A 57,490-nucleotide genomic window follows, 5' to 3' on the forward strand; every position below is an offset into this window, starting at 1 on the left:
CTGAACGTAAACATGAACTTCCAGCGGGCCGATCTCATCAGCGATCAGCTCTTTCCGCTGGACAACGACGTGCGGGCGCAATTCAATAACCTGCTGCCGTCGGCGATGCTCGATATCAAGCTCTCGACCGACAGCCGGATTCGGATGTTTTACCGCACCAACACCCAGGCCCCGGGCGTGACGCAGCTTCAGAACGTGCTCGATAACTCAAATCCGTTGTTTCTGACACTCGGCAATCCGGACCTGAAACAGTCGTACAGCCACAACGTTTCGGCCCGCTACCAACTGACCAAACCCGTAAAAGGCCGCAGTTTGTTTGTATTCGTCAACGTCAGTTCAACCAACAATTACATCGGCAACTCGACGCTGATCAGCAACGGAACAGCGACTTTGCCCGACGGCACCACCCTGGGGCAGGGCGTGCAGTTGACGCGCCCGGTCAACCTGAGTGGTTTGTGGAGTTTGCGTTCGTTCGTGACCTACAGCACCCCGCTTAAGTTTATCAAAAGTAACATCAGCATCAACGCCGGTAACAACTACAGCAGTTCACCGAGTCTGATCAACGGGCTGATCAACAACGCCAACACCACCACCTGGTCGCAGGGCGTAAACCTGAGCAGCAACGTGAGTCAGAATCTGGATTTCTCGTTCTCGTATTCGGGTAACTTTAACGATGTAAGGTATTCGCTTCAGCCCGAAAACAACAACCGCTATTATTTCCAGGCTCTGATCGGACGGGTCAACTGGATTGTCGGTCCCGGGCTGGTCCTGCAGTCCGACATTTCCAATCAGCGCTACACCGGTTTCAACGGCAGCATCAACCAGCAGTACACGCTCTGGAATGCCGCCGTGGGCAAGAAGTTCCTGAAGGACCAGCGGGGTGAGTTGAAGGTATCGGTTTTTGATATTCTGAAACAAAACAACAGCCTGAACGTCACGCAGACCGACACGTACGTCGAAAACAGCCGGGCGCAGGTGCTGCAACGGTATTTTATGCTGACGTTTACATACAACCTCCGGCAATTCAAAGCCGCCCCAAGTCGCAATAACGACGGAAACGACCGGCCCGACCGCCCTAACTGGCGCAATGGGGGCGGGGGATTCCCCGGAGGGGGACGGCCCCCGGGGCCCGGTCCGGGAAACAATTGAGGAAAGACTAAAAAAGAAAGCCAGACGACGTGAGTCACCTGGCTTTTTTTATCGCTTAATAAACGGTTACTTTGAAAAATCAGATACCTGTCACAGTATCCCCGGTTATCAGCGACGTACTGAATACAAAACTCGCCCGGGTCGAAATTGTTTACAATACCGTAAAATTTTTTCAATCCGTACCCGACTGTCCATGCGTGAAGTGGTTTTGCTGGGACTTACCCTGCTGCTGGGAATGGCGCTGCTGGCAACCCTGGCCCAGCGTCTGCGAATTCCGACGCCCATTTTTCTGGTTCTTGGGGGTGTGCTGGTGAGCCTGATTCCGGGTGTGCCGCCCGTCAGCATGGAGCCAGAACTGATTTTCCTGGTTTTCCTGCCGCCCTTACTCTACGAAGCCGCCTGGTCGATGTCCTGGCGTGAACTCTGGCGCTGGCGACGCATTGTGCTGGTGCTGGCCTTCGGGCTGGTGGTGCTGACGGCCACGGCGGTGGCTTATGCGTCGGTGGCGTTTATCCCCGGTTTTACGCTGGCCCTGGGCTTTCTGCTGGGCGGTATTGTTTCTCCGCCGGATGCCGTGGCCGCATCGTCGGTGCTCAAGGGCATTGAGGCTCCCAAAAGCACGACCAGCATTCTGGAAGGGGAAAGCCTGATCAACGACGCGTCCAGTCTGATTGTGTTTCGATTTGCCCTGTCTGCGATTACATCCGGCGTGTTCGTCTGGCAGGAGGTGGCCGTTGACTTTGTCATGGTGACGATCATGGGCGGCCTGATTGGGTTGGCGGTAGCGGCTATTTTCTACGTCATTCACCGCTGGATTCCCACGCAACCGCGCATCAGCATCCTGCTGACGTTTCTGGCCCCCTACATCATGTACATGACGGCGGAACATTTTCACTATTCGGGCGTCATTGCGGTGGTGGCCGGAGGGCTGTTTCTATCCAATCACAGTCACCAGATTCTCAACCCCACCGAACGGGTGCAGGGAATGTCGATGTGGGCTACGGTTATTTTCATCATCAACGGCGTGGTGTTTGTACTCATTGGTCTGGAACTGTCCGTGGTGGTGCAGGGTCTGGATGGTTACACGTTGCCGGATGCTCTTAAGTATGGGTTGCTAATCTCGGCGGTGCTCGTTGTGGTCCGGCTGGTCTTCGCGCTGATCGCGGCCGGCTGGACCCGGATCGTTAGCCGGTATATTACCGTAGCCGTCCGGAATGCCGGGTGGCGGGGGCCGGTGGTGCTTGGCTGGGCGGGAATGCGGGGCGTGGTCTCGCTGGCAGCCGCCTTGTCGGTACCGCTCACTCTGCCGGGGGGGGAGCTTTTTCCGCACCGGTCGCTGATTCTGTTCATCACGTTCGTGGTCATTCTGGTAACGCTGGTCTTTCAGGGACTGACGCTCCCGCTGGTCATTCGCTGGCTGCACCCGAAAGAAATCTTCCCGCGAATGCCCGAGGGACAACAGACGGCTACCATCAATCGGCAATTGCACGAAGCGGCTTTGCGGGAGCTGGAACGACGCTACGGCAAGCAATTACCGAACAACGATTTACTGGTCAATCTGAAAAACCGGCTGGAAAGCGGCTTGCGGCTGAATCAAATCGTTTCGTCGGATCGGGATGGGCCGCTGCTGACGCAGTACAAGGAAGCCCTCAACCGCCTGCATCAGGTCAAACGCCGGGAACTCGACCGGCTTCGGCGTCAGGAGGAATTCGACGAAGATGTGGTTCGGAAGATTGAAGCCCAGATGGATCTGGAAGATGAGAAAAACGATTACTCGGTTCAGTAACCCTTATTTCTGAAAAATCAGGACGTGCTGCTGCGGGAGCTTTCGGTACACGCTCTTCAACGACAAACCAACGGCTTTCATCTCCTTCGTGGCCTGGGCGACGCTCATTTTGTGGTGCGGCTTGATGGGAACGTTCGGGTCTTCGGCCCGGTATTCGACCAGCACCACGCGTCCGCCCGGTTTGAGCGCCCGGACGATGTGGGTCATCATTTCGCGCGGGTGTGAAAATTCGTGGTAGGCATCAATCATGATGGCCATGTCAACACCGTTGGCGGGTAGCTTCGGGTCGGTGATGGTACCCAGAACCGGTTCGACGTTTTTGAAACCGGTTTTCTTTTTGGTTTGATTCAGGTCGTTAATCATCGCCTGCTCAATGTCGACCGCCAGCACTTTCCCCTTCGGCACGTTTGGCGCCATCAGGAAGGTGAAATAACCCGTTCCGGCCCCAACGTCGGCTACCACGTCCGTCGGTTTCAGGTTGATAGCTTCCAGCAGCAGGTCCGTCCGTTCTTCTTGTTCGCGCTCCGGCCGCTCCAGCCAGGCGGCCCCCAGATGCCCCATGACCTGCGAAATTTCCCGACCCATATAGGTTTTTCCGATTCCGTCGTAAGCCGCCTGCCGGTACTGGTAAACGCCCTTGGCCGACTCCGCAGCCGGTGTCACCTGCTGACCGAAGGAGGAATTGCCGAACAGATTAACGAACAAAAACAGGGCAGGGATGGACCAGAAGGGCTTTTTCATGCGGAACAGAAATTATCTAGGGGTTGAACAAGCGGCCAACGAAAGTGTTTAGAGATTATTGTTTCACCATTCGCTCTCAGTTATGAACCTTATTTTGCACTTACTTCTGGATGCCGCCGTCATCTTCGGTTTGGCGTATTTAATGCCTCAGGTTGACGTAAAAAGTTTCGGCACGGCTTTGTTGATCGCGGTCATTCTGGCGGTCCTGAACTTTCTGGTGGGCTGGCTGATTCGTTTTCCGCTGAACCTGGTGACGTTCTTTCTGCTAACGGGAATTGTCCGAATCGTGGTAACGGCTATCCTGCTAAAACTCATCGACAAAATGATGGGCAGTTTTACCATTGTCGGTTTCTGGCCCGCTCTGGTCATTGCCATTACGGTGGCCGTTGTCGGTGGCCTGGTGGATGGTGCCCTGGCTCCGTCTCCGGAAGTGAAGGAACTGCGTGAGCAGGAAGTTATGCGGCTGATTCCTTCCATGGAACTCGTTGCCCAGAAGTAAAAAGCCGACACGACAAAAAGCAAAAAGCCGTCACGCGTTTCCGCTGACGGCTTTTTAATGAACGGGATTTTGGCTTAGTCGACCACTTTCAATTCAACTTCAACATTTCCCCGGGTGGCGTTGGAGTAGGGGCAAACCTGGTGCGCCTGTTGCACCAGTTCCTCGGCTTTGGAACGCTCCAGACCGGGAATCTGCACTTCCAGCACGACGGCCAGACCGAAACCACCCGCGTCGTTTTTACCGATGCTAACCTGGGCGGTGGTGCTGGTGGTACCGGCTTCAATTTTCTGCGTGCGGATCATCAGGCTCAGCGCGCTGTCGAAACAGGCTGCGTATCCCGCGGCAAACAACGTCTCCGGGTTGAGGTAAGTGCCGCTGGGGCCGCCCATTTCCTTGGGCACGCGGACGTCAACGTCCAGGGCTCCGTCGTGTGATTTTACGTGGCCGTTGCGGCCTCCGGTTGCGGTGGCTTTCGCCGTATATAGTTTGTCCATGTTGAAAAAGAAGCAACCACGCCGTTGGCGCGGTTGCCCGTAGTTTCACACACTAACGGCTGCCGGTTCGGAATGGTTGCGAACGACGGCCTATTTCGCCTTTCGGATGTAGATATTGCCGTGCATGTTTTTCATCATCACCTCGCGGCCCCCGCCGTTGACCTTGCCCTGCACCCAATCGTCGACGCTGACTTTGTACATGCCGTCCTGGCTCGAGCGGCTGCCTTTGGGCTGGGTTTTATCCACGTCCACGTCGAAGTCGGTGTAAATGTCGCCCTGATCGGATTTGAGTTTGACGTTAAACTTCGCATTGGCCGGAAACGTCACATCGAGGTTCCCGTTGAGGGTTGAGAAGGCCATTGGGGCGTCGGCGTTGACGTTGCGGAACGTGGCTTTCACCGGGCCGTTGACGGTATTGGCAACGGCGGAACCAGACACATTTGTGAGCTGCACCTGTCCGTTGACGTTCTTGACTTCCAGTTCGCCGTTGACGTTTTCGACCACAATATCGCCGTTGTTGACCGTGCTGACTTTAAGCGAAAATTGCTGCGGTACTTTGATGTGCAGGTTAACCGAGCGGTTGATCATTCCGGAGCTGACCTGAACGGCGTTGTTTTTTTCTTTAGCCGTTATATCCAGCCCCCCGCGGTTGGAAAGTTTCTTCATGCCACCCGCCAGTTCATCGGGTTTATCTTCGCCGTTTGCCCGACTCCAACTGTTTTTGCCCCGCGGTGTTTCGTTTCCCATTGTGGCATCAATAACCACTTCTTTGCCGTTGTAGCCCGTTACGTGAATAGACCCGTTGACCAGGTTGACTTGCAGCGAACCCGGCTTGCTGGGCTCCGTTAATGGGACAACCAGTTGTTCTTTCAGTTCATTCTGGGCGTAGAGTGGCTGGAACCCGGCAAGGGATATCAACAGGAAAATAGTGGTCTTGATTCGATTCGTTTTCATGGAATTTTGGTTTATTATAGTGAGGCAACAGCCTCGGTCATTACGATTGTTTTTTGATATACACATTGCCGTTAAAGGTCTCGAATCGGAGCGTTTTGCCGCCGTTGCCGATTCGGATAGCCGTGTCCTTGTTGAGTTTGTAGACCGTACCGTCGCCCTTCTTTGCCTCCGTCTTGGTCACTTTTACCGGCAGCAGTTCGGCATTCGGGAAATCGGTGTAGAAATCGCCCTGGAACGTTTTGAAACTCAAATCGGCGGATAAACTGGCCGGGTAGCTGATTTTGATGTCGCCGTTCAGCGTATAGTATTTCGATTGTTCGGGCGGGTTGCTCACGTAATTGGCTTCCACATTGCCGTTGATTGTTCGGGCGTCGGTGGCGCCTTTGATGTTCGTCAGCGTAACAGCTCCGTTGACGTTGTGGGCAAACAGCGAGCCACTGACATCTTTTACGCTCACATCCCCGGCGTTGACGGTCGACACGTGCAGGTTCATGGCGTACGGCACTTTAACGGTAAAGTCGAGATCGTATTGATAGTCGATGCGCCGGTTATTCGTACCATTTTTCCAGTTGTTGCGGTTCGGGCGCGAATCAAACGGCTGGGCGATGTAGGCAACGATGCTGTCGGCGCTCTGGTCAAACTGAAGCTGAAACTCCTGCTTGCCCTGCTCCAGCAGTTCGCTCGTCTTGGCCGACAGCGTGCGGTCTACTTCCACCAGCACGTTGCTGCCCGAATAGCCTTCCACCTTGATAAAACCGCTGACGTTGTAGATGGCGAGCGTCGTGCTCCCGGCGTCTTTCGACAGCGTAAATTCTTTGCTGATGTGATTCTTGAATTCAAGGGTTTGGGCGGGGGCCGGTGTGCAGGACAAGGCCAGCCCTGCCAGCAGCAGGGTGAGAAACGGTTTCATAAGCTGTTGTTTTTGTTGTTAGTGTAGAGAAGAAAGAAGTGAGACGAAAGACAAGAGAAGTGAGACAGGAGACGGAAAGGCAGAGCACGTGTCTTTACTCTTTTGTCCCACGTTTAGGTTAAATCCTTGATGGACTGTTCAATCTTGACTTTGACGAAGTCGTTTAGGTTTTCCTGCCGAAGCAGTTGCCGGAGCGGTTTCACGGAACGTTTTTCCTGAAGCTTGACCATCACATCGGCCAGCGCCGACTGCACCAGGGGTGATTCCTGTTTGACGATGGACTGCACCAGCCCCTCCCGTACCTTGGGATCGCCCGCCAGCGGTACCAGGGCTTCCAGCGTCACCAGCCGGACGTTTTCGTTCGAGTCGTTGTTGAGCGTACTCAGCAGGGCTTCCACCACCTTTTCGTCGGCGTGTTCAATATCTTTGGTGTATTCCACCGCCCGTAGCCGCTCGGTGGCCGACTGGTTTTCGAGCAACGACAACAAAACCGTCTGCCGCATTTCCTTCACCTGCGCGTCCAGTTCGCTGATTTGCTGTTCGTAAGCCGGTGCCTTTTTGGCGCTCAGCCAGTAGCCGCCCGCAACGCCGACCAACACCAGCGCCAGGCTGTAGGCTACCCGGGTGGCGAGCTGGGGCGTCAAGAACCGGTTGATCCGGCGCCTGATGCTTTTCCAGGACCGTTGCCGCTTTTGGGCTTCCGCGTGCTGGTAGGTTTCCAGCATGGCGTAAAACCGCGTCCGGACTTTTTCGCCCGGTTCAGGAACGGGGACGTTGCCCATCGCTCCCCAGAGTTGCCGGGTGGCTTCCAGTTCGGCCCGGCAGTCGGGGCACTGCGCCAGATGGGCTTCGATCGTCGCCCGTTCGGTTTCCGGCACCTGATGGGCCAGCAGATCGATTAAATGTTCCTTTGCGCTTTCACAGTTCATGGTTGTATGGCTTTGAGCAGAGGCTAGGCGCTCTGCGAATAGACGCGTTTTAGTTCATTCATGGCCCGGTGAACCCGCACTTTGACGGCTCCTTCGGTGGTGTCCAGAATCCGGGCAATCTCCTCATACTTCAATTCCTGAAACCGGCTTAAAATCAGGATCTCCCGGTACTCCGGATTCAGTTTGCGCAGGGCGTCGTGCAGTGAAGCCAGTTCCTGTTCTTTCTGCATCGGTTCGTCGGCGGAAATCCCCCCGCTAATCCGATCTGCAAAGTCGGTCACGTTGTAATGGTGGGCCGAATGCTTGTTTTTGCGGACGTGATCGGCCAGCACGTTGCGGGCCAGGTGATACATCCAGGTTCGAAACTCCCCCTCGCCGGTAAACGTGTGCCGGTATTTCAGCATCCGGTAAAAGACGTTCTGCACCAAATCTTCGCTTGCATCGGTCTGGCCGGTCATGTGGTACAGAAAACCAAACAGGGCGCGGTGGTAGCGCTCGAAGAGCAGGCCCATCTTTTCCAGATTGCCGTCCTTCACCTGAAGCATGAGGGCGTTGTCGGTCAGCGATTTCAAGCCGGTACGTTTACGGGGTTTGTCGAATCTGGTCGTGGAAACTTTCGGAAGTTGGGAAGGTTACACCAAGAGAAGAAATTTTTTTCTCTTCTTTTTTGTAATTTGCTTACAATGATTTTCGACAACCACAACCGCCCCATCACTTACCTCCGTCTGGCCGTTACCGACCGCTGCAACCTGCGGTGTTTTTACTGCATGCCGGAAGAAGGGATCAAGTACCTGCCCAAACACCAGTTGCTGACTTATGAAGAAATGGAGCGGCTGGTGCGCGTGCTGGCGCGACTGGGGGTGTCGAAAATCCGGATCACGGGGGGCGAACCCTTCGTGCGCAACGGCCTGATGGATTTTCTCTGGCGACTGAAAGCCATTGAAGGCGTTGAGGAACTGCACATAACAACCAACGGCGTACTGACCCAGCCGCTGGTGCCGGAACTCGTCCAGATGGGCATCGGGTCGGTTAACCTGAGCATCGATACCCTCGACCGCGAACGGTTTCGGCAGATTACCCGGCGCGACGAACTACCCGCCGTTCGGGGCACACTGGATGCGTTGCTGGCGCACGGTATTCCGGTGAAGCTGAACGCGGTGGTGATGGAAGGCAAAAATACCGAAGACATTCCGCTGCTGGCCGAACTTACCCGCGACCACCCCGTCGATGTGCGGTTTATCGAAGAAATGCCGTTCAACGGTGAGGGAAGTCATTACCCGGTTTTGAACTGGACCCACCGGCGCATTTTGCAGGAATTGCAGGCGCTGTATCCCGGTCTGAAACGACAGCCCGATTCGCCGTTTTCCACCTCAACCACCTACCAGGTTCCGGGCTATCAGGGCACCATCGGCATCATTGCCGCCTTTACGCGGACCTTCTGCGGCACCTGCAACCGAATCCGTATGACGGCGCAGGGAACGCTCAAAACTTGCCTGTACGATAACGGGGTGCTTGACGTCCGCCAACTGATGCGCTCCGGCGCGACCGACTCTGAACTAACCGCGGCTTTCCTCAAAGCATTTGCCCACCGCCCCAAAAACGGCTTCGAAGCCGAACACGAGCGCGGTCCGGTTACCGAATCCATGTCGACCATTGGGGGGTAATAGCTGACTTATTGCTTTTTGAGTTGATCAAGAGAAATTACCTTCGCCTTATAACTGTCCGAAAACGGACAGTTGTTGTCCTTGACAGGACAACATAGAAAAGATTCGCACAGTCTAAATGCCTCCGTCGGCGGACTTGAAACCGTTCATTGAGCAATAATGCCTTCCGTGTATAGGGTATTACATAGTACCTTTTATAGCATAATTTTTGGACACGTTGTTAACAGGTGTTAGTCGCAAAGGCGATTTCTTGTTTAACCCAACTTATTTCATCTTGCTATGATCCAGAATTACTTTAAAATCGCCTGGCGGAATCTGGTTCGAAACCGTGCGTTTTCGGCCATCAACATCGTCGGTCTGGCCCTTGGTCTGGCGACCTGTTTGCTGATCAGCCTGTTTGTGCTGGATGAAGTAAGCTTCGACCGGTTTCACGAAAAATCAGATCGCATCGTCCGCGTGGTTTTTCGGGGAACGGTGCAGGGCGGAAAAATGAACGAAGCGCACGTAATGCCGCCCGTAGCCCACACGCTCCGGGCCGATTATCCCGAGGTGCAGGAAGCCACGCGGCTGCGTCAGGGCGGTATGCCCCAGTTTCTGGTCGGCGACAAATTGTTCAACGAGGAAAGCATGGCGTTTGCCGACTCCAACTTCTTCCAGGTGTTTAGCTTCCCGCTGGTGCAGGGTAATCCAAAAACGGCCCTGAGCCAACCCAATACCGTTGTGCTGACTCAATCGACCGCAATAAAACTGTTCGGGCGGGCGGATGCGCTGGGAAAAACCATCCGGGTGAAAGGCAGTAATACCCCCTTGACGGTTACTGGTGTGATGGACGAGATTCCCGCCAACTCGCATTTCCATTTCGATGTGTTTACCTCAATGGCTAGCTTGCCGGAAGCGAAATCCCCCTCCTGGATGACGTCGGAATTTTTTACCTATCTATTGCTGCCCAAAGGGTACGATTACCGGCAACTGGAGGCCAAACTACCGCAGGTCGTCGAGAAGTATATGGGACCGCAGATTGAAACGGCTTTCGGAATGAAGTACGACCAGTTCCGCCAGAAGGGCAACGACCTCGGGCTGTTTCTGCAGCCGCTGACGGACATTCACCTGCATTCCGACTCGCCGTACGACCTCGAACCGGCCGGGAACATCCAGTACATTTACCTGTTCAGTGCCGTGGCCCTGTTCGTGCTGCTGATTGCCAGCATCAATTTTATGAACCTCTCAACCGCTGGGGCTTCCAAGCGGGCCAAGGAGGTGGGCATCCGGAAAGTGATGGGTTCGCTGCGGCTGGAACTGGCCTTTCAGTTTCTGATTGAGTCGCTGCTGTTGACGGCTTTCGCGCTGGTGGTGGCCGTGGGACTGGTTTACGCAGCCTTGCCGCTTTTCAACAGCTTAGCCGGTAAAAGCCTGACCTTTCGCTTTGCCGACGCGCCTTGGCTACTGCCGGGTCTGCTGCTGTTTGGCTTGCTCGTCGGTATTCTGGCGGGCAGTTATCCGGCCCTGTTCCTGGCGTCGTTCAAACCCGTGGCGGTGTTGAAAGGCCGGTTTAGTGCCGGCAAAAACAGCATTAGCCTGCGTAGCGGGCTGGTGGTTTTCCAGTTTTTTATCGCTATTCTGCTGATGGTGGGAACGACTGTGGTGTACCGGCAACTCGATTATATTCAGAGCAAAAAACTGGGGTACGACAAAGACAAGGTGCTGGTGCTGGGCAACACCTGGGCACTGGGGCCGAAAGAGGAGGTCTTTCGGGAGTTGCTTCTGCAGGACCCGCGCGTGGTTAACGTCAGCCATTCGGGGTATCTGCCCGCCGGACCGAGTTACAACAATAACTTTTTTGTGTATCCCGATAACCAGTCGACGCAACTGATGAAGACGCTGCGCTACGATGTCGATCACAGCTACATTCCGACGCTGGGCATGGAAATGGTAGCCGGGCGGAATTTTTCCAAAGCCTTCGGGACCGATTCAACGGCGGTGATCATCAACGAAACGGCGGCCAGAACGATGGGGTGGAACGGCAAGGCGCTGGGGCACAGCCTGACCAGTTCCAGCAAAGAAGGCACGAAACAGACCTACCGGGTAGTTGGCGTTGTGAAGGATTTTCACTTCCGGTCGCTGCACGAAAAAATTACGCCCCTGGTTATGGTGTTGGGCAAAACGAACGGGACCATGATCGCGAAAGTGAAAACCCGCGACATCTCCGGTCTGCTGGCTTCCGTCAAAAAGCAATGGACCGATCTCAAAGCCGATCAGCCTTTTTCCTACTCGTTTCTGGACGAACGGTTTATGAAAACGTACGAATCGGAGCAGCGGATTGGCCGGATTCTCGGTATTTTTGCGGGCCTGACCATCTTCGTGGCCTGTCTCGGTCTGCTCGGTCTGGCTACGTTCACCGCCGAACAGCGCACCAAGGAAATTGGCGTACGCAAGGTGCTGGGTGCTTCGGTGGGCAGCATCGTCGGACTGCTTTCCAAAGAATTTGTTAAACTGGTGCTGATTGCCATTGTACTGGCATCGCCCGTTGCCTGGTACGCCATGAACAAGTGGCTCCAGGCGTTTGAGTACAAAATAGCCGTTGCGTGGTGGATGTTTGCGCTGGCCGGTGCGCTGGCTATCGCCGTGGCCCTGCTGACCATCAGTTTCCAATCCATCAAAGCCGCCCTGGTGAATCCGGTTACTAGCCTGCGGGGGGAATAAGGCAACCGACAAAATAGCCCAAACGAAGACCATTAACTGGTTTTTCGTTTGGGCTATTTTGATTTTCCAACGCAAGAAGGGACGTGGCTGGACGCTACTTATTCTGCAAAACGAGGTTCAGTTGTTCCGGCAAGGCTTTGCCTCTTAGATCACGGGCGATGATTTTGCCGGAAGGGTCGATCAGGAAATTGGCGGGGATCGCCCGGATGCCGTACAGCTTGGCTGCGGCATTGTTCCAGCCTTTCAGGTCGGAAACCTGCGTCCAGGTGAGCTGGTCTTTCTCGATAGCTTTGAGCCAGGCCCCCTTTTGCGCCGGGTTATCCAGCGAGACGCCCACGATGTCAAAGCCCTTGTCTTTGTAGGATTGATAGGCTGCCACCACGTTGGGGTTTTCGGCCCGGCAAGGGCCGCACCAACTCGCCCAGAAGTCAATGAGAACGTATTTTCCCCGGAAATCAGACAGTTTTATTTCTTTGCCGTCGGCAGTTTTTTGGGTGAAATCCGGCGCAATCTTCCCAATCTGTACGCTGGTATGAGATGCCAGCAGGATCGGAATGTCCTTTCCGACTGGCGTATTTTTGAGCGGTTCCGAAAGCTTCTGGTAGGCTTTTTTCGCATCTTCGGCCACTGTTGGCTGGGCGGCAACGTGCGCCAGGCTGATCACGCTCAGGTATGAATCCGGGTGTTTGTTCGCGAAGTCCAGGTGAACCCGGAAGCTCTCGTTCATCAACTGCTTTTCGCGCGCAACAAACCCATCGTAAACGGTTTTGTCGTTTTTCTTTTCGGTGGGGAGGGCTTCGAACTCTTTACCCAACGCAATGAATTTGTTGTCGTTTTCCTGGAGCATCGTCTTGAGTTCTGCGTGGAGCTGGTTGGTTGGCGAACCCGTAATGACAACGTTTTTCAGCGAGTCGCGGGCCGACAGGGTCATCTGTTCCGGAGCCAGATAAAACCGGAGTAGATCCAATTGCTCACCGTTCCGGGGGCGGTTGACGTACGGGTTTTTGTTTAAAAACAAGGTCGAAAAAACCGGGTATTGCAGCGGGCCGCTGAAGGCAAACCGGCCGTTCTGAACCGTTACGGAATCACTGATCTGCCGGTCTTCGATCTGGTAGACCAGGAAAACCTTATCGCCGTTTTTCAATTGGTCGACTTTCCCCTGAATACTGAAGCGGGATTGTGCGACCGACAGCGTGGAGACGAACAGGGACAGGATTGTCAAAAAATTTCTCATGGTTGATCGGGTTGGATGGCTGGATGGTTTTTAGCTTTTTTAAAAGAATTTAAAACGGGAAACTTGCCTGAGAGTCGGTTACAAACGAGCCCAAGGTTGTAGTGATGAAACGCCCGAACTGCCAACTTCTTGCCCCTTTTCGGGGGTACAGTGCGTTAATGGATGCATCATCAGTAAAACTTCCCGGTTTGGCTGATGCAGACGCTGCCTTCGGCCAGTTGCTTCAGGAATTGGCGGGGCGTCAGTCCAAGGTAATACGTAAAGTCTTTAATCAGGTGACTGTGGTCGTGGTAGCCAAACCGCAGCACCAGATCGAGCCAGTCCGGGGCCTGCGGAAAGTGCTGCGTCAGAAAACCGAGCACCTTGCGGAAGCGGAGAAAACGCGTTAGTTCCTTGGCCGAATAACCCAGGTGGGTCTGAAACCGGAGCTGAATACTCCGGGGCGAAACCTGTTGCGTTTGCGCCAACATTTTGATGGGATCAACGGCCGAATTCCGGAAATAAGGCAGGCTTTCCAGGAGCGATTCGGAGACGGCATCCGTCGGCGCGACGACGGACAGAATATAGTTGTTGAGCCGGTAAATCCGGTCGCGTAAATCCGGGAGGCTGGCCAGTTGCTGCCAGAGTTCCCGAAAGCAGGTGTTGTTCAGCAGCACATCCGGGTCGTGCAGATCACCGGCTTTGAGTTGCTGCATCGAAACGCCCAGCAGCCGGTAAAAACCGTCGAGCGTGAAGTTGACGACGATCAAATCCGCGCCCGCCGGAAGCTCGTAGACCAGCCGTTTTTGCAGCGGCCCCAGCACGGCGGTCTGCCGCACCACAAAATCCGCATCGCCCAGCGAAATCGGTACGCCCGGCCCGAAGTTGAACGCCAGCAACATTTCGTAATTGGGCATCAGGTGCAAGGCGACTGGTTGCTCATTCGCCGTCAGTTGCACGCAGTAGTAGTGGCTGAAAACCGTCGCCAGCCGTTCGTCGGCATCAATTAACTGACTGTTCATGTCCGAAAGAAACCGAATCAAAACCGTAAAAAAAAGCCCGGTCGGGATAATCGGACCGGGCTCTTCTCTACAATACTGATGGCGTTACGCGTGTTGTCCCTGGTGGACCCCTTCGCGAATTTCCTCAATCATCTTGCGGTTAAACGCCGGAATATCGTTCGGATTCCGGCTGGTTACCAGTCCCTGGTCGGTAACGACTTCCTGATCCACCCAATTGGCCCCGGCGTTGCGGAGGTCGGTTTGGATCGACGGGTACGAGGTTAGTTTACGACCTTCGACCACACCGGCTTCAATCAAAATGATCGGCGCGTGGCAGATAGCGGCCACGGGCTTACGTTCTTCAAAAAAGCGCTTTACGAATTCGACGGCTTTCTTTTCCATCCGCAGTTTGTCCGGATTTAGCACACCACCCGGCAGCAGCAGGGCGTCGTAGCTGTAGGCGTCGGCATCGTCCAATATTACGTCAACCGGAAACTCCTGGCCCCAGTCGGTCATGTCCCATCCTTTTACGGTGCCCTCTTTGGGGGCAATCACGTGCGTTTCCGCACCGGCTTCCTGCAACGCTTTGCGGGGTTCGGTCATTTCAACCTGTTCAAAGCCGTCAGTCAGCAGAATCGCCACCTTCTTTCCCTTCAATTTTTGCTGATTTTCCATGGTTTCGTTGAGAATTTGTCTTCTATTGGTAACGATGGAAAACCGGGAAGGTTTATTCTTTTTTAAAATTCATGCCGCTGAAAACCAGGGTGTCGACCTTTCCCGATTGATCGAGCGTGAACCGGGCCAGCGCCTTTCCGGCCCAGGCTTTTTTGAACGGACCATAGAACGTGTCATAGTGCCAGTGCGCCAGCGTAGCGTTCATGGCGTTGTCGTTGATATTGAAAACCAGTTGGTTATCGACAACGGTAACTTCGGCCTTGCCGTACAGCGGGCTGGTGTAGGTTCCGGCGTATCCCGGCAGCGGCAGTGAAGGCGTGGTATTGGCAACGCGTTTTTTGTCAAAGTCCTGCGCGGCTTTTTTTCCGGTTTCCCGGATTCCGGCATACAGCGTTTTAACCTCGGTGTTCCAGTCGCGGTTGCCGCCCAGCGCGAAGAAATCGAACGTTTTGTAAAGCAACGCGTGCCGCACTTCCGCGTAGTTGTAATTGCCGAAAACGTACACACCCAGTTTTTCGTCGGGCAACTGGCCCGTGATGGCTGTCAGCCCCGCCAGACTACCCGTGTGAAAGTTGATTTTGTGCCCCCGGTAATCGTGCTGGTACCAGCCCAGGCCGTACGTGAGCCAGTTGGGTTTCAGAAGCTGCATGGTGGCATATTCGTCGTGGGGAACCACCGTCTGCGGTTTGAAAATTTCGGCCCAGGTGGCCGGTTTCAACAAACGTCCACCGTTATATTTGCTGCTGTCGAGCATACAAATTACCCACTTGCTCATGTCATCCACGCACGACCAGACCGCGCCCGCCGACCCGATTTCGCTGTCCGCGCCGTAGTCGATCACCCGGATCGTGTCGTTGATGGCTACGTGCGGCTTGGTCATGTTGGTGCTTTTGCTGAGGCCGCGTTTGGGGGCGGTTTGGGTCATGCCCAGCGGGTTGAAAATCCGCTCCTGCATCACCGTCGACCACGGTTTGCCGTAAAGCCGTTCGATGATCCGGCCAGCCGCCGAGTACATGATGTTCTGGTAAACAAAGCCGCCCCGGATGGGGTAACTTGGCTTGACGTACACCATCCGCCGGAACATTTCATTGGCCGGAATGGTCATGGCGCCGGTAAAAAAATCCGTGCCGCCAACGCCCGTGTTGTGCGTCAGCAGTTCGCGCACCCGAATGTCGCGGGTTGCCGCCGGGTCGTTCAGTTGCAGTTCGGGGAGGTACTTGTACACCGGATCATCCCACGAAAGCTTGCCTTCGTCCACCAGCATTCCCATCAGCGCAACGGTCATGGCTTTGGTGGTCGACGCGCAGGCAAATTGCGTCTGCGTATCGACGGCGTTTGTTGTGCCCAATTCCCGAACCCCGTAGCCTTTTTTGAAAATCACCTGATTGTCCTTGACCACGGTAATCGCCAGACCGGGCACCTCCCATTCCCGGCGGACCCGTTCGACGTACGCATCAAACTCCTGCAACTGTTTGGCGGTCGGTTTCTTCTGCGCGAACGATGGTAAAAGACTCAGACTAAGGAAAATGAGAAGTAGGTACTTCATAGGTGTTAAGTCAGTTTATGGTTTGGGTGGGCATGCGCACCCCCCTACCGGGGTAGGGGGTACAAGAGGCCGGAAACCAGCGCAAAATCAACGTCCCGAGGTGGACAGAACCGGCGGCTGGAACAGAAAATAGTCGTAAACCGTGCGGCTCAGGTGGGCAATGGTTTGTTCCCGTTCGGCCAGGGGCTGGGCCGAGGACGTGATAAAAACCGCAATGGCAATGTGGCCCGCGTCGCCCGGCAGGGTAATGAATCCCACGTCATCGGTGGCGCTCGAATTCAGGGAGCCGGTTTTGTGGGCAACCACGGTTTCGGGTGGCAGGTAGCCCTTGATGCGTGCCAGACCGCCCCGGCAGCGTTCCATAACCGCCAGCAGCAGATCGCGGTTTTCGGGTTTGAGGGCTTTGGCCTGGTAAATCTGGGTCAGCAAATTTACCATCGCTGCGGGCGTGGAGGTGTCGCGCGGGTCCTGCTCGAGTTTCAGGGCTGCGGTCCGGCGTATTTCCGGCGTTAACGATTCACTAAGTTTATCATAAAATCCGACGGTCCACTGTTCCATTGGCGGGAGTGTAACCCCTTCCAAATCCGCGATCAATTGAACAATAGTCCGGTCGACGGACATGCCGTCAATGCCCAGGGTTTTCAGCCGCGCCCGAACGGGTTCGACGCCACCCACCAGATTCAACAGAATGTCCGTGGCCGAGTTGTCGCTGATGACCATCATCAGTTCGAGCAGGTTTTCCACCGAGAGCTGAACGCCCGGTTTGGCAAACAGCGTCTCCAGGGTGCCGCTGCCGGGGTGCAGGTCCGACGGTTTCAGATCGACCATCGTCCGCAGTGAGAGTTCGCCTTTTTCAATTTTGTTGAACAGTTCGACGGCAATGGCGACTTTGACGGTGCTGGCCATCGGAAACCGTTCCTGGAGGTTCATGCTGATTTGCCGGCCGGATTCGAGGTGAACCGCGCAAAGGCCGACTTTGCCCTTCGCCAGTTTGGCAATGCGCTCCAGCTCCTGATTCAGCCGCTGCTCCGCGATGTTGGGGGCCTGCTGCGTTGGGGTCTGAACGGGTTGGCTTTTGTTTTTTTTCGACTGGCTGAAACCGGCGGTGTTGAATAAAAGTACGGTCCAGAGGGTCAGAATTTTAACGGTAAGGTATACAGGTTTTTTCATGGGTAAGGTTCACAGTGGGGTTCTAAACGATTACACGGCTTTTTCGACCGGACGAGCCGCTTCGACCGCTGCCAGCGCCTGGTCCAGATCGGCCATCAGGTCTTCTACATTTTCGATGCCGACCGAATACCGGATCAGGCTTTCGGGAATACCGAGCTGGGCGCGCTGGGCTTCCGTAAGCTCCACGTGGCTGGTGGTGCGCGGTGGTCCGGCCAGCGTGCTCACCGATCCGAGACTGGCGGCCAGATGGACGAATTTCAGGCTGGTCAGAAAGGTTTTTACATCAGCGTAACCGCCTTTCAGCGAGAAGCTTAAGACGCCCCCGAAGCCGCTCATCTGGGCTGCGGCAATTTCATGGCCGGGGTGGCCTTCGAGGCCGGGGTAAAAAACGTCCGCAACGCTGGGATGGGCCTTCAGGTGCCGCGCTATTTTCAGGGCCGATGCGTTTTGTCGTTCAATCCGGAGTTCCAGCGTTTTCATGCCCCGGGCAATCAGGTAAGCGGGTTCGGCCTGCAAACTCGCGCCGTTGATTTCCCGGAATCGGAATACGTTTTCGACCAGTTCTTTTTTGCCGCATAACACCCCACCCATCGCGTCGGAATGGCCGCAGAGGAATTTGGTGGCGCTGTGCAGCACCAGGTCGGCACCCAGCTTCAGCGGGTTCTGGTTGATGGGCGTCGCGAACGTGTTGTCGACCACCACAATCGCTCCGACGTTTTTGGCGGCTTCGGCCAACCGTTTCAGATCGACTACCTTCAGGGTTGGGTTCGTGGGCGTTTCCAGATAGACCAGATCGCAGCCTTTAGCTATTTCGGCTTCCATCGCTTCGTGGTTACCGGTTTCGCAGAGCGTTACATGGATCTGGTAGGAGGGCAGAAAGTCGAGGAACAGTCGGCTGGTGCCGCCGTAGGTATCTTTGATCGACACCACGCGTTTGCCGGGGCCGAGCAGCGAAAACAGCGTGTTGCTGATGGCGCCCATGCCCGTTGCGAACGAGGTGGCCGCTTCGGCGCCTTCCAGAATCCGGATCTTTTCCTCCAGTACGTGCACCGTCGGGTTGGTGTTGCGGCTGTAAATGTGACCACTCGACTTTCCGGTGGCTACGTCATACCACTCGTCGAGGTCGTGGTACGAAAAAGCAACGCTGTTGACGATGGGTGCGGTCGTTGCGCCCTGGTAAAACGGATCGGTCTCACCCGCCCAAATGGCGGTGGTTCCTTTTTTTTGTTCTGAAAAATCCATGTAGAGTACCGGAATAGGCAGAATAATCTTCGTTGTTTAGCAAAAATTGCAAAATTTTGGATAAATGTTAAACTTGCCATGAAATTGTTTTCATCTATTAACTAATTGAGTTGGGGTATATGAAGGAACTAGTACGTTTTTATGTGGGAATGGCGTTGCTCTTCTGTTCGTCGCTCGCGATGGCGCAACAGATCGAAGTCAGCGGCCGGGTCACCTCCGAAGGTGACGAAACCGCTCTTCCGGGGGTGAACGTTTCGGTAAAAGGAACCACCACCGGAACGCTGACGGATGCCGACGGACGGTATAGCATCCGGGTGAATGGCGCGACGGCCGTGATGGTGTTCAGCTACATTGGTTTTGAAACCCAGGAAATCCGGGCCGAAAACCGGCGTGACATCAACGTGACCATGAAACAGGACAACAAGATGCTGAACGAAGTGGTCGTGACGGCCCTGGGCATTAGCCGCGACAAGAAAGCCCTGGGGTATGCCGCGCAAAACGTCAATTCGGAAGAACTGATGCAAAACCGGCAGCCCAACATGGTCAATGCGTTGCAGGGCAAAGTGGCCGGGGTAACCATCTCCAGCACGGGGGGCGCACCGGGCCAGGGTGCCCGGATTCTGATTCGGGGGATCAACTCCATCGATGCATCCCGCGATAACCAGCCGCTTTTTGTGGTCGACGGCGTGTTGTTTGACAACAGCACCTCCACGGGAACGTCCAATTCCGGCGCCGAACTCCGGGGGATGTCCAACCGGGCGGCCGATATCAACCCGGATGACATCGAAACCATCAACATCCTGAAGGGCGGGGCCGCTACGGCTTTGTACGGTTTGCGGGGTGCCAATGGGGTAGTGGTAATCACGACCAAATCGGGGAAAGCCGGGGCCTTGCGCGGTAATTTCAGCAGCACGTTTGGGGTCGAAAATGTAAACAAATTTCCGGATGTGCAGGATAAATACACCATCGGGTATGGGGGCGTTTACAACCCGCAGGACTTTTTTCCGTCCTGGGGACCAACGGTTGAGGAGGCTATCAAAATTGATCCGACGCACCCGCAGAAGCTTTACAATCACCTCAGAGACGCTTACCAAACCGGAAAACAGTACCAGAACAACCTGTCGTTCTCCGGCGGTACCGAGAAAGTAAACTTTCTGTCGTCCATCGGGCACCTGCGGCACGAAGGGGTCATTCCGTTTACGAATTTCAACAAGCTGTCGGTGCGCCTGAACACAAATGTGAAGTTCAGCGAAAAATTCTCGACCAACGCCAACCTGAACTTTATCAATTCGGGGGGAGATCGCTACAACGCCGACCGCTACAACGAAAGCCTGAGCTACTGGTCACCGCGCTACGATGTACGGGATTACCTCAATGCGGACGGTTCCTATAAAACCTACGGCAACGGTAACCCAATTTACGGAGCTATGACCAACAAACTGCGCGACAACGTCAACCGGTTGGTCGGTGGTCTGACCTTCACTTATACGCCGTTGAAATGGCTGACCTTCAACTACCGCGCCGGGCTGGATACGTATTCGGACGACCGGAAGCGGACGGCCCCCGGCCCGACGGGCGTTGCCGGTGAACGGCTTTACGAAGACAATGAGCTGGGTTTTGTGTACCAGTATCACACCAACTTCCGGGCCATCACCTCGACGTTTGCGGCCAGTGCCAACACCAAATTCGGCGAAAACCTCAACGCTACCCTGCGCATCGGGCACGACCTGTACGACCGTCAGGTTCGGAGTTTTGGCGCGGAAGGCAACGAACTGACGGTGTATAATTACTTTGATCTGCGGAACGCCAAAACCATTATCCCTTCACAATCGGCAGAAGATTACCGGCTGATGGGGATTTTTGGGGAACTGACGCTGGATTACAAAGATTTCCTGTTCCTGACGCTGACGGGCCGCAACGACAAGACGTCTTCACTTCAGGCTCCCAATAACTCGTTCTTCTATCCGTCGGTGAGTGTGGGTTATCTCTTCTCGCAGCAGCTGAAAATGCCGACATTTATTTCGATGGGAAAACTGCGTGCATCCTACGCGCAAATCGGGAAAGATGCAGCTCCGTATTCCAATATCACGGGGTATTCGGCTTACTCAATCTTACCGTCTGGCTCGAACGGTTTCACGCGTGGGGCGCTGCTGGGCGATCCGAACCTGCGTCCGGAGTTTACGGATACCTACGAAGGCGGTCTGGAAATGAGCTTCCTGAACAACCGGCTGGGGCTGGACTTTACGTACTATCACTCGGTCAGCAAAGACCAGATTATCCAGGTGGACGTAACCTCATCGACGGGGTACGTGAAAGCTGCCATCAACTCCGGGTCGATGCGCAACAAAGGGATCGAACTCGTGCTGCGGGCCACGCCAATCCGGCGCGGTAACTTCAACTGGGATGTGAACTTTAACTTCTCGGCCAACCGCAACAAAATCCTGAGCCTGCGCGAAGGGCTGACGGAAATCAACTACGCGTCGCAGTACGGTTACGCCAATTCGTCCGTTACCATGAAACTGGTGCCGGGGTACGCGTACGGAAACCTCTACGGCCGGGCTTACAAACGGTATTACGAAAATCCGGACGACGAAAATCCGGCCATTCTGGACCGCGACCGGCCCATCGTGATCGGTTCCAACGGTTTCCCCGTAGTCAGTACGGCCCAGAAGCTGCTCGGAAATTCACAACCCGACTGGATTGGCGGTCTGAACAATACCGTGCGCTACGGGAATTTGACGCTCTCGGCGCTGTTCGACGCCCGGGTAGGCCAGGATCGGTACAACCAGATGGACAACTTCTTTGCCGCGTTCGGGATTGCCAAATACACCGAAAATCGCAACGATACCAAGGTGTTTGAAGGCGTTCTGGCCGACGGGACTCCCAACACCAAGCAAGTCTGGCTGGGACAGGGCAAAGGACCGGATGGCGTTGATTACACCAACGGCTTTTACCGGAATGTGTACCGGGGCGCATCCGAAAACTTCATCGAAGATGCTTCCTGGGTCCGGTTGCGGTCGGTGAGCGTGTCCTACGACCTGCCAACCTCGATCCTGAAAAACACTTTCATCAAGAACGTGCGGGTGAGCGCAACGGGGAATAACCTGGCCCTGTGGACCAAGTACTCAGGGTACGATCCTGAAACGAGTTCAACCAACAGCGGTAGCAACGTCGATGGCTTCACCGGCTTTACCTACCCGGCCGTTCGCAGCTTCCTGTTCTCGCTGAACGTTGGTTTTTAAGTCACTTTTATTCGCAGATGATCATGAAATTCAAGTATAAAGTAATTATCCCCATGCTGAGCCTGCTGATCGGTATGGGCGGGTGTAAGGATTATTTTGATCTGAAAGAAAACCCGAACCTGATTAGCAACCCACCGCTGAATTCATTTCTGACCACCACGACGCAGAAAACCGCCCTGAACTCGCAGCGGGTCGCCAGTTTTACGTCGTACTTTGTGCAGTATCTGGCCAGCCCCGGAACCGCCGGATCGACAGATACTTACCAGATTACGGACTACACCTCGACCTGGGACGCGGTTTACTTCGGCATGGCCGACCTGTACGACCTGAAAAAGAAAGCGCAGGAACAGGGTGCTTCCGAATACGTTGGCGTGGCTGACATCATGCTGTCGTACCACCTGAGCCTGATCGGCGACGTGTTTGGCGCGGCTCCGTTTTCCGATGCGTTTACCGGGACTACGCTGACGCCCACATACGACAGCGAAGAGACGGTTTACAACACCGCGCTGAACCTGCTCAACGAAGGGATTGCCGAACTGGCCAAACCTGATTCAAAAGTCCTGCTGATTCCGCAGGGACAATCGACCAATGCCAACGACCTGATTCACAGAGGGAGTAAAGAAGCTTGGACAAAAACGGCGTACGCGCTGAAAGCCCGGATGCTGAACAAGGTTTCCAAGAAAAGCACCTACAAACCGGCCGACGTGCTGGATGCGGTTTCCAAATCGTACACGTCCAACGCCGACGATGCGCAGATGGGGTCGTTCCTGCTTCGGGGGCCGTGGGCGCAGGTGGCCCGCGACAACGCAAACCTGAATCTTGACGGCTGGCTTTCCGATCAGTTCGTTAATCATCTGAACGGCACGACGTACGGGATTGTGGACCCGCGGATTGCGAAAATCACGGATAAAACTGTCAACAACGATTACAAGGGCACCCGGAACGGCCAGGGCAACGTGGGCGGTAACAACACCACGAAAGACGAAAGTTACATTTCGCTGAATTCCCCGCTGACCGGCGACGCGTCTCCGCTGCTGCTTGTCACCAACGCCGAAATGCGGTTTGTGGAAGCGGAAGCGGCTTTCCGGGCGGGTAATAAAGCAACGGCTTACACGGCGTATCTGGCCGGTATTCGGGCCAACATGGACAAGTACGGGGTGGATGCGGCTGCGCGGGATGCGTACATCGCCAATCCGGCGGTGAGCGTCGGTTCGGCGGCCCTGACGCTCGACCTGATTTTCAAGGAAAAGTACGTGGCTACCTACCTGAATCCGGAAGCCTGGAACGACGCCCGTCGCTACGATTACAAATACCAAGGATTCCGGCTGCCGCTGAATGCCGCCCTGCCGACGTTTATTCGCCGGGCCGCGTATCCGAACGGGGAAACGACCAAAAACGGAGCCAACGTTCCGGATGAGGTTCCGCTGTCGACGCCACTTTGGTGGGATAAACCGTAATAGAAGATTGATGCTGTCAGGAAGGGTGCCCGGTTTTCCGGGTACCCTTTTTGGTTATATAGCGACGCCGGACTTAAAACGTCCCGTGGTTTTTGGCCATTTCCAGCAGTTCGGTAAGGCCCGGCGTCGTTACTTCCTCGGGCGACTCAAACTTGATGTGCCGTAGCAATTTGCCGGTGCCTTTCAGCAGGCCGTTGGGATCGGGAAGCTGGGTGCCGAAGTTGAATCCCAGATTAACACTTGAATTGAGCGGGGCGATGTAGCAGATTTCGTCCGACATGTGGGGGCCAGTTCCGTAAATAATGGTTTTGTAACCGGTGTTCACGGATTCGTGGGCGTCGGGCATGATGCTCCGAACCAACTCCCTGACTTTTAAGGCAAGATCGCGCACTTCCGGTTTGTAATCGGCTAAGAAAGTTTCTATTTGGTTTGTCATACGTGGGTTTAGTTTAGCCAAAACTAAAATTTATCCATAAAAAGTGCAATAACTGCACCATCGTTAGCCTTACAGGATGAACTAGTTGGATTGGATCGCGATGCAGAAGGGGCCGCGCAGGCATTTAGGCGATGGAGCAAAAAGAAGAGAGGGTGCGCGTTTGGTTGCTTATCACGGTTATTCCGTTTGCAGCAAATGGGGGGATTTTTCTTTTTTCTGACTCACCGATCCCGAATTACTCGGGCGAAGAAAGGTAGTTGATTTCGATTGTGCGTTTGCCGTCTCGATCCGGTTGGCTAATGGAAAAAGATTCAAGGGATGTTCCTTTCCGGGATAGCAGACGCCTGACATACCTGGCATTGTTCGACGGCTTGCCGTTGAGAATGTAGGTAACTGTGCCGGAAGGATAGTTAAACAGATTGAGCGTATCCATTACAGTGATTCTGGCCGTTCCATCCTGGTTAATGTAATCATACGTTGCCTGGTCCTTTTGCCGGATCTGGTCGTAGGAGGGGATGGCTCCTTTTGCCGGACGGTTCTGACCAAAGGCAGCCGGAATGCAGCCAATCAGGCCGATCAGGAAGGCGGAGGCAACGCAACGTTTCATAGTCAGCATGGATGTGGTTCCCAAGGTAGCGTTTATCAAGGTAGCGTTTATTCTGAATCGTCGAAAGCAGGAAACCCCGGTAACGGACAGGTTCTAGGAAACAATTGTTCCCCGAACGTCGCCAAAATCAACTTGTTTCCGGCCCGCCCAGCCGCGCAGAATAACCGTATCACCGTCGTGCAGAAAGCTGCGGGTTGAACCGTCGGGCAGGGACACCGGGCGGCTGCCGTTCCCGCTTAGTTCGAGCAGCGAGCCGCACTGGTCGGCGGTGGGGCCGGAGATGGTACCGGTGGCCAGCAAATCACCCACGTTCAGGTTACAGCCGTTGACGGTATGGTGCGCAATCAGCTGGGCTACGCTCCAGTACAGGTAACGAGAATTGGTCCGGCTTAGTATTAATTCCTGCTGGTCCGATGTTTGCAAAGCAACTTCCAGCTCAATATCAAAATGGGAGCGCCCGGTGGCTTGCAGGTAGGGCAGGGGCGTCGGGTCCTGCCTAGGCCCGTCCGTCCGGAACGGGTCAAAGGCTTCGAGCGGCACCACCCAGGGTGAAACGGATGAAGCAAAATTTTTACCCAGAAATGGCCCCAGCGGCTGGTACTCCCAGCGTTGAATGTCGCGCGCCGACCAGTCGTTGAACAGGACCAAACCGAAAACGTGCGATTCGGCTTCGTCAACCGGCACCGGCTCGCCCAGCTTCGACGGTTTGCCGATCACGATGCCCAGTTCCAACTCGAAATCCAGCGCCTGCGTCGGGCCGAAAACGGGTTGCTGATCCGGGCCCAGAAACTGACCGCTGGGCCGTTTGATGGGCGTACCGGAAAGGACAATGGACGACGCCCGCCCGTGGTAGGCCACCGGAAGGTGTTTCCAGTTGGGCAGCAACGGCTCAGCCTGCGGGCGAAACATCCGGCCCACGTTGCGGGCGTGTTCCTCGCTGGCGTAAAAGTCCGTGTAATCACCGATGCGAACGGGCAGGTGGAGCGTGGCTGTGGCGGCTGGAACCAGCACCTGATCGACAAAAGCGTTGAGCGGTTTGTCAGAATTGGTCAGTAACTCAATCAGCCGCTGGCGAACGGTTTGGTGAGCGGGTTTGCCCAGTTCTATCAACGGATTCAGCACCGGCTGGTCGAAAACCGTCAGGTCAACCACCAGATCGTCGAAAAAGCCCAGACGGCCAACCGCGCTCAGGTCGAGAATATGGTCATTGAGCCGAACGCCCACGCGCGGGCCGGACCTGTCGGTGCTGAAGATGCCGTACGGAAGGGTCATTCATTAAAGTTGTGATAAATCGAATCCATGATGCGCACAAAATGCTGGTAATCTTCCTCGCTGAGGTTACCCCAGCCTTTCCGCCGGATCTCGACCACGCTCGGCAACACCTCTTCGTATTTACGCTGCCCTTCGGGCGTCAGGAAAATCAGGAACTTCCGGCGGTCGTCTTCGGCCATCCGGCGTTCGGTCAGCCCTTTTTTGCAGAGCAGATCAATCATTCGGGTAACGGTCGGCGCATCTTTCGTAGTCAGCTCCGACAAAATATTCTGGCTGATGCCGGGGTTGCGAAACAAGTGATCAATGAGCACCCACTGGTCGACCGTCAGATCGAACCCGGCTTCGTTGAACCGCTTTTGAAGGACATTCCGAATTCTCTTTATGGTGGTGTCGATCTTGAAAAAATAAGCCCGTTGATCGGAAGGGTGCGTCATGCGTTAGTTAGCGGTTAACGTTGTCAATTTCACCATACAGCTAAACAATAGGGTGAAAACCAACCACAAATTTACGCCAAACTAAGTGACTAACAACGCATCCAGCTTTTCTTCGATTTCCGGAATCGAGTGGTACAACTGCTCGTAGGACTTGATCACGAAATACCGGTCCTGATAGTGATCAATAACATACGGCGTTTGCAGGAGCTTTTCAACGTCGTAGGGAATGCGGTCGGGACGCTGGCTCGACAGGCTGTAGGTGGTTTCGCCCGGTGACGACAGAATACCGCCCCCGTAAATCCGCAATCCCTGCGGTTCCTGAATCAGACCGAACTCGACGGTATACCAGTACAGCCGGGAAATCATCTCAATCGCTTCCGGGTGGTCGACGTGCGCCAGGGCAATCCGGCTCAGGGCCGCCAGAAAATCGCAGAATGACTGATTCGACAGCATCGGCACGTGTCCGAATGTATCGTGAAACATGTCCGGTTCTTCCAGGTAATCAAGCTGTTGGCGTTTTCGCAGCCAGGTCGTCGCCGGAAAGTTGCGGTTGGCCATGAGTTCAAAAAATGCCTGGTTCGAAATCAGGCCCGGCACGGCCGAAACCCGCCAGTCCGTAAGCCGCTGCAACCGCGGATTCAGTTCACGCTCAAAATCCGGAATGTGATCGGCTGCAAAACCGACCTTCTCAATACCGTCGAGATAAGCCTGACTGGCTTTGCCCGGTAACTGCGCCATCTGCCGGTCAAACAGCAACCGCCATACGGCCTGGTCGTCGGCGGTGTAGGTGTGGTATGTCTGGAGCATTGTTTAATGAGTGAATGGGTGAGTGAGCGAATGAGTGAACAGCTACCGCCATCAAAAGCATGATCTTGAGCTTACTCTACCATTCGCTCCTTCATCATTGGTTAAAGCGTTCCCCGCAATTCCTGTTCGTGTTCGATGGCTTCGAAGAGGGCTTTGAAATTGCCTTTACCGAAGGATTTGGCGCCTTTCCGCTGGATGATCTCGAAAAACAAGGTTGGGCGCGGACCGATGGGCTTCGTGAAAATCTGGAGCAGGTAGCCTTCGTCGTCGCGGTCGACCAGGATGCCGAGCGAGTGCAGGGCGGCCATTTCCTCGTCGATCTGCCCAACCCGGTCGAGCAGGTCGTCGTAGTAGGCATCCGGTACTTTCAGAAATTCCACGTTGCGGCTTCGCAGGTCCGTCACGGTTTGTACGATGCCGTCGGTGGCCACGGCAATGTGCTGAATACCGGGGCCGCCGTAAAAGTCCAGGTATTCTTCCACCTGCGACTTCTTTTTGCCCTCGGCCGGTTCGTTGATCGGGAATTTGATGCGCCCGTTGCCGTTGCTCATTACTTTGCTCATCAGCGCCGTGTAATCGGTGGAAATGTCATTGTCGTCGAAGGAAACCAGTTGCCGGAAGCCCATAACGTTGGCGTAGAAGTTTACCCAGGTGTTCATCTCGTTCCAGCCAACGTTGCCAACCATATGATCGACGTACGTCAGCCCCACTTCCTGCGGCCGGTGTTCGGGTTCCCAGCGTTTGTAACCGGGCAGAAAAATACCGTTGTACTGACTCCGCTGGACAAAAATATGGACCGTATCGCCGTAGGTATGAATGCCCGACCGGACCACAAAGCCGTCGGTGTCTTCTTCGCGCGTGGGTTCCATAAACGGTTTTGCGCCCCGATTTGTCGTTTCTGCGTAAGCCTTTGCGGCATCATCGACCCAGAGCGCCACCACCCGTACGCCGTCGCCGTGCTGGTCGATGTGTTCGCCGATCTCCGTGCCACCGTGCAGCGGTGAAGTCAGCACCAGCCGGATTTTGCCCTGCACGACCACGTACGATTCGCGGTCGCGCCAGCCCGTTTCCAGTCCGGCGTGGGCCAGCGGCTGAAACCCGAACGCCGTCTGAAAGTAGTGCGCCGACTGAAGGGCGTTGGCCACGTACAATTCAATATAATCGGTACCGTTCAGCGGCAGAAAGTCGGTTTCTGCGTCGGTCCGTGGTTTTGCTTCGATCTGTTCTACCGTGTTCATAGTTGTTGATGGGTTTATTCAAGCCAGGATTGATAATAGGTGCCATCGTCGAGCTGTAGGGCTGCTTCGGTCAGCATCAGGGGCCGGAAGGTGTCGACCATCACGGCGTATTCCTGCGTTTCCTTTTTGCCAATGCTCCGTTCCATCGCGCCCGGATGCGGTCCGTGCGGAATACCGCCCGGGTGGAGCGTGAGGTGGCCCGGCGCAATGTCGTTGCGGCTCATAAAGTCGCCGTCGACGTAATAAATCACTTCATCGGAGTCGATGTTGGAGTGGTTGTACGGGGCCGGAATCGCTTTCGGGTGGTAGTCGTAGAGCCGTGGGCAAAACGAGCAGACGACAAAGGCGTCGGTCTGGAACGTCTGGTGCACCGGCGGGGGCTGGTGGACGCGGCCCGTGATCGGTTCAAAGTTTAAAATTGAAAAGCCGTACGGAAAATTATACCCGTCCCAGCCCACCACGTCGAACGGATGCGTGGCATACACCAGCGAATGCAGCGCGCCCTGCTTCTTGATTTTTATCAGAAAATCGCCGGTTTCGTCGTGGGTTTCCAACTCCTGCGGACGTTTGATGTCCCGTTCGCAAAACGGCGAATGTTCGAGCAACTGCCCAAACTGGTTGCGGTAGCGTTTGGGCGTATAAATCGGGGAGTGCGATTCCAGGTACAACAGACGGGGCTGCGTTCCTTCATCGAACTCGATTTGGTAAATCATGCCGCGCGGAATGATGAGGTAATCGCCGTATTCGAACGGGATGGTACCCAGCAGGGTCCGCAAGCGCCCCGAGCCGCGGTGAATAAACAGCAACTCATCGGCGTCGGCGTTTTTGTAGAAGTAATCGGTGGTTGAGCGGGTGGGGGCCGCTAAACCGAGAATGACATCCTTGTTAATCAGCAGGGAAACCCGGCTTTCCAGCAAGTCACCCGGGAAAGGTTCGAGGTTGAAACCGAGTAGTTTGCGCGACAGCATGTTTTTCTCAACGGCCACGGCGGGCGTTGCCTCCACACTTTCCAGCACGGCTTTCACCATCGTAGGCCGGTGAATGTGGTACAGCAGCGACGACATTCCCTCGAAACCAATCGTGCCAAACAACTGCTCATAGTAAAGACCCGGCGCGCCATGCTGCCCCGTCGGTTTTTCAAACTGGGTGTGCCGCTTCGGCGGGATTCGGCCAAGGGTGTGATAGAAGGGCATGGCGTTAATAAATTACCAGTTGTTGATTGCTTTACTAACTATTGTTATGCTTACAATTATAGAAAATAATTCCTGATTATTGAACAATTTATAGATTAAATTTTCTTATAAACTGATTTTGTGGATTTCGATCCCGCTATGGTCATTTAATGAGCAGTCATGTCGACTCCAATCAGCATTTGTTTATTTTTGCCCGACTAAGAACTTCTATTCACAGAATTTTCAACGGAGAAAACCTGATGCAACCCACACTTCTGATTTTGGCCGCCGGAATTGGCAGCCGCTATGGTGGAATCAAACAACTGGATCAATTTGGTCCGAACGGTGAGACAATTATCGATTACTCTTTATATGATGCCATCCGCGCTGGTTTTGGCAAAGTTGTATTCATCATCCGCGAAGAGTTACGGAGGGATTTTGAGGGAATTTTTCTGCCTAAGTTAGCCGGTAAAATCGAGGTTGATTTCGCGATCCAGGCGCTGGATTCGTACGTGCCGGAAGGAGTCGGGCCGGTTCAGCGCACGAAGCCGTGGGGAACGGGCCATGCCATGCTGTGTGCCTGGCAACAAACCGATACGCCGTTTGCCATCATCAACGCCGATGATTTCTATGGTCAGGAAGCGTTCGAGATTCTGGCGAACTTTCTGGTCAACGATACCAACGACGACCTGCACGCGCTGGTGGGGTACGAAATTCAGAACACGCTGTCCGATTACGGTTCGGTATCGCGCGGAGTTTGTGAACTGAATCCGGACGAAACCCTGGAGTCGGTGGTGGAGCGAACCAAGATTTACCGACTGAACGAAGGGGAAAATGCCGGGCAGATTGTTTTCGAGGAACCGGACGGGTTGACGCCCCTGGCTCCCGAGACACCGGTATCGATGAATTTCTGGGGTTTCAAACCGGCGGTGTTTCCGTTGGTGCAGGAGCAATTTTCCGATTACGCCCGGGCCAATTACAATTCACCGAAAGCCGAGTTTTACATCCCGACCATCATGACCAACCTGATTGAGCGGAACCAGGGCCGGTGTAAAGTCTTCCGGAGTCGTTCGGAGTGGTTTGGGGTTACGTATCCGGAGGACAAACCAATGGTGCAGGCTTCCCTCAAACGGCTGCATGATACCGGTAAGTATCCTGAGAAATTATGGTGATTTTCGGAAAACAACACCAAGATTCGTAGATATGGCTTCATTTCTAAACCGGGTTTTTCGGAATTAAGGAAAATTTTGGTCAAAAGAGCCAGAATTTGCAGGCAAAAAAAGTCAGAATGAAAAAAGTCCCGGCCAGCATGGCCGGGACTTTTTTCATTACCGGAAGATTGCGTTGTACTTTTTTAGATTACGTGGTATTTATCTCAGAAAAATAGCATTTCACTTTTCAAAGTATTAGTAGTAAACAACCGTAAAGTGTTGTACTTTTTTTAGTTTAACGTACAAATTATAAACAACTTTCTAGAAGTTAACATTTAGGTAATTGACTTGTATTCAGTAGGGTGTAAATTTGCATCAACAAAGCAGTCGACAAGAGTTTAGTAGGGTAAGCATTTTGTTTATTGTACTATAACGAGTCTGAATACAACCTTAAGAAAGAACATGAAAACTATCAAAAATAATGTGCTGTTGGGCTTAGCCGTGCTGGCTACCACTTCCTTTGTAGCTATTGCCCCTTCTGCTAATGCCCGTGTACTGGACGGCCCCAAAGCCGAAACGAAAGCCGCTTCTGTATCCATCCGTGAAGTAGGTAACCTGAAATTTAAAGTCGCTTTGAACCAGCCGAGCAACGAGCGCGTCTTTGTTTCAATCGTCGATGACTCAAACAACAAACTGTACAACGGCACGCTGAGCAAAAAAGATCAGGCGGGTCGGGTATTTGACCTTTCACAACTGGCCGACGGTCGGTATGTAATCGAAGTATCGTACGGCAAAGAACGTGTTTCTCAGTCGTTCGCTATCCAAACGCAAGTAAGCCGTGTGGTTCTGGCGCGGAACTAATCCCTCGGGTGCTGCCGCGATAGCCCGCTAATTCTCGTCCACTTTGTCAATAAAGCGAAAAGGGCCCGTTCTGAGAACGGGCCCTTTTCGCTTTATTGGATGATAAACGGCACCGACTATGCATCATATAGCCTTCAACTGATTATCCTTCCCAAATCACCGTTTCGTCCCGTTCCAGCCAGGGTTGCAGGTGGGGCTGGTAGCGAGACTCAATGATTTTGCGCCGAATTTTCAGCGAGGGCGTCATCATGTCGTTGTCAACGGTCCAGGGGTCTTTGACAATGACGGCTTTTTTCACCCGCTGATAAGTATGCAGTTGCGGATTCAGGGACCTGAGCGTTTCTTCCAGACTTTGCGAGACATCTTCTTTGTCGGCCTGCATACCCGTTTCCGACAGCACGATCAGGGCAATCGGCTGCGGCAATTCCTGCACCGCCACGCAAATCTGATCTACGTAGTTATTCTCGGCAAAACCGGTTTCGATCTCGGCGGGGGCCACGTATTCGCCTTTGGTGGTTTTGTATATTTCTTTCACCCGGCCCGTAATCGTCAGATAACCGTCTTCGTCCAGCGAACCGACGTCACCGGTATGAAGCCAGCCGTCGGTGTCCAGCGTAGTTGCCGTCATATCCGGTTCCCGGAAATAGCCCCGCATGGTCCAGTCGGAACGGGTTAGCAGTTCGCTGGTAAGGGGGTCGAACCGGAGCTGAATTCCCGGGTAGGGTAGCCCAACGGTGCCATCTTTGATGGCGTGGGCGGGCATGACCGACACCACGCCCAAATTTTCGGTCATGCCGTACGCTTCCTGAATGTGAATGCCCAACTGCCGGAACCACTGGATGATCGGTATGGGGGTGGGAGCCGCGCCGGTCAGGATCAACCGGGCGTTATTCAGACCGAGCGCCATCCGGAGCCTGCGTTTGATCAGGCTCGACACCAGCGGAATCTTCAGGAGTCGGTCGAGCTTCTCCTGCGGAATCTTCTTGAGGATATTCTGCTGAAACTTCAGCCAGATCCGGGGTACGCCCAGAAAGTGCGTCGGGCGGGCCGCAGCCAGATTCCGGGCGAAAGTCGCCATCGACTCAACGAAATAGACTGTTCCCCCCGTAATGAGGCTGAGCGCTTCCACCAGGTTGCGTTCGGCAACGTGACAGAGCGGCAGGTAGGAGAAAAACCGGGGATCGGGCACATTAACCCGCATCTGCGGCAGGGTGGCGTCAATGGCGCTGATCATCGCCCGGTAAGGCATCTTAACGCCCTTGGGACTGCCCGTTGTGCCCGACGTGTAAATAATTGTAAATAAGTCTTCCGAATGAGGTTGTGGGTTATCCGTCATGGGTTCGTAGTGCTCCAGAATGTCATTCCAGGGCGTAGCGTCCGGGTCGGGGGGCATCGTTTCACCGGTTTGGGGCGGAAAAGTAATGCGGTGAATATGTGGAGAAACACCGGCTTTCATTTCCGGCCATTTGTCGAGTTTGCCGACAAACAAAACCGAACAATCGCTATGGTCCAGCACCTGCCGGAGTTGACCCGCCGTCAGGGTTGGGTAAAAAGGAACAGAAACGTGGCCGCTGAGCAAAATAGCTAAGTCGGCAATGATCCAGTGAGCACAGTTTTTAGAAAGCAGACCAATGTTGCTTTTCGGGGGAAGGCCCAGCGAGTTGAGGTAGGTTGCCAAGACACGGGCCTGTTTTCCGACTTCGCGCCAGGTGTAATCGCGGTAACGGTCGCCTTCGGGTTGACGCAGATAGACTTTCTTGGGCTGTTGTCTTTCCCAATAATAAAAATAGTCAAGCAGCGTCCGCCCTTTCTGAAAATCAGAGCGTAACGTGTTCATAATAAAGAGTTCGGGCTGGATTTTGAAATTTAAAAATAGTATTTGTTTTTGAAATAATTGTAGATATTGTGGAAATAATTATTTTAAAATCCCACTCATTATAGCCATACGCTAATAAAAGATGCTGATTCCTAGAAGAATGGAGTTTTCGAGGAAGATTGCCGATGGGAGCGCGGTAAAAAACAGGATAAAATGAAATCGTTTGTCTGATAAATCCCGAAAATTTTACTTGCCACTATAACTGAATGCGGGCGGACGCTTAAGGTTTTCAGCGGTAGGAGAGGAATTTCAGTGCGTTGTTGCCTTCCTGCTGCGCTTTCTTTACTTTTAGCAACAGGGCACGTCGTCCGGTTTTGCAACTTGTAGTGTTTCGATGCGATCGCTGATCTGTCTTCTGCTGTTTATTGCTTCCTTGTCGTTCGGGCAGGCGCCGAAAAATTTGAAGAGCGATATCAAATTGCCGAAAGATGCCGCTTACACCACCGCTCCCAACGGTTTTCCGGTTTTCGATACACCTGCTCAGGTGGTCAATGCCTTCAACTACGCCCGGCGCCAGGAGGAAAAGCAGATGAAACTACCCGCCAACAGCCTGGGGAGCTTGTCGTTACCGGAAAAGTATCTATCGCTTTTGCCCGCCGATCGGGCCCTGTTTATCACCAACAGCGAACGCACCGCGCGGGCGGGTGTCAATTATGGGGCGGGAAAAACGCTCGGCCTGCCGCTCGAAGGGCTGGAAACAAACCTGAACGCCGTTGCGCAGGGCCATGCTGCCGACATGACGGCTCACCATTTCTTCAGCCACACCAGCCAGAACGGCCGCACGGCTTTGCAGCGCATTAACGCCAAAACTGTATTCAGCGGCAAATGCTACGAATTTATGTCGCGGGCCGAAAATATTTACATGTTTTGCTATTATTCGAGCGACAAACCCGTGTTGGAAATACCCACTTTTCTGGTGGAACAGGCCGTCTTCTCCTGGCTGTACCAGGACGCTTCGGTAGCCTGGGGGCACCGTGAAACGCTGTTGATTCAGGACAAGGATGCGTCGGGTGGACAGGGTTTTCACAACAACCGGGGGGCGGCCGCCAGCGAAGGATTGCTGGGCGTCGGTTTGGCAACAAAAGCCGACTACGGCCCCTGTTCCAGGATTTCGGGTTACCAGCGGGTGGGTCATGTAGTGGTGATGAACCTGGTTGATCCCGCGCCCGACTGTTCTTATAGCCTTCCCTAACGTTTCTCCTGAACCAGTTGTCTTTCTCCATCCGAACCGGTTCCGGTCCGGAAAATACCTGCCTATTTTTCTTCAGAACACACCCCAAATTCAGTCCACTGGCGGGAAGGCAGAATTGAGTAAAGCCCGACAGGACAGGACGAATCTTTGTCGTCGAAATTCAGTAGGTGACAAGTAGAACGTTTCTCGGCACTTCTTTTGTGACAAACTTTATCTATAAAAAATGCTAAATGAAACACTTCTCCGCCTACACTGCCGAGGAGTTAGCCGCTGACGAATTATTCATTCGGTGGGTTCAACATCCTGATGATGCCGAGGTCTCGGCGTACTGGGAGGGTTGGCTGGCCTACCATCCGTATAAAGAAGACACCGTGGCGTTAGCCCGCGAACTGGTGCATCTGGCATCAAATCCGGGTTCTCAGCCACTGGAAGGGGAGGAGGTCGTATCGTTGTGGGGAAGAATCCGGTCATCGATCCAGGAAATGCCGGAGTTGCAGCCGTTGCAGCCCGAAATTCAGACCTGGGTGACCAACTGGTACATTTTCCGCTGGGTGAGTGCTGCGGCCGCTATTGTCCTGTTCATTGGCTGGGTGCTCTGGATGCAGGGATCGCACGCTATGGAAACCATTCGGACCCCGTACGGGGTCGCTAAAACCGTTAAACTACCGGACGGAACCATGGTAAAACTGATTGGGAACAGCCAGCTCCGATTTGCCCGTGTGTGGTCGGAGGAAGTGCCGCGGGCGGTCTGGCTCGAAGGAGAAGCTTTTTTTACCGTAGCCGAACGTCCGGGTTCCGGCGAGGACAGTAAGTTCCGGGTTCATACCAACACCCTGACGGTTGAAGTCCAGGGGACGCGGTTCAACGTATCGCAGGGTAAAAAAGGAACGCGCGTCATGTTGTCGTCCGGGAAAATAAAACTGATGCTGAACGATGATCCGCAGGTGATCGAAATGAAACCGGGTGAGTCCGTGGAGATTCCGGCGCCGATTACGATTCCGCACAAAACCTCATCCATACATACCTCGGTGAAGGTTCAGAATCTGCCGATTAGCTAAACAATACACCTTGTTCATAACCAGTCTCTATTAACTAATTTAAACTAAACCAACCATCTCTACATGTATGAAAGGTAGGATTACTAGTCTTCATTCTCCATGGATGAACGGGAGAAGTGTCTTCAATCAGTTGAGTACGTACGGTCTGGCCGGCTTGTTAATCGGAAGCTACCCGCTACAGGCCGCTACAAAACCTGACGCAGCCCGGGCCGTTTACAGACACCCGTTGGCCGTTGTCACCACAAATCCAGCCGCTCAGGAGCGAACCATCTCCGGACAAACACTGTCTGCGGAAGACAACGCTCCGTTGCCGGGCGTAAACGTCGCCGTGAAGGGCACGACCCGCGGCACCACCAGCGATGCCGAAGGCAAGTTTCGAATTGCCGTTCCAGACAACAACGCGGTGCTGGTGTTCTCGTCAGTTGGCTTTATCACGCAGGAAATTACGGTTGGGGCGCAGTCGGCGGTCAGCATCAAGATGGCCGTTGACCAACGGACGCTGAATGAAGTGGTCGTGGTTGGGTACGGGGTGCAAAAGAAAAGCCAGGTAACGGGCGCTATTTCGTCGGTCGGTTCCAAAGAAATTGCCGAACTACCGATTACCAACGCCCGGCAGGCGCTTCAGGGCCGGGCGGCCGGGGTCGACGTGGTGCAGAGCAGCAGCAAACCGGGTACGGGACCGGTGGTTCGGATTCGCGGCCGTCGCTCGATCAATGCCTCCAATGATCCGCTGTACGTAGTGGACGGAATTCCGATGGCGGGTAGCATTGATGACATCAACCCCAATGATATCCAGTCGATGGAAGTTCTGAAAGATGCCTCGGCAACGGCTATTTACGGCTCGCGGGGCTCAAACGGGGTGGTCCTGATTACCACAAAACGCGGAAAACCGGGTAAAACGGTTGTTAGTTACGACGGCTACTACGGTCTTTCCGACCGGCTTGGCCAGATCGACGTTTTCAACGGAGCGGAGTTCGCCGAATACAAACGGGAGTCGCGCCGGGCGGTTAATCAGTACACCACGGATGAAAAACTCTTTGAGCCGGTCGAACTGGACGGGATCAAGAACAACCGGAGCACGGATTACCAATCGTATCTGTTGCGGCAGGGAAATATCCAAAGCCATCAGATCGGGGTGCAGGGCGGAAGCGAAAAAACGCAGTTTGCCATTTCGGGCAACTACTTCAGAGACGTGGGCGTCGTCAAAAATCAGGATTTCACGCGGTACACGTTCCGGATCAACCTTGATCACCAGATCTCACCCAGAATCAAAATCGGAACGTCGACCCTGGGCGTATATAGCACGCGTAATGGTGAAAACTTCAACCCCCTGGGCGGGGCTTACGCGGAAAACCCCCTGGGTAAACCGTATGATGATAACGGCAAGATGATCTTCCTGCCAACCTCCGACGGTTTACGGACGAACCCGATTGCGGAAATTATTCCCGGTGCGCAGGTTGATCTGACCAAGCGGATCCGGCTCTTCAACAGCATTTACGGGGAATGGAACATCCTCAATGGGCTGAAATACCGCGTCAACTTCGGACCGGACCTGTCAAATCGGCGGATTGGTCGGTTTGTTGGTAGCCAGACCAATGCCCGTCGCGGGGCGGATCCAACGGCTTATTCGTTCAACGAATACCAGTTCAACTGGACGCTGGAAAACATTTTGACCTACAACAAGACCCTGAAAGACGTGCATAGCATCAACGTTACGGCTTTGCAGTCGGTGCAGAAAGACGATTACGAAACCAACCAGATCGATGTAACGGGGGTGCCGGCCGAATCACAGCAGTTTTATAACTTGGGTCAGGCTTCGCTCATCAACAGCGTGGGTAGTAACGTCCGGCGGTGGGTGCTCAATTCCTACATGGCCCGGGTTAACTATGACTACCAGGAACGGTATCAAGTGACACTGACGGCGCGGTACGACGGCTCGTCACGGTTTGGGGAAAACACGAAATACGGCTTCTTCCCGTCGGCGGCCGTGGGCTGGAACATCGACAAGGAGGGCTTCATCAAGCGGCAGACCTGGATTGACCTGCTGAGACTGCGGGCCAGTTACGGAACCATCGGCAGTACCGCCATTGATCCTTACCAGACGCAGGCGCAACTGGCCCGTACAACCTACGCCTTTGGTGCAACGGGGGCCTTTGGGTACCGGCCGTTTACCATCAGCAACCCGGATTTGAAGTGGGAGACGACAACAACTGGGAACATCGGATTGGATTATAGCTTCTTCCAGGGCCGTCTTTCCGGAGCACTGGAATACTACCGGGCCGACACCCGCGATCTGTTGCTGTTTGATCAGTTGCCCCTGACGAGCGGTTTCGATCGGGTATTGCGCAACGTGGGTAAAACGCGCAACCAGGGTATCGAGTTAACGGTATCGACGGTTAACGTGGATGCGCCGAGCGGCTTCCGCTGGACAACCGATTTACAGTTTACCCGCAACCGCGAGTCCATTCTGGAGTTGTTTAACGGGAAAGTGGATGATGTAGGCAATTCCCGGTTTATTGGTCAGCCGCTGACGGCGTACTTTGATTACAAGAAAATCGGTATCTGGCAGACCAATGAGGCTGATGAGGCCAAGCGCTACCAGAGTGCAGTAGGCCAGATCAAGATTCAGGACACAAACGGCGATGGTAAAATTGATCCGGTTGATCGGGTCATCCTGGGATCGCAGGTGCCCAAATTCAGCGCCGGTATCACCAACCGGTTTGAGTACAAAGGCTTCGATTTGTCGTTCTTTGTCTTTGCGCGGATTGGCTACATGTTCCGCAGTATTTTCCACCAGGACTTCCTGACGCTGGCCGGTCGCTATAATTCGCTGGATGTTGATTACTGGACGGCCAACAATCCGACCAACGAATTTCCGCAGCCGAACGTGAACCAGGAGTTCCCGCCTTTCCGGTCAACCCTGCTGTATTTTGACGGGTCATTCGTGAAAATCCGGAACATCAATTTCGGCTATAACGTCCCGACAACGCTAACCAACAAGTTGCGCATTAGCTCGTTGCGCGTATTTGCCAGCGTTCAGCAGCCCTTCATTTTCTCGGAATACCGGACGAAATACAAAGGGGTCGATAGCGAAACCGACGGTGATGTGAACGCCAACCAGTCGCCCGCAGTCCGGCAAACTACTTTCGGTATCAACCTGAAATTTTAATTCCCATTAACGAACACGATGAAAACCTATAAATCATTATTAGTTGCGGGCGCGCTGCTGTTCAGCGCTACGGGTTGCAACGACTTACTAAACGAAGTGCCGGTTTCGCAGGTGGGTAGCCAGTATGCCAATTCGCCCAACGGATTTGAAGCGGTTGTCAAAGCGGCTTATGCTTCCCTGCGGGAGTACTATGGCCGGGAAGATGCCATGACGCTGACCGTTTTTGGAACGGATACGTACACGATGGGGGCCGATGGTAGTTTTAAATTTGTGAATCAGTATACTTCGCAGATTGATGGCCGGCTGGGGCCGACGAACAACATCTGGAATGCGTTCTACGGTGCGATCAACACCATCAATGTGGCGCTGGATGCGGCTGACGGGATTGCCGGTCTGGATGAAACCATCAAAAAGCGTCGGGTAGCCGAGCTGAAGTTTTTGCGGGGACATCATTACTTTATCCTGGTGCAGATGTTTGGACCCGTCTCGTTGCTGACCAAAGGGAACCTGACGCCCACTAAGGAGTTTAGCCGTGCTCCGGTGAAAGATGTGTACGCACAGATCGTTTCCGACCTGGAAAGCTCCCTGACTGATCTGGCTACGCCAACGTCCGAATACGGCCGGGTTACCAAAGGAGCGGCCGAACACCTGCTTGCGAAAGTGTACCTGACCAAAGCGACGGATAAGGATGCCGCTGCGGCCGATGATTTTGCCAAAGCAGCGACGTACGCGCAGAATGTCATTAAAAACTACACGTATAACCTGTTGCCGGATTTCTCGAGCGTTTTCGCGCAAGGTGGAGGTGAGGTAAACAGTGAGGTTATTTTTGCTACCCAGTATACTTCCGAGCCCATTACCAATATTGGAACGGGTTACAATTCGACGACTACCAACACGGTTACCATCAATGGCAACCAGACGCACCTGTACTTCGTAATGGAGTACGACAATCAGGCGGGGATGCAGCGCGATGTGTTGAACGGACGCCCGTTCAGACGGTTTATGCCGACTAACTACATGCTGAATGTTGTGTTTGCCGAAAAAAACCGTACGATTGATTCCCGGTATAAAAAGTCGTTCAAAGACACGTACTACGTGAACAACCCCACCAAAACGACGCCGATTTTCGACAATTCGAAAACCTCGTTGAAGTTTGTGGCGGGCGATACGGCTATTTTTCTTCCCGGTTACGAAATGCCGCTGGAGGAGCGGGCCAAACGACGCTATCAGGTACTGGTGCCTAGTCTGTACCGACCAAACCTGTTCCCGGCCCTGGTGAAGTTTATGGACCCGTTGCGTCCAGACCGGACCTACGAACCGGGTAGCCGCGACTTTATCATGTTCCGCTTGGCCGAAACGTACCTGATTGCGGCCGAAGCGCTGATTAAGCAAGGCAAACCGGCCGAGGCTGTGCCGTTCATCAATGCCGTTCGTCGTCGGGCCGCCTGGCCGGGCAAACAGGCCGAAATGGAAATCACGACCGCCCAGGCAACGATGGATTTTATTATGGAGGAGCGCGAACGGGAGTTGGCGGGCGAAATGCACCGCTGGTTCGATCTCAAACGCTGGGGTGTACTGGTAGAACGCGTGAAAGCCTACAACCCCGACGGAGCACCCAATGTTAAGGATTTCCACGTTCTGCGCCCGATTCCGCAGGATCAGATTGACCGGACGGCGGGCGGATCGGCCAGCTATCCGCAGAATCCGGGGTATTAAGCCCGAACGTTATCCGCTGCAACGGCCCCTGAACCGACAAGTGTGTTCAGGGGCCGTTTGCTAAGCGATGTGAGTAGATTCACCCCCGGCTTTCCTTCCTTAACCGGGTTCGGTTAACGACCACTACACTCCAACCTTATTCGGTTAACTGAATCAGATCGATTATGCAGAATACCGTTAACAGACGTCAATTTCTTGCCACCGCCGGTTTATCGGCGCTTGTTCTGGGCACGAAAACGAATCTACTGGCCGAAACCGCTAAGAAGTCCGGCTTGAAAATTGGCTACTCCGGCATTACCTGGGGCGGCAAAGATGAGCAGGCCATCAGGGAGCTTGCTTCGCTAGGGTACAAAGGAATTCAACTGCGGGCCAATACGTTTGCGCCTTATAAAACCAAGCCGTCTGAACTGAAAGCACTGCTGGACCAACACCGCCTGCAACTGGCCATGTTTTCGAGCGGTAACGTAGAAGTTGATCCGGCGAAGTTTCAGAGCACGGTGGATATGCACGTGGCCCACGCCAGTTTCGTAAAAGCGCTGGGCGGTTCGGCGTTCCAGATGACCAATAGCCTGCGGAAAAACGGGCAGGCACCAACGACCGACGAACTCAAGAAGCTGGCGCAGATAATGAACGAAATCGGCAAGCAAACCGCCGATCTGGGTGTTCAGGCAACCTACCACAACCACATGAAACAGTGGGGGGAAACACCGGAAGAGGTGGACGTGCTGGTGCAGGAAATGAATCCAAAATACGTTAAGCTGCTGCTGGACATTGCCCACTACAAACAGGGCGGGGGCGATCCGGCCAAAGCCGTGCTGCAATACAAGGACGTGCTGCACGCGCTGCACCTGAAAGACACCAAAAGCCCGCTACCCGAAAAGCCCGACGATCCGAAAGCCTACAAGTTTGTGGAGCTGGGACAGGGTAACGTGGATGTTCCGGCGGTGTTTGCGGCCCTGGATAAAATCAAGTTCAAAGGGTGGGGCGTTGTGGAATTGGATGGCGTGCCCGATCCAAATAAAACACCCCTGCAATGCGCGCAGATCAACAAAGACTACATTACTAAAACGCTAAACTTCCCACTTTAAAACCCTGCTTAACGCAGATAACTCCGCTTACCTCCGCGAAATAAGTTTAAAAAGTCCTTTCGCAGAGTTGAGCGGAGAATAGCGACGTTCGGCGGAGAACAGATTATGAAAACATTCTTGATGACGGCAGCTTTGCTGGTTGGGCTAATGGCCGCCGAAAAACCGCAGGCCCCCAACACCCTGACCGAGAAAGAGAAAAAGGAGGGGTGGAAGCTCCTGTTCGATGGAAAAACCACCAAGGGCTGGCGGGGCGCTTACAAGGACAAATTCCCCGAGAAAGGCTGGCTTGTTCAGGATGGTACGCTAACCATCAGCAAATCCGACGGGTCGGAGTCGACCAACTTTGGGGACATTGTGACCGACGGCGAACACAGCGATTTCGATCTGACGTTTGAGTTTAAACTGACCGAAGGGGCCAACAGCGGATTGAAGTATTTTGTGGTGGAAGAAACGCCCAAACCGGCGGGGTCGGCCTACGGACTGGAGTACCAGGTGCTGGATGACGACAAACACCCGGATGCCAAAAAAGGGAATAACGGAAACCGTACCGTTGGATCACTCTACGACCTGATTGCGGCCAAAGACAAAACAGCCAACCCGATTGGCGAATGGAACCAGGCCCGCGTTGTGTCGAAAGGCAAGCACGTTGAGCACTGGCTGAATGGCAAAAAGGTGGTGGACTACGAACGGGGCAGCGAAGCGTTCCGGGCGCTGGTGGCGCAGAGCAAATACAGCGCTCCTTCGTATAACGCACACGGTCGGTTCGGAGAAGCCCCCAAAGGGCACATTCTGCTTCAGGACCACGGCGATCGGGTGTCGTTCCGGAATATGAAAATTAAAGCGTTATAAAAAGTCGTAAGCCAAAAACGATCAGCGGATTATAGTAGACTTTCACCGAATAAGTCTTTCCATTAATGGTCTCTTGGCAACCTTCAGACGTATACAACTTACAAACAACTAAACGACATACCGTATGGAAAATCGTCGCGACTTTATAAAGAAATCTGCACTGGCCGGGCTGGGCATGAGCTTTTCAGCCGCCAGTTACGCCCGTATTCTGGGCTCTGCCGACCGCGTACGGGTTGGGATTGTTGGCTTCTCGGATCGCTTCCGGGGAGCGCTGGCACCGAGTTTTGCCGCACACGCCAAAGAACTTAACTTCGAGTTTGTGGCGGTATCCGACATTTGGAGCCGTCGGCGCGAGGAAGCCGAAGCCCACCTGAAAAAGAACGGCTGGATCAGCGATAACTTCGTAAAATGCCGCAACAACGAAGAGCTCTACGACCGGAAGGACGTGGACGCGGTAATCATCAGTACCGCCGATTTCCAGCATGCGCTGCACTGCGCGGAAGCCGTGGACGCCGGACGTGATGTGTACGTGGAAAAACCGTTTGCGGAGTCGCTGGAAGATGCCCGCAAAGCGCTGAAAGCCGTTGAGAAAAGCAAGAAGATCGTGCAGGTTGGCTCGCAGCGCCGGAGTACACCGAACTACTGGGCCGCCAATGAATTCATCAAATCCGGTAAGTTTGGCGACATCGCCATGGTGGAAATGACCTGGAACGTCAACCAGCCGGGTCGGTGGCGCCGGGCCAAGCTGGTCTCCGAAATCAAAAAAGAAGATACGGACTGGAAACGGTATCTGATGAACCGCCCGATGGTGGAGTGGGATCCGCGCAAGTATCTGGAATTCCGCTTGTTCTATCCTTACTCGTCCGGTATTCCGGGGCAGTGGATGTCGCACCAGATCGATACGGTACACTGGTTCAGTGGCCTGGAGCACCCGCGCAGTGTGGTGGCTAACGGCGGTATTTACGTCTGGAAAGACGGTCGGGTAAACCCCGATACGTTCACGGCCGTGTTCGATTATGGTCCAGATGACGACAAGTCAAAAGGGTTCCAGGTGCTGTACAGCTCCCGGATGACCAACGAAGCGGGCGGGACCAAGGAATTGTACTACTCAAACGGGGGTATGATTAACCTGGACACCAACAAAATCAGCTCCGAAGGCGGTCTGGAAGCCCGGGCAGCGCAGGAAATGGGCATGAAACCGAATCTGCTGGCGGATCAGACACTGGCGACCACCGGCGAGAAGCAGGTAACATCGGCCAACACCGGTGCCGATCCGATGACGTCGCGGCACATGCGCAACTGGATGGAGTGCGTTCGCAGCCGGAAAGAACCCAATGCGCCCGCGAAAGCCGGATACAACCACTCGGTGGCCAGCATTATGTCGACCATTGCCTACCAAACCGGCGAGCGCGTGACCTACGACAGCGCCAAGCAGGAGATCCTGGCGAGTGGAAAAACCGTAAAAGTTTAACGTAAAGAGAAACTGACCGGAACGCGGATTAAACGGATTTAGCAGATTGAAACGGGGTATCGTTTTTGATCGGGGCGATTCGTTCAATCCGCGTTTCCATAACTACCCATTCTGAAAATGAAAAAACTGACGCTGTACTTTCTCCTGATGACCACCGGCGTGATGGCCCAGAAGCAACGCGTTCAACTGGTAAACAACGAAGCGCAGAAACGAGTGGAGGTGACCGTCGATGGCAAACCGTTTACGGCGTACATCTACCCCGGGCCGGACGTGCTGAAAAAACCGGTCTTGTATCCGATCCGGACGGCGGGCGGTAACTTCATCACGCGCGGCTGGCCAATGGACCCGCGGCCGGGTGAACGCGTCGATCACCCGCACCACGTGGGAATGTGGCTCAACTACGGCGACGTCAACGGCCATGACTTCTGGAACAACTCCAACGACGTTAAAGGCCACGGCGGACCGTTCGGAACGATTGTGCACACGGGTATCAAATCCCTGAAGAGCGGGGGAGATCAGGGCGAATTGGCAATAATGGCCGACTGGCTCGATAAAGACGGCAAACCGATGCTGCAGGAAACCACCACGTTTATATTCAGCGGAACACCGAAGGAACGCAGCATTGAACGCATAACGACCTTGAAAGCGCTGAACAAGGATGTGACGTTCAAAGACAACAAGGAAGGAATGGTGGCAATCCGGCTGGCGCGCCAGCTGGAACACCCCTCCAACAAGCCGGAAGTCTTTACGGACGCCAGCGGAGTGGCAACCAAAGTTGCGCAGATGGATAACTCCGGCGTTACCGGGAAATACAAAAGCAGCGAAGGCGTTGAGGGAGAAAAAGTATGGGGAACCCGCGCCAAATGGATGAACCTGACGGGGGTTATTAACGGCGAGAACGTCTCGGTAGCTATTCTTGATAATCCCAAAAATGTGGGCTATCCAACCTACTGGCACTCCCGGGGGTACGGTTTGTATGCCGCCAACCCGTTGGCTCCCAGCATCATGAGTGAAGGTAAGGACAAGCCGATGAACTACACGCTACCCGCCGGCAAGTCGGTAACATTCCGGTATAGAGTCCTGATCACCTCGGGCGCGGTTTCGGATGAGTCACTGAGCCAGAAAATTAACTAAACGGTTCGCCCGGCCAGCAATGGGATAGGTTGGCCTTTTGAAAGATTTAAAGCCATCTGATGCATCAGATGGCTTTTTTATTCTGATCCGTTGGCGTTCTGAGGTCAGTTTAATTGGGCACTAACCGGGGTTTTGTACGAAAATTGCGTTTGTTTGTTGATTATCCACGAACGGAAAGCCGGGCTTTTACCGCCCATAGTAGATAATTCCTCGTCGATCTGACGAAGCAGAAAACTCAGTTGATGAATTAGCATCCATTGTTGTTTCACCTGCTGCTTGGGTTGCGTGGTCGGCCCCGTTTCCGATGTTTCGTTTACCAATTGCCGAACGGTACTCCGCAAGTGGTATTGAATAACCACCAGCCGGCCCGCCATAGATTGGTCGACGGGGTGTTTCTCCAGAAAGAAAATGCCTTCGGCAATCAGTTGATTCCGGCGTTGCAAATGCTGGGTTACGGTAAGCCAGGCTTGATCCGCTTTGATCGAGTCATACGAGACCTTTCTCATGATAGTAGGTTATTTACAAGTTTAAGTACGGCTATCCTAAAATAGTAAATAATCCAAATAATATGCCAGTGTTTGTTGTAAAGTATAAAATTTTAGTTGGATATTTTACTACTGGTAATAGTTTCCTTTTCTTTCGTTGACGAAAGTAGCCAAACGGCTAGTCAGCGGCCAAAAGACGAAATTGGTCTGTAAAATCTACCAGGAGGACGGAGGAGAAAATTGGGGAAATGGAATGAATAGCAGCCGGAAAAGCGCCAGCTATTCAGTGAAGCAAAGAGTTGTTTACCAACAGGCCACTCTCCATGAGCTTACGGAAGTAGGGTAATTTTCGGGCCTCCTTGATGGTCGGTAATTGCGCTTCGTGGTAAATATCCGTTCCAACGAAAGAAATCAGTTGCTGGTCGATCATCCACTCCGCCAGATGACGGGATTCGCGGGAAGGCAGGCCCGTCAGGGAAAGAAGATTCACCTGAAATTTCACGCCCTGGCCGTGCAGGACACGAACCGCTTCGGGGTCCTTTTGCAGATAAATGTACTGCTCAGGATGCGCCATAACCGGAACGATATTTCGCTGCTGAAGCGCCGAAATCACCTTGTCCAGCTCGTAAGGACGCTTGACCAGACTGGTATCAAGCAGCAGGTAACGTTCGTTCCTGTTACCAAACGTTAGCAAGTCGGCATTGGAATAGAGAATTTTCAGCAGGTTAATTTCCACGAAATATTCGGCCGCTACTTCCACCTCGATGTCAATCTTTGATTTCTGCAATTCGTGTTTGAGCAAAGCCGACGAAGCCGAGATGCTGTCGATGGTGTTCTGGTAGTAGCCGTTCATGATGTGAAGCGTGGCCACTATTTTCCGATAACCTAAATCCGACAATTCGCGAAGAAGGCTGAGGCTGTGTTCGACCGAATCCGTCCCGTCCTGCCTGCCGGGCAGCAACTGGGCATGAACGTCAACATAGAGGCCGGAAACCGTACTTGGAGGAGCAGGCTTGGTAGGTTTGGCAAAGGCGCGGATAAAAAAATTAAAAGGCATTTTCTGAGTAACTAACAAGTTCAGAAAGCCGAGGAAGTACCCTTATTGGTTAGCACAACGACCCCGACCGTCGGGGAGTGAATGACATGAATCATGCCAGAGCGGTCGAGAGCGTTCTGAATGTGATTATTGGGAATCTCCAATTACCGAAGACTCCCGTATACTAAAAAAAGCCTTTGAGGAACGATCAGGACACGAATTGCGGGTACAACGCGCGAAAAGTAGTAAGTTCCTGATCTTTGTCAGACACGATCGGATTTTCAATTCCCCAGTCAATATTCAGATCCGGATCGTTCCAGATAATGCCCGACTCTGCCGCCTTGTTGTAAACGTTGGTGCATTTATAGCTGAAGATACTGTCTTCCAGCGCTACAAAACCGTGGGCAAACCCTTCTGGAATGTAGGCCATGTTGCTGGTTTCGCCATCCAGGATAAAGGCTTCGTACTTGCCGAACGTGGGCGACCCTTCGCGCAGGTCAACGGCAATGTCCATCACTTTTCCGACAATTACCCGCACTAGTTTGCCCTGAGCGAACGGTTCTTTCTGGAAATGCAGGCCCCGCAGGACACCTTTAACGGAAAACGACTGATTGTCCTGCACGAAACGGTCCGGTAATCCCAGGGCAGTATAAACGGGTTGGTTGTACGTTTCCAGAAAGCTACCGCGGGAATCTTTGAATGACTGAGGGCGTAGTTCAATCAACCCTTCGATTGATGTTTTGATGACCTGCATGAAATACCAGTTGAGCCTGAATTACCGGTTTGTCCGGTATCAGTCGACAAATTTAGGAAACTCTATCTACTTCCAGTAATTTTGGGCCTCACCTTTTTGAAGAAACCCACTATTTTTCGCATCCGATCGACCTATGACGGCTCAGGAGTTGTATCAGGCTATTGTAACTAAAAAATCCTATTTGTGTGTCGGTCTGGACACCGACATCCGTCGCATTCCGGCCCATCTTCAGCATGAGCCCGACCCGGTTGCCGCCTTTAACCGACAGATCATTGAAGCCACGGCGGAGTATGCCGTCGCCTACAAACCCAACATTGCGTTCTACGAAGCGCAGGGGCCGCGCGGTTGGGAGAGCCTGCAGCGAACGCTGGAATACATTCCGAAAGACTGCTTTACGATTGCCGATGCCAAGCGGGGTGACATTGGCAACACGTCAGGTTTATACGCCCGCACGTTTTTTGACCCGGCTTCGTCGGGGCTCGATTTCGATGCCGTTACGGTGGCGCCCTACATGGGCCGGGATTCGGTGGAACCTTTTCTGGAATTTGAGAATAAGTGGGTCATTCTGCTGGCACTCACGTCCAATGCGGGCAGTGCCGATTTCCAGCAGTTACCCGTTGAAGGGGAGAAGTTATACGAAAAAGTGATTAAAAGGTCGCAGACCTGGGCGGGAGCCGATCGGATGATGTACGTGGTAGGAGCAACCCGGGCTGATGAGCTGGCGCACATCCGGACGCTTATTCCTGATCATTTCTTGCTGGTACCGGGCGTTGGGGCGCAGGGCGGAAGCCTGGCTGACGTATCGCGTTACGGCATGAACAGCCAGTGTGGTTTATTAGTCAACGCATCGCGTAGCATTCTTTACGCTTCCAGCGGCACCGATTTTGCCCAGAAAGCTGCCGACGAAGCGCGGGCGTTACAGCAGGAGATGAAAACGCAGTTGGAGTTAAGAGGTGAGAAGTAAAAGTTGAGAGTTCTGGGGAGTGTGACTTTTGGGATGTTTTGGCTTCAAATAGTACGAAACAGTTGCCCTGTCAACTCATCACTCTTAATCGCGCGGGCGACCCCGTCGTAACTCCTACGTGGCTGAAGATTTTCTATATTTTATCTGGCAGTTTCAGTATTTCCGGAATACCGATCTGCGGACGGAGGAAGGCGAAACGCTCCGGGTGATTCATCCGGGATACCGAAATCCGGATTCCGGGCCGGATTTTACGCAGGCCCGGCTGCTGGTTGGCAATGTGGAATGGGTCGGAACGGTGGAAGCGCACATCCGGGCGGGTGACTGGCTGTTGCACCGGCACCACCAGGACCGGGCGTACGATAATGTCATTCTGCACATCGTATGGGAGCAGGAAGCGGTTGTTCTAAAACGCTCGGACGGGTCAACTATACCGACTTTATGCCTGAGCCAGCGCGTAGACCGCAGCCTGTTATACCGTTACCAGATTCTGCTGGCGGAGTCCGGAACGATACCGTGTGCGGGCCGGATTGCCGAAGTGGAGCCTCTGCGCCGGACGGCGATGTTCGATAAAGTACTGCTGCAGCGGCTGGAACGGAAAGCGGCCGGAGTTACGAGTTTATTTCGAAACGCGGGCCAGGACTGGGAGGAAACGACTTACCAACTGATGGCGTCGGCTTTTGGTTTTCAGGTCAATGCGGAGCCATTTGAACAGTTGAGTCGGCAGGTTCCGCTGAAAATACTGCACAAGCACCGCGATAACCTGCTTCAGTTGGAAGCCCTGCTGTTCGGGACCGCCGGACTGCTGCCCGGCACCCAACCGGACGACTATCAGGCGGCTTTGCAGCGGGAATATAACTTCCTGTCGGTGAAATATCAGTTGGCGGCCCGGCAATTACCGGCTCATTCGTGGAAGTGGGCCCGGCTGCGTCCGGCCAATTTTCCGACGCTTCGGCTAGCGCAGTTCGCCAAGCTGCTGACTTACAAAAACAGTTTATTTTCATTGCTGATCGAAACGGACGAGAGTGCGGCCCTGCTCCGGCATTTGCAGGTGAATCCGTCCGCATACTGGCAAACGCATTACCGCTTTGGCAAACCGTCGGATACGGTTTTGGCAACGCTGGGGCAAACCTCCGCCGAAAACTTGCTGATCAACGCAGTACTACCACTGCTGGTTGCTTATTCGCAGCACAAAGACCAGCCCGAATACCGCGAACGGGCCGTGGCCCTGCTGGAGCAACTGCCCGCCGAAAACAACCGAATCACCCGCATCTGGCAAGACTTGCGGGTTCCCATTCAAACCGCCTTTGACTCGCAGGCATCCATTGAACTCTATAAAAACTACTGCCAAGCGAAAAGCTGTCTGTCGTGCCAGATTGGGGTTAATTTGCTAAAGGGCTTTTCCAAAACAATAGGAATCTGAAACAGAACGAGGCAGCCCGGAATGTCCGAACTGCCTCGTTGTTATATTATACTTGCCCGTAGTTTAGATTCCGCTGGGACCGCCGGCCGTTGGGTCGCTGGTGCCGCGATACGGGTTGCCGCTGCCGCTTCCCGGGCTGGTCCAGACATCGTTGCCTGAGTTCCAGTTCCGGTTCGTGTTATCAGCCGTTTCTTCTGTACCGCTGCCGACTACGCCGGAGCGGCTGCTGCCCGTTTCAAACGGTCCGGTTGTCTGGCCGTAATCTCCCTCACGAACCGTGTCCCGTACTTGCGAACGGAGGCCTGTGCGATCGGTATCGTCGTCGCTGTCTGATTCCATTTTTGCCCGTTCGTTAATGAACGATTCGGCAATTTCGGTCAGCTTCTTATCCGTTGTTTTTTCCTCGTCCAGACTTTGCTCAATCAGTTGAGCAGCCTCGTGGTAACCGAGCAGACGCGCTAGTGAATGGAGCGAGCCGTAAGCGGCAATTTCGTGGTGTTCTACTTTCTGACCGGCAATGATCAAACCAGCGTCGCGGGTAAGTGAACCTGAGTCGGTAGCTGCAATGACTACATCGCCGTCATCAACCAGACCATCAACTGCGTTGCAGGTTTTTTCGTCGGCTTCAACGCCTATGTGTTGGAAGATTTGTTCCAGTCGCTGGATCTGATTCCTAGTCTCAGACAAGTGCTGATGAAAAGCGTCCCGTACTACATCGGTAGTAGCAGCCTCCGCCATTGTTGGCAGTGCATCGGCAATCTGCTTTTCGGCGTAATAAATACCTTTTAATTCGCTGATGAATAATTCACGCAGTGAGGTGTCCGTGTCCTTCATGCCAAAAAAATTCGCTAACTGATCCGTGAACGAAGCCATACAGATATGATTTAAAGGGTTAAACATTGAGTTTGTTCGCAATCCCCTTTGTCCAAATGCTGTACCAGTTTACAAATTATTGACTATTAGACCTTTAAATAATGATACCTGTAGATAAATTGCCTCGATTCGGGGATTGCCCTCCTCGTGGAACCAATTCACGGCTTCAGCAGGCCGCTATGAATTATTAATCAGACTTACTCCCGAGCCTAAAAAGACCAGACCGACAATAAATGGAGCCAGTGATTCCCATTTCGTAATGCTCATACCTAACAGCGGTTTGGCATCGGATAGAAAGGCAATACAGGCAAACAAAATGACAATGATGCCGAGAATAGTCAGCGTTGCGCCGAAAAAGCGTCGGAAATTGTTCTTATCCATTGGACTTCACAGGTAGAATTAAGGATTGTATGGCGGTCAACTAGTTAGTTTTCGGTGACGGTTGTTCGCTGGGTAAGGAAGCGTCGTTAGAAATGTCGGGCATCTTTACCGGCTCCAGTCCAATTTTACGGCCTTCTTCGATCATAAACGGAAGCGCTGTTTCGAGCGTGTTGCTGACGGTCCCCTCCAGAATAGCCTCGCGTACGGCAGTTTTGATCTGCCCGACTTCTTTGGACGGTTTCAGCCCGAAGGTTTCCATGATCAGCTCGCCCGTAATGACCGGCTGAAAGTTGCGGAGTTTGTCCCGTTCGTCCAGTTCGCGCAGTTTACGTTCAACCTTGTCAAAATTGGCGATGTGTTTTCGGACACGATCGTAATTTTTCGAAGTAATGTCGGCCCGGCACAAATTCATCAGGGCTTCCAAATCGTCGCCGGCTTCGATCAGCAGCCGCCGGAGGGCCGAATCCGTAATTTGTTCCTTAACGAGCGCAATGGGGCGGAGGTGCAGCCGGACGAGTTTTTTAACAAACCGCATTTTCTCGTTCAGCGGCAGCTTCATTTGCCGGAAAATACCGGGAACCTGCTTGGCCCCCAGATCTTCGTGGCCGTGAAACGTCCAGCCTACTTTCGGGTCAAACCGTTTGGTGGCGGGTTTGGCAATGTCGTGGAGCAAAGCCGCCCACCGCAGCCAGAGGTCGTCGGAGCGGTCGGCCACGTTGTCGAGTACTTGCAGCGTATGGTAAAAATTGTCTTTGTGGCCTTTGCCCTCGATTGTCTCAACGCCTTTCAGCGCCACCAACTCCGGAAAAATCAGATCCAGCAAACCGGCGTGGAATAATAATTTAAAACCGTACGACGGTTTGGTCGACAGAATGATTTTGTTAAGCTCGTCGGTAATCCGTTCGCGCGAAACAATGGCAATCCGGTCTTTCATGCCGCCGATGGCATCGAACGTATCGGGTTCGATATCAAAGCCGAGCTGCGAGGCAAACCGGATGGCGCGCATCATACGCAGCGGATCGTCGGAGAAGGTAACGGTCGGGTCGAGCGGGGTCCGGATCACTTTCCGGCGCAAATCGTCCAGTCCGCCAAACGGGTCCAGAATCTGGCCGAAGTCGGCTTCGTTCAGGCTGATTCCCATCGCGTTAATCGTGAAGTCCCGGCGGTTCTGATCGTCCTCCAGCGTGCCGTCTTCCACAATCGGTTTCCGGGATTCGGAGCGGTAGGATTCTTTCCGGGCCCCCACAAATTCCACTTCCCAACTGTCGGGCGAATCCGCAGCGTCTTCTTCCTCACCGGGCCCCGATAGGCTCGAGCGCAGCATGGCCGTACCGAAATTTTTAAAAACCGTTACCGGTACCCTCAACTCACGGCCCACGGCTTCGGCCAGTTCGATGCCGCTGCCGATGCAAACAATGTCAATGTCTTTCGACGGACGCTTCAAAATCAGATCCCGAACAAATCCGCCAATAACGTAGGCGCGAACATTGAGCGCAGCCGCCTGCCGGGCGATGATTTCAAAAATGGGATTGGTATGTAAGGTCTCAGCAAAGTTCATAGAACAAACGAATAATGAATCGTGCTGCCAGACGTCGGCGGTTGCGATGCGGTTCATTATTTTCTTAAAAAGGCTACTTCTCCCTTCGGGCCCAGCTCCATAATTCGTGGCAACTGAGCTTTGGCGGGCAAGTCGCCCCACGAAACGGTTGGTTGCGCCAGGCCGACCGGCCACTCCGTTCCTTCAAACGGCAGGGCAAGCAGCCCGCGCCCAAACGCACCGATGAGTTTTCGCACCGGTTCGCTCAGCGTTTTCCGCACCGGCACCTGCGCCCGGAAGGCTTCAGGCAAGTTAACACCGTTAGATAATAAAACCGTTAGCGGCTTTTCGGCAAAATCAATCAAATCCCAGGCTACATCCGGCACGGGTCGGACATAAAGATTCAACTGGCCGCTGTCGGTAATCAGGATGGTGGGCAGCGGAGCCGGAACCAGGTCTTTCCGGACATCCAGCAGGTGCTGAACGGCCTCCGCGTGGCCGGGATCGCAGGCCAGCGAAACCCCGGTTTCATCGTTTAGCTGGATGAGTCGGCCCTGCCGGAGTTCGGCAACGATATCGCGTGGTGTTGGTGTCATAGTTGTAACAAGCCGCAAAAGTACGGCAAGTTTTTGGAAAGCTGTTTGAATTATAAGCAAACCGTCTTAGATTTCATTCAAATGTTTGTTTTTGCGGTGTTCCGCTCTTACCCGTGAATTTAGTTAGAAACCTGCTTATGTCCTTTTACCGAAACTGGCCGAAACGTGCGTTTACCTTAACCCTTGTCTCGTTTGTAGTGCTTACGGGCCTACGGGCTCAGAAAACCGCCCCGGCCTCCAAAGAATCCGTTGCGCTTTCGAAATTGTACATCATACCTGACAAACGCTACATCATGCGGGGCGACGGCAAACCGTTTTTCTGGCTGGGCGATACGGCCTGGGAACTGTTTCACCGGCTGACGAAGGAAGAAGCGGATCTGTACCTGAAAAACCGGGCGGCCAAGGGCTTTACCGTTATTCAGGCCGTGGCGCTGGCCGAACTGGACGGGTTGACGCAGCCTAATCAGTACGGGCAACTACCGCTGGTCAACAACGATCCGACCAAACCGAACGAAGCGTATTTTCAACACGTCGACTGGGTGGTTAACCGGGCGGCTGAACTGGGTCTGGTGATCGGTATGCTGCCGACCTGGGGGGATAAATTCAACAAAAAATGGGGGAAAGGCCCCGAGATTTTCAATACGGCCAACGCCCGCGCGTACGGCGAATTCATGGGCAAACGGTACCGCGGTAAACCGGTCATCTGGATTCTGGGCGGTGACCGAAATCCGGAGGGCGAGCAGCGGCTGGCCGTCATCCGGGCAATGGCCGAAGGAATTAAAAAAGGAGACGGCGGCACGAAGCTCATGACTTATCACCCGCAGGGAGACAGCAATTCGGCGGGATTTTTTCACAGCGACAAATGGCTCAACATCAACATGTTTCAGTCGGGCCATAGCGCGAAGAACAAAAAGAATTACGTGCTGCAACGGCAAAACTACGCCATGTTTCCGCCCAAGCCGACGCTGGACGGCGAACCGCGTTACGAAGACCATCCGGTGGCGCATAAACCCGAGCAGGGTTATTTCGATGATTTCGACGTACGGCAGGCGGCCTGGTGGGCTATGCTGTCGGGCGGATGCGGGCATACGTACGGGAATCACAACATCTGGCAGTTTTTCGATCTCGACCGCAACTCCCCGGTTTCGTCGGCCCGCACGCACTGGAAGCGGGCGCTCGACCACGCCGGGGCGTTTCAGATGGGCATTATGCGCCGGTTGTTCGAGTCGCACCCGTGGAACCGCCTGATGCCCGACGACCGGCTGATTCAAAACACCAATCCCGACGACGGCAATCATCAGGTGGCGGCCATCTCGGAAGATGATAATTTTCTGATTGCCTATACGCCCAACGGCAGCCCGCTCAAGATTGACCTGCTCCGGCTGGGGGCCGCGCCCAAAATCCTGGCCTATTGGTACAACCCGCGCGATGGTAAAAGCCAGAAAATTGGCGAGTTTCCGAATACCGCCCCGCAGGAATTCAAACCACCCTTTGCTGGCCCCACCACGGACTGGGTACTGGTGCTGGACGATGCCAAAGCGCCGTTTGCCGGTTTTGGACTGAAGAAATAAGCCCCATTGCCGCACGGTTTACCCCGTCGCTGCGTTATACAGGCGTTACAAAAAACAGGGATTTTTGCTATGAATCCGGGCGTTGGAAAATATCTGATCGGTATTGGGATACTGGTTTTCCTGGCTGGTCTTGTCATCTACTTTTTTGGTGACAAGCTGAACTGGCTGGGCCGGTTGCCGGGCGACATTCGCATCGAAGGAAAAAACGGCGGGTTTTACTTCCCGATTGTCACGTGCATTGTCGTCAGCATCCTGCTGAACCTTATCGTTGTTTTGATCCGGAAGTTTTTCGGCTAGCCTTGTCCACGGCTTCGGAACGGCTCGACGGGTCATCGGTCGGGGTCGAAAGATTGCAGGTAACTTTATTGATGTAAAACACTTCGCGCGGGGGAGCCAGCGAACGATCGGTTGAAATTTTCTGAAAACCGCAGGCCAGGAAATGGCCGTCGTACCAGGCTTCCAGCTGATCGTTTTCGGAGTAGACGACCTTTTCGTTTTCCGCCAGTTTTTTCAGGGAGTACTTTTCGCGCTCGCGCACCACTTTTCCGTCTTCAACCACTTCCGAATGGAGTTCGCCATCGTGCGGATAAGCCAGCACAGTGGCGTTGCCGGTGCGCAGAACCTGCACCATCTGATGCAGGTCGTAGCTGCTCAGATCGGGGATGGGCAGTGAGTTATCCCACAACAGCCGACCTTTTTTGTCGAAACCGCACAAAAAAGCGTGGGTATACCGGTATCCCTCCTGGTACCGGTCGAACGATCGGGCACTGCCCATGAACGGATAGGTAGTGCCCCGGTATTGCGGGTAATAGACTTCCGCCACCAGCATCAGGCCCTCTTCGGTCGGAATCAGGTCGTGCACCAGCAGGCGGTAACGAAACTTGGTGTCTTTGCCCTGGTCTTTCCGCCGGGCCAGCCGTTCCAGCATTTTCTGTTGCCGTTTCGGCTTCATGTAATTGAAAAAATTCTGAAGCTCCGAGAAGTCAATATAACGGGTTTCTTCCGTGTTGGTTACCACCATGTTGTTTCCTTCCTTGTCCACATCCAGCGGAGCTACGGCGTTGCGAATCCGTGAAATGTAAACGCCCTGGGAGTAAGGCGTGCAGTCGTTCGAGTAATTCCCGACGAGCAGCGACTCTTCGTCGTTGAGGGGCAACAGTTTACCCGAAATCAGGCTGTGTTCGTTGCCGTCGAGGTTAACCGTGCGGAGCAGTTTGCCCTCGTAGGAGTAGGTGCGGACCGTAAACTCGCAATTGCGCTGGTGAGTAGCGTCGGTCATGACGTGCACCAGCCGCCGTTGTTCGTCTACTTCAATGTTGTTGAGCTGAACGTGGTTGGTGTAAAGGCCCGGTAATACTTTGGAAGTCAGATCGAAAAAGGAAAACGACACCACGACCGGACGCGAGCGGTACGAACCGCCGAGATAAGCAATGTTGTCCAGCACCTTAAAGTGGAAAACCTCCATCGGCGTGACCAGATCCCCCTTGAACGATTCCATCGAACCGTCTTCCAGGTTAAGGCGCAGGACCGCTACTTTTTCGTTCTCGTCTTCCCTCATCAGCCAGTACAGGTAATGTTCGGTGCGGCAGGAGCGGACGGGTTCGTAGTAGGACTCAATTTTGTATTCGGCTGTCCAGAGTTCCTTGAGGTTTGTGTCGTAGCGTTTGAACACAAATTTGGTGGGTGCCGACGAGTAATAATCACCCTGCCGAACGTTGACCAGGACACCCCGTTCGCCGAGGGGCGTTACGTCGAACACATCTTCCGAACTCTGGTTAATGGGCAATTCCAGTCGGACGGAAGGTTCAAACTGGGCCAGCGCGGGAACCGTTGCCACTACCATCCAGCACCAAAATCCGATCGCGAGACGTCTGATCATCAGCATTGTAATTAAATACTGATTAAAGTTACGCAATCCACTCAGTTTCTGCAAAACGAAACGCATTAACTTACCGCCAAAAAAAGCCCATCAGACGTTTGGGACGGTGGCGGAAGCGCGTCAGCACAAATTGGTCTTTGCCACGGTGGTAGCGGTAGTAGCGGTTGTCAATCCGTACCCAGGTATCGGGCTGCAGCCGGGACGGGTCCAGATCGTCTTCCAGGGTGTGCAGCGAGCCGTTGGTTCGGCGGGCAATGGTGTAAAAATCCGGATGAAAAGCCTGGGTCGAATCCCAGTCGCGACCGCAGAGGATGACGTGCACCGGTTTGGTCACCTGGTCGAGCAACGCCAGATCTTTCACGGGGTTATCAATGTCGGCAATCAGGATCAAATGGTCCGCGTTCGGGAACCGCTTCTGGGCGAAAAGTAAGGCTTCCACGTCGTTTTCGGCCTCGTTGGCGTTGCGGAGCGTATTGCGGTAAGCTGCCAGAAAGGTAGGCAGGGCCCGGGCCGGGTCGGGTTCGGTAGTAACAAATAACTGCCCGGCCGGTCCGCCCGGCCGCGTTTCCCGGCCCAGACTGTCGCAGTCGGTAAATAAAACCGTGCCTTTGATCGCCGAATGTTGGGCGTTTCTTTTCAACCAGGCATAAAGTTGCGTGCTGTAGGGGGTCATGCTGGTGGTAAAATCGCAAACCACTACGGCATTCGGCCACTTCTGACGGTTGCGGGTCAGCACCCGGTACGTGGTCGAATCCGTTCCAACCAAACTCTTCAACATCTGCTCCTGAATCAGTATTTCCGGCACCGGAGCCACCCGAATCGGCAAAACCGCCGGTTTCTGCCACCAGTCGGCCGGCGGCAAAATCGGCCGGCTTTCCACGTACGTTTCATCGAACACTACAAAGGGCGCAAACTCAGCGGCTGGCCCGGCGTTTCGGGACAACGCTTCCGTTTGTGGACCACGCGAAGGACTGACCGCTTTTTGACGAACCGGTTCGGGAAAATCCGTCGTCTTGTCAGTGGGTGAAGCGTCGTTTTTTGGTACACGAAGCGGTGAAGCGGTGATAGCGGTGCGATTCGGTGCGGCATCC

The 57,490-nt window shown here is 54.0% G+C and carries 50 protein-coding genes (2 of these 50 cut by a window edge); 21 read left to right on the top strand and 29 right to left on the bottom strand.

Features of this window, described 5'->3' with window-relative positions:
- Positions 1 to 1,149, top strand: the end of a protein-coding gene (locus OQ371_RS14740) for a TonB-dependent receptor (protein WP_265988806.1). The gene continues 1,851 nt to the left of window position 1, outside the view; only the last 1,149 of its 3,000 coding nucleotides appear in the window; its start codon lies off the left edge, out of view; it ends in the stop codon at positions 1,147 to 1,149.
- Positions 1,150 to 1,342: 193 nt separating this feature from the next.
- The gene (locus OQ371_RS14745; protein WP_265988808.1) at positions 1,343 to 2,935 is read left to right on the top strand and encodes a Na+/H+ antiporter; all 1,593 of its coding nucleotides are present in this window, start codon (positions 1,343 to 1,345) and stop codon (positions 2,933 to 2,935) included.
- 3 nt (positions 2,936 to 2,938) lie between these two features.
- On the opposite strand, the gene OQ371_RS14750 is transcribed toward OQ371_RS14745, so the two are convergent.
- Positions 2,939 to 3,676, bottom strand: a complete 738-nt coding sequence (locus tag OQ371_RS14750; protein WP_265988809.1) for a class I SAM-dependent methyltransferase — start codon at positions 3,674 to 3,676, stop codon at positions 2,939 to 2,941.
- A gap of 82 nt (positions 3,677 to 3,758) precedes the next feature.
- Between OQ371_RS14750 and OQ371_RS14755 the strand changes: the two genes are divergently transcribed.
- The gene (locus OQ371_RS14755) at positions 3,759 to 4,175 is read left to right on the top strand and encodes a phage holin family protein (protein WP_265988810.1); all 417 of its coding nucleotides are present in this window, start codon (positions 3,759 to 3,761) and stop codon (positions 4,173 to 4,175) included.
- Between the two features lie 74 nt (positions 4,176 to 4,249).
- Here the strand turns inward: OQ371_RS14755 and OQ371_RS14760 are convergent, their stop codons facing one another.
- The 5 genes from OQ371_RS14760 to OQ371_RS14780 form a co-directional block, all read right to left on the bottom strand.
- Positions 4,250 to 4,669: an organic hydroperoxide resistance protein gene (locus OQ371_RS14760; RefSeq protein WP_265988812.1), complete on the bottom strand. Its 420-nt coding sequence runs from the start codon at positions 4,667 to 4,669 to the stop codon at positions 4,250 to 4,252.
- A 90-nt stretch (positions 4,670 to 4,759) separates the two neighbouring features.
- The gene (locus OQ371_RS14765; RefSeq protein WP_265988814.1) at positions 4,760 to 5,623 is read right to left on the bottom strand and encodes a DUF4097 family beta strand repeat-containing protein; all 864 of its coding nucleotides are present in this window, start codon (positions 5,621 to 5,623) and stop codon (positions 4,760 to 4,762) included.
- 40 nt (positions 5,624 to 5,663) lie between these two features.
- On the bottom strand, positions 5,664 to 6,533 hold the full coding sequence (locus tag OQ371_RS14770) for a DUF4097 family beta strand repeat-containing protein (RefSeq protein WP_265988816.1): 870 nt from the start codon (positions 6,531 to 6,533) through the stop codon (positions 5,664 to 5,666).
- Between the two features lie 113 nt (positions 6,534 to 6,646).
- Positions 6,647 to 7,462, bottom strand: a complete 816-nt coding sequence (locus tag OQ371_RS14775; protein WP_265988818.1) for a HEAT repeat domain-containing protein — start codon at positions 7,460 to 7,462, stop codon at positions 6,647 to 6,649.
- Positions 7,463 to 7,485: 23 nt separating this feature from the next.
- On the bottom strand, positions 7,486 to 8,007 hold the full coding sequence (locus tag OQ371_RS14780; protein WP_265994315.1) for an RNA polymerase sigma factor: 522 nt from the start codon (positions 8,005 to 8,007) through the stop codon (positions 7,486 to 7,488).
- 138 nt (positions 8,008 to 8,145) lie between these two features.
- Between OQ371_RS14780 and moaA the strand changes: the two genes are divergently transcribed.
- Positions 8,146 to 9,126 (top strand): GTP 3',8-cyclase MoaA, encoded by a 981-nt coding sequence (gene moaA / locus OQ371_RS14785; RefSeq protein ID WP_265988820.1) that lies wholly within the window; start codon positions 8,146 to 8,148, stop codon positions 9,124 to 9,126.
- 279 nt (positions 9,127 to 9,405) lie between these two features.
- Positions 9,406 to 11,826: an ABC transporter permease gene (locus tag OQ371_RS14790; protein WP_265988822.1), complete on the top strand. Its 2,421-nt coding sequence runs from the start codon at positions 9,406 to 9,408 to the stop codon at positions 11,824 to 11,826.
- Positions 11,827 to 11,920: 94 nt separating this feature from the next.
- Here OQ371_RS14790 and OQ371_RS14795 read toward each other — a convergent pair whose 3' ends face one another.
- The 6 genes from OQ371_RS14795 to OQ371_RS14820 all read right to left on the bottom strand — a co-directional run bounded on the left by OQ371_RS14795 (position 11,921) and on the right by OQ371_RS14820 (position 18,673).
- On the bottom strand, positions 11,921 to 13,060 hold the full coding sequence (locus OQ371_RS14795; protein ID WP_265988823.1) for a TlpA disulfide reductase family protein: 1,140 nt from the start codon (positions 13,058 to 13,060) through the stop codon (positions 11,921 to 11,923).
- A gap of 170 nt (positions 13,061 to 13,230) precedes the next feature.
- Positions 13,231 to 14,061, bottom strand: a complete 831-nt coding sequence (locus OQ371_RS14800) for a helix-turn-helix domain-containing protein (RefSeq protein WP_265988825.1) — start codon at positions 14,059 to 14,061, stop codon at positions 13,231 to 13,233.
- Between the two features lie 84 nt (positions 14,062 to 14,145).
- A complete protein-coding gene (locus OQ371_RS14805; RefSeq protein ID WP_265988827.1) occupies positions 14,146 to 14,715 on the bottom strand; it encodes a type 1 glutamine amidotransferase domain-containing protein in 570 nt (189 codons plus the stop codon).
- Between the two features lie 52 nt (positions 14,716 to 14,767).
- A complete protein-coding gene (locus OQ371_RS14810) occupies positions 14,768 to 16,261 on the bottom strand; it encodes a serine hydrolase (protein ID WP_265988829.1) in 1,494 nt (497 codons plus the stop codon).
- 87 nt (positions 16,262 to 16,348) lie between these two features.
- Positions 16,349 to 17,431 carry a class A beta-lactamase gene (gene bla, locus OQ371_RS14815; protein WP_265988830.1) on the bottom strand — a complete coding sequence of 361 codons (1,083 nt, stop codon included), beginning with the start codon at positions 17,429 to 17,431 and terminating at the stop codon, positions 16,349 to 16,351.
- 30 nt (positions 17,432 to 17,461) lie between these two features.
- Entirely contained in the window at positions 17,462 to 18,673 is a 1,212-nt protein-coding gene (locus OQ371_RS14820; protein WP_265988831.1) for a cystathionine gamma-synthase family protein, read from the bottom strand.
- 119 nt (positions 18,674 to 18,792) lie between these two features.
- Here OQ371_RS14820 and OQ371_RS14825 point away from each other — a divergent pair, with 119 nt between their 5' ends.
- Positions 18,793 to 21,915, top strand: coding sequence for a SusC/RagA family TonB-linked outer membrane protein (locus OQ371_RS14825; RefSeq protein WP_265988832.1), 3,123 nt, complete (start codon positions 18,793 to 18,795; stop codon positions 21,913 to 21,915).
- A gap of 23 nt (positions 21,916 to 21,938) precedes the next feature.
- Entirely contained in the window at positions 21,939 to 23,372 is a 1,434-nt protein-coding gene (locus OQ371_RS14830) for a SusD/RagB family nutrient-binding outer membrane lipoprotein (RefSeq protein ID WP_265988833.1), read from the top strand.
- 73 nt (positions 23,373 to 23,445) lie between these two features.
- Here the strand turns inward: OQ371_RS14830 and OQ371_RS14835 are convergent, their stop codons facing one another.
- The 7 genes from OQ371_RS14835 to OQ371_RS14865 form a co-directional block, all read right to left on the bottom strand.
- Positions 23,446 to 23,808 (bottom strand): DUF1801 domain-containing protein, encoded by a 363-nt coding sequence (locus tag OQ371_RS14835; protein ID WP_265988834.1) that lies wholly within the window; start codon positions 23,806 to 23,808, stop codon positions 23,446 to 23,448.
- A 235-nt stretch (positions 23,809 to 24,043) separates the two neighbouring features.
- Positions 24,044 to 24,415: a hypothetical protein gene (locus OQ371_RS14840; RefSeq protein WP_265988835.1), complete on the bottom strand. Its 372-nt coding sequence runs from the start codon at positions 24,413 to 24,415 to the stop codon at positions 24,044 to 24,046.
- A gap of 93 nt (positions 24,416 to 24,508) precedes the next feature.
- Positions 24,509 to 25,687 carry a fumarylacetoacetase gene (fahA, locus tag OQ371_RS14845; RefSeq protein ID WP_265988836.1) on the bottom strand — a complete coding sequence of 393 codons (1,179 nt, stop codon included), beginning with the start codon at positions 25,685 to 25,687 and terminating at the stop codon, positions 24,509 to 24,511.
- Positions 25,684 to 26,121 carry a MarR family winged helix-turn-helix transcriptional regulator gene (locus tag OQ371_RS14850; RefSeq protein WP_265988837.1) on the bottom strand — a complete coding sequence of 146 codons (438 nt, stop codon included), beginning with the start codon at positions 26,119 to 26,121 and terminating at the stop codon, positions 25,684 to 25,686. The genes fahA and OQ371_RS14850 overlap by 4 nt, the downstream gene beginning before the upstream one ends.
- A gap of 81 nt (positions 26,122 to 26,202) precedes the next feature.
- Entirely contained in the window at positions 26,203 to 26,928 is a 726-nt protein-coding gene (phhA, locus tag OQ371_RS14855) for a phenylalanine 4-monooxygenase (protein ID WP_265988838.1), read from the bottom strand.
- 101 nt (positions 26,929 to 27,029) lie between these two features.
- Complete coding sequence (hppD, locus tag OQ371_RS14860; protein WP_265988839.1) at positions 27,030 to 28,166, bottom strand: 4-hydroxyphenylpyruvate dioxygenase; 1,137 nt, start codon at positions 28,164 to 28,166, stop codon at positions 27,030 to 27,032.
- A gap of 14 nt (positions 28,167 to 28,180) precedes the next feature.
- Positions 28,181 to 29,359 (bottom strand): homogentisate 1,2-dioxygenase, encoded by a 1,179-nt coding sequence (locus tag OQ371_RS14865; protein WP_265988840.1) that lies wholly within the window; start codon positions 29,357 to 29,359, stop codon positions 28,181 to 28,183.
- A gap of 239 nt (positions 29,360 to 29,598) precedes the next feature.
- On the opposite strand from OQ371_RS14865, the gene OQ371_RS14870 reads away from it, so the two are divergent.
- Complete coding sequence (locus OQ371_RS14870; protein ID WP_265988841.1) at positions 29,599 to 30,510, top strand: nucleotidyltransferase family protein; 912 nt, start codon at positions 29,599 to 29,601, stop codon at positions 30,508 to 30,510.
- A 441-nt stretch (positions 30,511 to 30,951) separates the two neighbouring features.
- A complete protein-coding gene (locus tag OQ371_RS14875; RefSeq protein WP_265988842.1) occupies positions 30,952 to 31,350 on the top strand; it encodes a T9SS type A sorting domain-containing protein in 399 nt (132 codons plus the stop codon).
- Between the two features lie 142 nt (positions 31,351 to 31,492).
- Here the strand turns inward: OQ371_RS14875 and OQ371_RS14880 are convergent, their stop codons facing one another.
- Positions 31,493 to 33,187: an AMP-binding protein gene (locus OQ371_RS14880; RefSeq protein WP_265988844.1), complete on the bottom strand. Its 1,695-nt coding sequence runs from the start codon at positions 33,185 to 33,187 to the stop codon at positions 31,493 to 31,495.
- Between the two features lie 373 nt (positions 33,188 to 33,560).
- On the opposite strand from OQ371_RS14880, the gene OQ371_RS14885 reads away from it, so the two are divergent.
- The 8 genes from OQ371_RS14885 to OQ371_RS14920 all read left to right on the top strand — a co-directional run bounded on the left by OQ371_RS14885 (position 33,561) and on the right by OQ371_RS14920 (position 44,903).
- Positions 33,561 to 34,418, top strand: a complete 858-nt coding sequence (locus OQ371_RS14885) for a CAP domain-containing protein (RefSeq protein ID WP_265988845.1) — start codon at positions 33,561 to 33,563, stop codon at positions 34,416 to 34,418.
- Positions 34,419 to 34,648: 230 nt separating this feature from the next.
- The gene (locus OQ371_RS14890; protein WP_265988847.1) at positions 34,649 to 35,476 is read left to right on the top strand and encodes a FecR family protein; all 828 of its coding nucleotides are present in this window, start codon (positions 34,649 to 34,651) and stop codon (positions 35,474 to 35,476) included.
- 103 nt (positions 35,477 to 35,579) lie between these two features.
- Positions 35,580 to 38,645, top strand: a complete 3,066-nt coding sequence (locus OQ371_RS14895; protein WP_265988848.1) for a SusC/RagA family TonB-linked outer membrane protein — start codon at positions 35,580 to 35,582, stop codon at positions 38,643 to 38,645.
- 18 nt (positions 38,646 to 38,663) lie between these two features.
- Positions 38,664 to 40,361, top strand: coding sequence for a RagB/SusD family nutrient uptake outer membrane protein (locus OQ371_RS14900; protein WP_265988849.1), 1,698 nt, complete (start codon positions 38,664 to 38,666; stop codon positions 40,359 to 40,361).
- A 164-nt stretch (positions 40,362 to 40,525) separates the two neighbouring features.
- Positions 40,526 to 41,449 carry a sugar phosphate isomerase/epimerase family protein gene (locus OQ371_RS14905; protein WP_265988850.1) on the top strand — a complete coding sequence of 308 codons (924 nt, stop codon included), beginning with the start codon at positions 40,526 to 40,528 and terminating at the stop codon, positions 41,447 to 41,449.
- A 105-nt stretch (positions 41,450 to 41,554) separates the two neighbouring features.
- Complete coding sequence (locus OQ371_RS14910) at positions 41,555 to 42,298, top strand: 3-keto-disaccharide hydrolase (RefSeq protein ID WP_265988851.1); 744 nt, start codon at positions 41,555 to 41,557, stop codon at positions 42,296 to 42,298.
- A 124-nt stretch (positions 42,299 to 42,422) separates the two neighbouring features.
- Positions 42,423 to 43,769, top strand: a complete 1,347-nt coding sequence (locus OQ371_RS14915; protein WP_265988853.1) for a Gfo/Idh/MocA family protein — start codon at positions 42,423 to 42,425, stop codon at positions 43,767 to 43,769.
- Positions 43,770 to 43,886: 117 nt separating this feature from the next.
- Positions 43,887 to 44,903, top strand: coding sequence for a DUF6807 domain-containing protein (locus tag OQ371_RS14920; protein WP_265988855.1), 1,017 nt, complete (start codon positions 43,887 to 43,889; stop codon positions 44,901 to 44,903).
- A gap of 104 nt (positions 44,904 to 45,007) precedes the next feature.
- Here OQ371_RS14920 and OQ371_RS14925 read toward each other — a convergent pair whose 3' ends face one another.
- The 3 genes from OQ371_RS14925 to rfbC all read right to left on the bottom strand — a co-directional run bounded on the left by OQ371_RS14925 (position 45,008) and on the right by rfbC (position 47,178).
- On the bottom strand, positions 45,008 to 45,409 hold the full coding sequence (locus OQ371_RS14925; protein WP_265988856.1) for a hypothetical protein: 402 nt from the start codon (positions 45,407 to 45,409) through the stop codon (positions 45,008 to 45,010).
- 262 nt (positions 45,410 to 45,671) lie between these two features.
- The gene (locus OQ371_RS14930; protein WP_265988858.1) at positions 45,672 to 46,445 is read right to left on the bottom strand and encodes a tyrosine-protein phosphatase; all 774 of its coding nucleotides are present in this window, start codon (positions 46,443 to 46,445) and stop codon (positions 45,672 to 45,674) included.
- Positions 46,446 to 46,632: 187 nt separating this feature from the next.
- The gene (rfbC, locus tag OQ371_RS14935) at positions 46,633 to 47,178 is read right to left on the bottom strand and encodes a dTDP-4-dehydrorhamnose 3,5-epimerase (protein ID WP_265988860.1); all 546 of its coding nucleotides are present in this window, start codon (positions 47,176 to 47,178) and stop codon (positions 46,633 to 46,635) included.
- 133 nt (positions 47,179 to 47,311) lie between these two features.
- On the opposite strand from rfbC, the gene pyrF reads away from it, so the two are divergent.
- Both pyrF and OQ371_RS14945 read left to right on the top strand, forming a co-directional pair.
- Positions 47,312 to 48,142 carry an orotidine-5'-phosphate decarboxylase gene (gene pyrF / locus OQ371_RS14940; RefSeq protein WP_265988862.1) on the top strand — a complete coding sequence of 277 codons (831 nt, stop codon included), beginning with the start codon at positions 47,312 to 47,314 and terminating at the stop codon, positions 48,140 to 48,142.
- Positions 48,143 to 48,260: 118 nt separating this feature from the next.
- Entirely contained in the window at positions 48,261 to 49,562 is a 1,302-nt protein-coding gene (locus OQ371_RS14945) for a DUF2851 family protein (RefSeq protein ID WP_265988864.1), read from the top strand.
- A 63-nt stretch (positions 49,563 to 49,625) separates the two neighbouring features.
- On the opposite strand, the gene OQ371_RS14950 is transcribed toward OQ371_RS14945, so the two are convergent.
- The 4 genes from OQ371_RS14950 to OQ371_RS14965 form a co-directional block, all read right to left on the bottom strand.
- Complete coding sequence (locus OQ371_RS14950; protein ID WP_265988865.1) at positions 49,626 to 50,435, bottom strand: YciE/YciF ferroxidase family protein; 810 nt, start codon at positions 50,433 to 50,435, stop codon at positions 49,626 to 49,628.
- Between the two features lie 177 nt (positions 50,436 to 50,612).
- Positions 50,613 to 50,816: a hypothetical protein gene (locus tag OQ371_RS14955; RefSeq protein WP_111627273.1), complete on the bottom strand. Its 204-nt coding sequence runs from the start codon at positions 50,814 to 50,816 to the stop codon at positions 50,613 to 50,615.
- A 40-nt stretch (positions 50,817 to 50,856) separates the two neighbouring features.
- A complete protein-coding gene (locus OQ371_RS14960; RefSeq protein ID WP_265988867.1) occupies positions 50,857 to 52,374 on the bottom strand; it encodes a CCA tRNA nucleotidyltransferase in 1,518 nt (505 codons plus the stop codon).
- 56 nt (positions 52,375 to 52,430) lie between these two features.
- Positions 52,431 to 52,949: an L-threonylcarbamoyladenylate synthase gene (locus tag OQ371_RS14965; RefSeq protein ID WP_265988869.1), complete on the bottom strand. Its 519-nt coding sequence runs from the start codon at positions 52,947 to 52,949 to the stop codon at positions 52,431 to 52,433.
- Positions 52,950 to 53,086: 137 nt separating this feature from the next.
- Here OQ371_RS14965 and OQ371_RS14970 point away from each other — a divergent pair, with 137 nt between their 5' ends.
- Positions 53,087 to 54,520, top strand: coding sequence for a glycoside hydrolase family 140 protein (locus OQ371_RS14970; RefSeq protein WP_265988870.1), 1,434 nt, complete (start codon positions 53,087 to 53,089; stop codon positions 54,518 to 54,520).
- A 69-nt stretch (positions 54,521 to 54,589) separates the two neighbouring features.
- Positions 54,590 to 54,817 (top strand): DUF2905 domain-containing protein, encoded by a 228-nt coding sequence (locus tag OQ371_RS14975; protein ID WP_265988872.1) that lies wholly within the window; start codon positions 54,590 to 54,592, stop codon positions 54,815 to 54,817.
- Here the strand turns inward: OQ371_RS14975 and OQ371_RS14980 are convergent.
- Positions 54,783 to 56,399, bottom strand: a complete 1,617-nt coding sequence (locus OQ371_RS14980; RefSeq protein ID WP_265988874.1) for a hypothetical protein — start codon at positions 56,397 to 56,399, stop codon at positions 54,783 to 54,785. The two genes, OQ371_RS14975 and OQ371_RS14980, sit on opposite strands and share 35 nt — an antisense overlap.
- Positions 56,400 to 56,469: 70 nt before the next feature.
- Positions 56,470 to 57,490, bottom strand: the 3' portion of a protein-coding gene (locus OQ371_RS14985; RefSeq protein WP_265988876.1) for a hypothetical protein. The gene runs 188 nt beyond the window's last position; only the last 1,021 of its 1,209 coding nucleotides appear in the window; the start codon falls outside the window, past its right edge; its stop codon occupies positions 56,470 to 56,472.

The sequence above is a fragment of the Larkinella insperata genome (genome assembly GCF_026248825.1).
In the GTDB taxonomy this organism is placed as follows: Bacteria; Bacteroidota; Bacteroidia; order Cytophagales; family Spirosomataceae; genus Larkinella; species Larkinella insperata.

Excerpts from the sequence above, each read along its gene's own strand:
- OQ371_RS14805 (WP_265988827.1), bottom strand. The coding sequence starts at position 14,715 with ATGGAAAATCAGCAAAAATTGAAGGGAAAGAAGGTGGCGATTCTGCTG.
- rfbC (WP_265988860.1), bottom strand. The coding sequence starts at position 47,178 with ATGCAGGTCATCAAAACATCAATCGAAGGGTTGATTGAACTACGCCCT.
- OQ371_RS14810 (WP_265988829.1), bottom strand. The coding sequence starts at position 16,261 with ATGAAGTACCTACTTCTCATTTTCCTTAGTCTGAGTCTTTTACCATCG.
- OQ371_RS14795 (WP_265988823.1), bottom strand. The coding sequence starts at position 13,060 with ATGAGAAATTTTTTGACAATCCTGTCCCTGTTCGTCTCCACGCTGTCG.
- OQ371_RS14775 (WP_265988818.1), bottom strand. The coding sequence starts at position 7,462 with ATGAACTGTGAAAGCGCAAAGGAACATTTAATCGATCTGCTGGCCCAT.
- OQ371_RS14840 (WP_265988835.1), bottom strand. The coding sequence starts at position 24,415 with ATGAAACGTTGCGTTGCCTCCGCCTTCCTGATCGGCCTGATTGGCTGC.
- OQ371_RS14875 (WP_265988842.1), top strand. The coding sequence starts at position 30,952 with ATGAAAACTATCAAAAATAATGTGCTGTTGGGCTTAGCCGTGCTGGCT.
- OQ371_RS14915 (WP_265988853.1), top strand. The coding sequence starts at position 42,423 with ATGGAAAATCGTCGCGACTTTATAAAGAAATCTGCACTGGCCGGGCTG.
- OQ371_RS14885 (WP_265988845.1), top strand. The coding sequence starts at position 33,561 with ATGCGATCGCTGATCTGTCTTCTGCTGTTTATTGCTTCCTTGTCGTTC.
- OQ371_RS14955 (WP_111627273.1), bottom strand. The coding sequence starts at position 50,816 with ATGGATAAGAACAATTTCCGACGCTTTTTCGGCGCAACGCTGACTATT.
- hppD (WP_265988839.1), bottom strand. The coding sequence starts at position 28,166 with ATGAACACGGTAGAACAGATCGAAGCAAAACCACGGACCGACGCAGAA.
- OQ371_RS14895 (WP_265988848.1), top strand. The coding sequence starts at position 35,580 with ATGAACGGGAGAAGTGTCTTCAATCAGTTGAGTACGTACGGTCTGGCC.
- OQ371_RS14820 (WP_265988831.1), bottom strand. The coding sequence starts at position 18,673 with ATGGATTTTTCAGAACAAAAAAAAGGAACCACCGCCATTTGGGCGGGT.
- OQ371_RS14790 (WP_265988822.1), top strand. The coding sequence starts at position 9,406 with ATGATCCAGAATTACTTTAAAATCGCCTGGCGGAATCTGGTTCGAAAC.
- OQ371_RS14745 (WP_265988808.1), top strand. The coding sequence starts at position 1,343 with ATGCGTGAAGTGGTTTTGCTGGGACTTACCCTGCTGCTGGGAATGGCG.
- OQ371_RS14950 (WP_265988865.1), bottom strand. The coding sequence starts at position 50,435 with ATGGCTTCGTTCACGGATCAGTTAGCGAATTTTTTTGGCATGAAGGAC.
- OQ371_RS14865 (WP_265988840.1), bottom strand. The coding sequence starts at position 29,359 with ATGCCCTTCTATCACACCCTTGGCCGAATCCCGCCGAAGCGGCACACC.
- OQ371_RS14975 (WP_265988872.1), top strand. The coding sequence starts at position 54,590 with ATGAATCCGGGCGTTGGAAAATATCTGATCGGTATTGGGATACTGGTT.
- OQ371_RS14870 (WP_265988841.1), top strand. The coding sequence starts at position 29,599 with ATGCAACCCACACTTCTGATTTTGGCCGCCGGAATTGGCAGCCGCTAT.
- OQ371_RS14765 (WP_265988814.1), bottom strand. The coding sequence starts at position 5,623 with ATGAAAACGAATCGAATCAAGACCACTATTTTCCTGTTGATATCCCTT.
- OQ371_RS14750 (WP_265988809.1), bottom strand. The coding sequence starts at position 3,676 with ATGAAAAAGCCCTTCTGGTCCATCCCTGCCCTGTTTTTGTTCGTTAAT.
- pyrF (WP_265988862.1), top strand. The coding sequence starts at position 47,312 with ATGACGGCTCAGGAGTTGTATCAGGCTATTGTAACTAAAAAATCCTAT.
- OQ371_RS14760 (WP_265988812.1), bottom strand. The coding sequence starts at position 4,669 with ATGGACAAACTATATACGGCGAAAGCCACCGCAACCGGAGGCCGCAAC.
- phhA (WP_265988838.1), bottom strand. The coding sequence starts at position 26,928 with ATGCTCCAGACATACCACACCTACACCGCCGACGACCAGGCCGTATGG.
- fahA (WP_265988836.1), bottom strand. The coding sequence starts at position 25,687 with ATGACCCTTCCGTACGGCATCTTCAGCACCGACAGGTCCGGCCCGCGC.
- OQ371_RS14905 (WP_265988850.1), top strand. The coding sequence starts at position 40,526 with ATGCAGAATACCGTTAACAGACGTCAATTTCTTGCCACCGCCGGTTTA.
- OQ371_RS14970 (WP_265988870.1), top strand. The coding sequence starts at position 53,087 with ATGTCCTTTTACCGAAACTGGCCGAAACGTGCGTTTACCTTAACCCTT.
- OQ371_RS14980 (WP_265988874.1), bottom strand. The coding sequence starts at position 56,399 with ATGATCAGACGTCTCGCGATCGGATTTTGGTGCTGGATGGTAGTGGCA.
- OQ371_RS14850 (WP_265988837.1), bottom strand. The coding sequence starts at position 26,121 with ATGACGCACCCTTCCGATCAACGGGCTTATTTTTTCAAGATCGACACC.
- OQ371_RS14880 (WP_265988844.1), bottom strand. The coding sequence starts at position 33,187 with ATGAACACGTTACGCTCTGATTTTCAGAAAGGGCGGACGCTGCTTGAC.
- OQ371_RS14825 (WP_265988832.1), top strand. The coding sequence starts at position 18,793 with ATGAAGGAACTAGTACGTTTTTATGTGGGAATGGCGTTGCTCTTCTGT.
- OQ371_RS14920 (WP_265988855.1), top strand. The coding sequence starts at position 43,887 with ATGAAAAAACTGACGCTGTACTTTCTCCTGATGACCACCGGCGTGATG.
- OQ371_RS14770 (WP_265988816.1), bottom strand. The coding sequence starts at position 6,533 with ATGAAACCGTTTCTCACCCTGCTGCTGGCAGGGCTGGCCTTGTCCTGC.
- bla (WP_265988830.1), bottom strand. The coding sequence starts at position 17,431 with ATGAAAAAACCTGTATACCTTACCGTTAAAATTCTGACCCTCTGGACC.
- moaA (WP_265988820.1), top strand. The coding sequence starts at position 8,146 with ATGATTTTCGACAACCACAACCGCCCCATCACTTACCTCCGTCTGGCC.
- OQ371_RS14890 (WP_265988847.1), top strand. The coding sequence starts at position 34,649 with ATGAAACACTTCTCCGCCTACACTGCCGAGGAGTTAGCCGCTGACGAA.
- OQ371_RS14830 (WP_265988833.1), top strand. The coding sequence starts at position 21,939 with ATGAAATTCAAGTATAAAGTAATTATCCCCATGCTGAGCCTGCTGATC.
- OQ371_RS14900 (WP_265988849.1), top strand. The coding sequence starts at position 38,664 with ATGAAAACCTATAAATCATTATTAGTTGCGGGCGCGCTGCTGTTCAGC.
- OQ371_RS14965 (WP_265988869.1), bottom strand. The coding sequence starts at position 52,949 with ATGACACCAACACCACGCGATATCGTTGCCGAACTCCGGCAGGGCCGA.
- OQ371_RS14800 (WP_265988825.1), bottom strand. The coding sequence starts at position 14,061 with ATGAACAGTCAGTTAATTGATGCCGACGAACGGCTGGCGACGGTTTTC.
- OQ371_RS14780 (WP_265994315.1), bottom strand. The coding sequence starts at position 8,007 with ATGCTTCAGGTGAAGGACGGCAATCTGGAAAAGATGGGCCTGCTCTTC.
- OQ371_RS14755 (WP_265988810.1), top strand. The coding sequence starts at position 3,759 with ATGAACCTTATTTTGCACTTACTTCTGGATGCCGCCGTCATCTTCGGT.
- OQ371_RS14910 (WP_265988851.1), top strand. The coding sequence starts at position 41,555 with ATGAAAACATTCTTGATGACGGCAGCTTTGCTGGTTGGGCTAATGGCC.
- OQ371_RS14930 (WP_265988858.1), bottom strand. The coding sequence starts at position 46,445 with ATGCCTTTTAATTTTTTTATCCGCGCCTTTGCCAAACCTACCAAGCCT.
- OQ371_RS14960 (WP_265988867.1), bottom strand. The coding sequence starts at position 52,374 with ATGAACTTTGCTGAGACCTTACATACCAATCCCATTTTTGAAATCATC.
- OQ371_RS14835 (WP_265988834.1), bottom strand. The coding sequence starts at position 23,808 with ATGACAAACCAAATAGAAACTTTCTTAGCCGATTACAAACCGGAAGTG.
- OQ371_RS14925 (WP_265988856.1), bottom strand. The coding sequence starts at position 45,409 with ATGAGAAAGGTCTCGTATGACTCGATCAAAGCGGATCAAGCCTGGCTT.